Consider the following 57671-nt stretch of genomic DNA (forward strand, 5'->3'; position numbering starts at 1 on the left):
ATATAATAATCTTAAAGAAAATAAAGTAGAGATTACTGAAGATGTGTGGATTGGTAGTGGTTGTAGAATCTTATCCGGTGTAAAGATAAACAAAAGATGTGTTGTTGCTGCTGGTGCAGTAGTAAATTCAAGCGTAAAGCCCAATAGTTTGGTAGCTGGGGTACCTGCTAGAAAAATCAAAGATATATATTGAGGATGATTCTATGAAGGCTATATTTGTACATAGTCATATATTTAAATATGATGAAGAAAACAACTTTTATTCCGATGGAAAATTAACATATTCTATGTGGGAACATAGGTATCTAAAATACTTTGATGAAATAATAATTGCTGCTAGAGGTACAAAAGTTTGCACTCAGGATGTTGAAGGGTTGAATTTATCTAGTGGGAACAGTGTTAGACATTATACTTTACCTAATTTGAATAGTATTAAAAGAAGAAAAAAAAGTCTACTTAAATTAGAAAAAGATTTAAAACTATTAATTGGTGAGTCAGATCTTCTCATCGCTAGGCTTCCCAGTGAGCATGCATATTATGCAATAAAAGTTGCAAAAGAGTTAAATAAACCTTATGTACTTGAAGTTGTGGCTGACACATTCTTATCTTTTTGGACACATGGCAGCATATTAGGGAAAGTAATGGCACCTTATTTCTCCCGGAAATACAAAAAAGTAATAAAGAAATCTTCATATTTAATTTATGTAACAAGTGATTACTTGCAAAAAAAATATCCTCACAATAATGAGGCGATTGTAACTAATATTTCAAATGTAGATATCCCTGTTATGGAAGAAACGATATTGTCAAAGAGAATTGCTAGCATAAATAAAATGAGATTAGATAAAGACATTAATATTGGATTGATAGGATCATATTCGTCAAAATACAAAGGAATAGATACAGCCATTAAAGCAATAAAGTCATTAAGTCGCCAAGGATACCGGTGCACTTTGAAAGTATTAGGTGACGGTGATAAAGAATGGCTAGTAAATCTATTAAAAGATTTAAATATGGAAAATAATGTGCAGTTTGATGAAAGCTTACCAGGTGGCGAAAAAGTGTTTAATTGGCTTGATAGTTTGGACATATATATTCAACCAAGTTTAACGGAGGGTTTACCTCGTGCCTTAATTGAGGCAATGAGCCGTGGATTGCCTTGTGTTGCATCATCAGTTGGGGGTGTACCAGAATTAATCGATTCTAGATTTATCCATGAGCCGAAGTCTGAAAGAGACCTAAGTAGAAAGATAGAAATTTTGTTAGAAGATAAAAAGCTTATGGAAGGTCAGGCAGAAAGGAATTTTCGGAAAGCACGTGAATTCTCTTCGGGAGAGTTGGGTTTAAAGAGAGACTTATTTTGGAAAAAAGTTATAGAAAAGGAGCTAATTTAAAAATGAATATTTTATTAACAGGTTCAGCCGGATTTATAGGGTACCATTTATCTAGACGTCTATTAAATGAGGGACATAAAGTTATTGGGATTGATAATGTAAATGATTATTATGACCCGCAATTAAAAAAAGACAGGTTAACACAATTAAACCATAATAATTTCACATTTATTAAAACAGATTTAGAAGACACTGAAACTATTAATCGTGTATTTAAAGAATATAAACCAGAAATAGTTATAAATCTAGCGGCGCAAGCTGGTGTACGTTATAGTCTGGAAAACCCATATGCTTATGTGAATTCTAATATAGTTGGTTTTACAAATATTCTTGAAGCGTGTAGGCGCAATCATGTTAAACATTTAATATACGCGTCATCTAGTTCTGTATACGGCGCTAATGAATCAAAGCCTTTCTCAACCAGTGATAATATAGATCACCCACTAAGTTTATATGCAGCTACAAAAAAGTCAAATGAACTGTTTGCTCATACATATAGTCATTTATATGGATTACCGACAACAGGATTACGTTTCTTTACTGTGTATGGACCCTGGGGACGACCTGACATGGCATTATTTTTATTTACAAAAGCAATTGTGAATAATGAACCAATAAATGTATTTAATCATGGTAATATGATGAGAGATTTCACTTATGTAGATGATATTGTTGAAAGTATTACAAGGCTCACTAAAAGAACTGCCAAGGCAAATCCAGAGTGGTCTGGTATGAATCCCGATCCCGGTTCTAGTTATGCTCCATATAAAGTTTATAATATTGGTAATAATAGTCCTGTTAGACTAATGGATTTCATTGAGGCGATTGAAAATAGATTAGGTAAAACGGCTAAAAAGAATTACTTACCACTTCAAGCAGGAGATGTGCCCGAAACTTATGCAAATGTAGATGACTTATATAGAGATATTGATTTTCAACCAGAAACATCTATTCAAGAAGGTGTAAATAAATTTATTGATTGGTATATAGAATATTATGGAGTGAGATTATAATGAAAAAACAATTAGCTATAGTAGGCTTAGGCTACGTGGGATTGCCGCTAGCAATAGCCTTTGGAAAAAAAAGAAATGTTATTGCATACGATATCAATGAAGAAAGAATAAAAGAATTAAAACAAGGTTTCGATCGAACGCAAGAAGTCACAACTGAAGAATTGATAAGTACTTCGGCTTCCATGGAATATACTGCTAATCAGGAAGATTTAAGTCGAGCAAATTTTATAATTGTTGCGGTACCTACTCCAATTACTGAAAGTAAACAACCAAATTTATTACCTTTACTTAAAGCGTCAGAGATGATAGGTAAAAACCTATCTAAAGGAAGCATTGTGGTCTATGAGTCTACTGTTTATCCTGGTGCAACTGAAGAAGAATGTATTCCTGCTTTAGAAAAAGCTTCAGGATTGAAGTGCGGAGAAGACTTTTATGTCGGTTATTCACCAGAGAGAATTAATCCAGGGGATAAAGAACATACTTTTACTAATATTACAAAGGTAGTTTCTGGACAGAATTCTGAGGTACTTGAAGTCATTGCTGATATGTATGGTACGGTTGTTGAAGCAGGAATACATAAAGCAAGTTCTATTAAAGTTGCTGAAGCAGCAAAAGTAATTGAAAATACACAACGTGATTTAAATATAGCACTTATGAATGAATTGGCCATTATATTTGAAAAGTTAGACATAGATACAGCAGAAGTTTTAGCTGCAGCGGGAACGAAATGGAACTTTTTAAAATTTTCACCTGGGTTAGTTGGGGGGCATTGTATAGGGGTTGATCCGTATTACTTGACTCATAAAGCGCAAAAAGTAGGATTCCATCCTGATATAATATTAGCAGGTCGGAAGACTAATGATAATATGGGGGATTTTATTGTGACCTCGTTGGTTAAGCAAATGATAAAAAAAGACATGCCTGTTCAGGGTGCAACTGTAACTGTTCTGGGGCTTACCTTTAAAGAAAATGTTCCAGATTTGCGTAATACCAGGGTGATAGATGTTATCAAAGAGTTAGAAGATTTTGGTATAAATGTGCAGGTATCTGATGCACATGCTAATGCTATTGAGGCCCATGATGTATATGGAATTGACTTAATACCTTATAAAGAATTAAGTCCTGCAGATATTGTTATATTGGCTGTTCCACACCGGGAATACTTGGTCGAAGGCTGGGGATTATTTGAGTTCTTATTGAGTGAAGGTAAAGGAATTGTTGTTGATATAAAGAGTAAATTGGAAAAAATGGAATGTCCAGAAAGCATAAAATTATGGAGACTGTAGAAAACACTAAAATTGATTTAGTGAATTTATAGCAATTAAATTACATGATTTAAGATCCAAACAACTATTTTACCAATTTAATATTAATAAGAGTGAGATGTTAAATACTTAGAAAGATGGTCTTGAAATAAATAAAATTAGGAGAGGTATTAATGGAAGGCCAAAAACTGCTTGATTTTTTACAATTTGGTTACACGATGGATTACCAAAATAATGATTATCAAATTGACTTTGCAGGTGTTGACAAGAAATTATACAAAGATTTAAGTTACGATGAAGTTGAAAGCCTAGCTTATAACAAATTTATAGGCGCTATTGAAAAAAATTTTAATACAAATAGTAAACATATCGTACCTCTGAGCGGAGGGTTAGATAGTAGGGCAATACTAGCAGCATTAATGGAGTTTACAGAAGTTAACAATATCAATACTTATACTTTTGGAACTCCTAAGACTCTCGATTATGAGATAGGGAAAAATATAGCGAACAGAATTGGAACGATACATTATAATTATCCACTCACAGAATATAATTATAACTTGAAAGAATTAATGGATATTTCAAAACGTGTTGATAATCAAACAGTTTTATTTCACCATCCTCCCATTAAGGATATTAAGGAGAATTTCCAGGATGGTATTATATGGTCAGGTTTTTTTGGCGATCCATTAGTAGGTTCTCGTTTTCAACAAAAGAAAACAAGTTACCATGAGAGCCTAGAGATGTTTATAAAGAATAATACATATCAAAATAAGATAAACCTCTTACCTAATAAATATGATAGAAATGCCATTAAAATAGATTTTGATGAGCACATCGAAGTGACGCCTTATGAAAAAATTGATTACTTAAACAGACAATTAAAATTTATAGCTCCCCATGTTTTAATGAAAGGTTTTAACTATCGTACACCGTTTCTTGATAGAGATTTATTTAATTTCTTTTTGAGTATTGATAATAAGTATAGACTAAATCAGACATTGTATGTTGATATGTTGTTAAATAGATTTCCAAAACTATTTAGTTTTCCGACAAAAAACAGCTTAGGGCTACCAATTAAAACATCCCAATCTAGAGTTTTTTTACGAAAGCTATCAATTCGTTTTAAAAATTCATTAAATAAAGTTATGCCTGTTTTCTTAAATAGTAATATAAATTATGCTAATTTTAAATATGGTTTTCGAGAAAGAAAAGATTTAAAAACACTTGCAATAGAACAGATAAATGATTTAAAAAACAGAGATATCATAACATGGACAGATCCTTTAGAACCGTTAAATCTTCATTTAAAAAATAAAGATGATTATTCAAAAGCACTAATATTACTTATCTCATTAGAGATACATTTAAAAACATTAGAAAACCAATGAGATTAGCTGGTTTACCAGATTGTTTGAAACCGGAAATCCCGCTCTAGTGATTAAAAAGTTATAATTTATGCTTAAAGTTTATTTTAAACAATAAATAAAGTATTTTGTTGAAGTAAAAGGAGTTTTGTAATTGAGTTACCAGTCATTAAATAAAAATCAAATATATCTGATCACTGGAGCAGTAGGCTTCATAGGAAGTTATCTAACAAAACGATTGCTTAACGAAGGTTGCCAAGTTATAGGGATAGACAATCTAAATGATTACTATGATGTAAATTTAAAAAAAACCCGTCTAGAACAATTAGAAAAGCATGAGGGCTTTACTTTTATCAACGAAGATATCTCTAATAAAGAAATTGTAGAAAATATTTTTAAAGAAAATAAACCACAAATAGTGGTAAACCTTGCTGCACAAGCGGGTGTAAGATACTCTATTGAGAATCCAGACGTATACATACAAAGCAATATTATAGGTTTTTATAATATCTTAGAAGCATGCCGCCATTATCCAGTAGATCACCTAGTATACGCATCTTCAAGTTCTGTCTATGGAGCAAATAAAAAAGTACCATTTGAAGAAACTGATTTTGTGGATACTCCTGTCTCTTTATATGCTTCCACTAAGAAGTCAAATGAATTAATGGCACATACATATAGTCACTTGTATAAGATTCCTGCAACCGGATTGCGTTTCTTCACCGTTTATGGTCCAATGGGACGTCCAGATATGGCTTACTTTGGTTTTACAGACAAATACTTTAACGGAGAACCAATTAAGATTTTCAATAACGGCGACTTTGAAAATGATCTATATCGTGATTTCACCTACATTGACGACATTGTAGAAGGAATTGTACGATTGCTTAACAATCCACCTCAAGATGAAGAGGTGCAGCATAAAGTTTTTAACATTGGAAATAATAACCCGGAGAAACTAATGGTCTTCATCGGAGCACTTGAGAAAGCTTTGAGTAATGCTTTAAATAGAGAAGTAGAATTCAATAAGGTATATGAGCCAATCAAACCAGGTGATGTTCCTGCAACTTATGCATCAACGAAACTATTACATGAAGCTGTTGGCTTTACGCCGGAGACACCAATTGAAGAGGGTTTACAGAAATTTGCTGATTGGTATGTGAAGTATTATAACAAGAAATAGTTGATTGTAAACTTTGATTTAGGATAACAATTTAAGAGATTAAGTAAGGAGCATATCCCATGAAAATAGCAGTCGCAGGCACAGGTTACGTCGGTTTATCTAATGCAGTCCTCTTAGCAAAGCATAACGAAGTAACTGCATTAGATATTATCCAGGAAAAAGTAGACATGATCAATAATAAAAAGTCTCCAATTGCGGATGTCGAAATCGAGACATTTTTAGAAACAAAGGAATTGAATTTAAAAGCTACAACAGATTCAATGGAAGCTTTTAGAGATGCAGAATTTGTTATCATCTCTACTCCTACAAACTATGATCCAGAGAAGAATTACTTCGATACAAGCTCTGTTGAATCGGTTATTGAAAATGTTATTGAAATAAATCCGGATGCGGTTATGATTATTAAATCAACTGTACCAGTAGGATATACAAAAGAAATACGTGAGAAGTTTAATAGTGGTAATATTATTTTCTCTCCAGAATTCCTTAGAGAAGGTAGAGCATTATACGATAATTTACATCCGTCTCGAATTATTGTTGGAGAGCAATCAGAACGTGCTAAAAAGTTTGCAGACCTTCTAGTAGAAGGTGCAATTAAGGAAGCTATTCCGGTTTTATTCACAGATTCCACCGAGGCTGAAGCGATTAAACTATTCGCTAATACATATCTTGCTATGCGTGTATCATTTTTTAATGAATTAGATTCCTATGCCGAGTTAAAAGGCTTGGACAGTGAGCAAATCATCGAGGGTGTTGGATTAGATCCTCGAATTGGTGGGCACTATAATAACCCTTCTTTCGGATATGGTGGTTATTGCTTACCAAAGGATACAAAGCAGCTGCTTGCTAACTTTGAAGATGTACCGAATGATATCATTCGGGCGATTGTTGACTCGAACGATACCCGTAAGAATCATATAGCAAATATGATTACAAAACGGAATCCAAAAGTAGTAGGCGTCTATCGATTAACCATGAAGACTGGTTCCGATAACTTTAGACAGTCAGCGATACAAGATGTTATTAATCGAATTCGGGAACAAGGTATAGAAGTAATTATCTACGAGCCTGTACTAGATGCTGAGGAGTTTGACGGATTATGTGTGTTTAAGGATTTTGACGCATTTAAAGCGGAGGCAGATGTGATTGTTGCTAATCGTTTGTCTGAAGAGCTGAAGGATGTTGAAGAGAAGGTTTATACGCGGGATGTATTTAGCAGAGATTAAAAAGCTTTAGAATGAATATTGTTTAAATTGAGTAGCTCCAATTATTGAATTGGGGCTATTTTATTATGAATGATTACAGCCATCCAATTGACCCAGTTGTGCCATCTTTTTGGTCCACCTGAGACAAGAAAATGATCCAGCTATGACCAAGGTGATCCACTTGCTTAGAAACAACACTATCTTAACCACAGCTTTAGCTGCTTGCCCTTTACCGCTGTGCCAATTCTTAGTGAGCGCTGGAAGGGGGGCGGGGCTCCGCCAGCGGAACTTAGAAGTGATTGTCCGTGGTACGCTCTGATGCGGATGGAGCTCTAAAGGCTGGTTTTTCGCCATCCGCTATCAATACCCACTACCACGCACACAAACAAAGTCAAGGATGGTGGGGATGTTGCTATATATATAGGATTAAACTTACTGGAACTGTCTTGGCAACGGTGGATCAAAATTGTGTATTAAGTGGAACAAAAAGATGCCAGAGATAGACCTAACCTATTTCCTTCTTCAGTTAAATCAAAAAAACAAATAATCTGAGTGCCAAAGCTACCAAAAGAAAAGAAAAAAGGAATTTGTATAAACAAGGTATTTTAGGGGACTTTATAAACTCCGAAAAATCCTTTTCTTCAAAGAATAATTGATTAGTATAAAATTCTTTTATTTTTTGATATTCTGCCTTATTTTCAGCCATTTCTTTTACAAAAATTAACCAAATGATTACTAAAGAGAGGATAAATATAACTAAAAATAAGATCCCTTTCTCTGTTGTGGAGAAAAATAACTTATTTAATAAATTATCACTTTCCTTTTTTCGCACTTCGCCATATATGAATAAAGCTATAGAAGAACCCCAACCAAGAAATTTTAGATGCAATGATTGATAATTTTTTTGTTTCCGTTCGCTTAACTTGAGAAAATCATCTTTCAACATATTTACCTGTGTAAAGTATTTATCTGTCTCTTCTTTAATAATTCGATTAAAAGCTGATTTTGCCTTATACAAGTCGCCTTCTGATAAATCAAACGATTTTTTCCTAACAATAATTTCCCGTATTATTTTTAATCTTGTTCGCAAGTTTTCTTTACTATTGACAATCCAAGAATAAGTTTTTACTAAATTAAAAGCCTGAAACTCATCAAATGATATTTTTTTAGTAGTAGTTTCTTTTTCTTCCATTTCAACTTTAAAAGTAAAATGGTTATCCTCATATTCTGTAATGTTAGATAAAAATAATAAAATATAAAGATATTGAATGAATTCAACTTTCTTAGACTTATTGTATTCTTCAAAATGTTTAACAGAAATGCTCAAGTCCTGTTTCTGTAGTCCATTAATATTATTCTCTGCAATAACTTGATCAAATAACTCAACCTCTTTACTAAAATTATTTAACTTTTCAAACTGATTATTTTTATAAATTAATAAATTACTGTCAAATCTCTTTACTTTAAATTTATCAATAATCTTTGAAAACCGACTACACTCATTTATATACTTTTCTTCTAAAAATAGTAGATTAGGATGATTAAATAGTTCATTCTCTTCAGTAAAACTATCCAAAATTTCTGGGTATCCATCATCAAATTGAAAAGAGGTATTTATAAAGCTCCCTTTAATTTCCACTTTTTAACTCCCTAGGTAACTTACTGATAAAATCATCATCAACTGATAATATTATCTTTCCATCTTTATACTCTATTCCTTGCCTTCTAAATAGTTTGACATAGTTTTCTGTCTGTATTTTAGTTTCATCAGATACATAAATAGTTTTGTTGTAATCTTCCTTTATTGCTCTTTTTGATATTAAAAATTCTGTATCCAATTTTTTAGATTTGTCTGAGTAGATTTCGTTTAAATTTACTTGTTCAATTAATTTTTCACTTCGTAAAATATCAGCCAAATTCAATTTATCAAACGAGTCTGTCTGGAAAATAAAATCTTCTGTTTTATTTTTGATTTCTTGAAAATTATCTTTTACTTTCAGTTCCTGTGTGAATAATTCGTCTTCCTTTAATAACTCGATTAATTCCTTTGAATTTTGATACTCATCTCTATTTAGAGATAGGTTTAAAAAACCTTCTCTCCAGTATTTCGCTACAGACTTATTTTTATCAATAATAGTTATACTTTTTAAATCATTTCCTAAAATACATCCCTTATAGTAATTAGACTCAGTCGAAAATGATGTTCTCATCTCATAATTTTTTTCTTTATCAATAACTTCTATATTTTCAAGCTTCAATAAAATTAATCGGTTAGTTTCCTTTTTTATAAACAAATTCCCCTCGGTAATTTGTTTATTTCGTGTACCATCACCTTTTAATTCAGCTAATCTTAACTCTTCTGCAAATCTATCCATGCTGAAAGATTTTCCATCATTGTGATACTGACTAAGAATCGAGCTTTCGTTTGCATAGCAATCAATTTTTAAATGATCACTATTTTGCGGGGAAAATATTTTATTGAATACTTTTTTTATATTCTCAATATCAATCGGCTTTAATGTTTCTTCTCGAATACTACTTTCAGCGATATCAAAAACTTTAATTTCCAATTCAACACTTCCATTCAATTATATAAATTAAAAATTTTTTGTCTTTTACACCAAACGAATGCATACTGGCAAAAAGTATCTTAAATATTATTTGATTTAAGCAGCTGATAAGATCCGCCAACGATTCGGAATACAAGGCTTTTTACCAAAATACATATAAGAAGTACCTAAGCAACAATACAAGCGGCCCTCGTCCTTACCACTAGAAAATTGGTGTGATTAGCATTACTAGTCAATTGTACACACCATCTGAGGGGAGAGATTAAAGAACGATTTGATTATAAAATCTCCTGACTTTTGGATACTTGACACCCATTGTCTTTGATGTATTGCAAACTGTTTTCAAAATCCCAGACTAGGGTTTTAGAGTTCCTGTGCCCATGTTTAGAATTTACACATGGATCCTCACCCCTAAACGCTTCTCAATCTTTTTCTTTCTATTTTTAATTTGATTCATCATTAGGTTAGTCGTGTTCGGTGATATCTCATCGAACTTTTTTTGAGCTCTTTTTGCATATGTAATAAAATTACCATGTTCCCCCCGGTCAATCCCGAGGTCTGTATATAAGCCGTAGATTTGTTTCCTATAGGGTAATTTTGATAGGTTCTTTTTATATTTAATTTTCTTGGCATAATCAATTAACTTATATGCTTCTCTGTAAAATTTGTATGGGCTTTTGCCTCTCATTTTTACAGTTTGACCATCAAATATAAAGCCAAGATAATCTAGATGATGTTTTTCGGAATCGTTCATTCGATATATTTGTTTATTCCGATAAGCCAATAACTCGGTTTTGCTTTCTTGTAACTCAATTTTATTCTTATCTGAGATATCCCTAATTTTCTTTTCTATTTCTTTAAATTCATTTATTGAAGTAGTTCCGTTCTTGGACTTCTTTGGGATTACTATGATGAAGTCATCTGAATATCTTCTATAAATACCATCGTATTGCTGCGAAAGCTCCCTCATTGCAATGTCAAAGTACAATGCATAAATATTTGCAAATACTACGCTGATTGCGCTTCCTTGAGGGATGCCACACTTCTCGCGGTTATACTTGCATGGGTGCATACGTTGAAATTTACGGAATTCCCTCAGATTCTTAAAGTAGCTCTTGTGCTTTTTGTTATTAATTCGGTTTACTATTTCAGGTATGGTTTGTAAAAAGGATTTTTCATAATACCCATACTTAGTAATGGAACGATAAATATTGTACCAATCATCACTTAATTTATTTACATCTAATACTTCTATCAGGAGTTCTTTCAATAATCGGTGATTTATTTTATTGAAAAACTTAGTAAAATCTCCGACTAAAATATATGCTTCCTCGTAGTTTACGGTGGTATTAATTACTTCAGCCGCGAATTCAATATTGGAATGTCTTTTTTTGTTATTTCTATAAGCTGTTGAGCACTCGTCTATCTTGTGTTTATCAGTGATAATATTATATCTAGTATTGAGTTGTTCAGCGTAATATTTATAAATAAAGCCATCGAGATGTCCTGCATACATAATCTCGCGTTCCTTATCGGCAATTGGGTGATTATTCTTAGTGGGATTGGGTTTTCCAATATATTTATCAAAGGATGATATATAAAATATAAATGGCAAAAAGCTATGTTTAGCGACTTTATCTTGGTCCGTAACATAGCTTTCTACTTTTTCAATATTTATTATTCTATGATCAAAATGCATATAACCCTTTGTTTCGTATTTTTTAGGATTGAGCATATTTACACCTCTTTTTGGAGCGAAAGGAACTGCAGACCTGGTCTCTGACGATAGTTCCTTTTGCACACAAGGCCATAGACCTCACATTATTGGCTATTTTTATATGCAGGTCACCAGGGGATTTCAAACTCTTCAGGTACAATGTAATTATTAACGTCAATAACAAGGAGATTGATTTAGTGAATAAGATTGTGATTTCATCTCTCACTTACTGGTTAGATTGGTTGTTAACGATATCGTTAATAAGCAATATAACTTCTCCTCAAGACTTGGCCGAATTGATTTCGATTCAGTTCATAATATTGGACAGTTTCAAACATTGTATTCTACTAGCATAGTAATAGTAGGCAAATTTTATTATAGCATATATAGGCAAATTTTCATAGTTTAGTAGTATATAAGTTCTCCATTATTCAAATATAATTATTACGCTTCTATTCAAAGATGTCCTAAATTGCAATATTAAATGGACTCTCCTATGAGCAACGATGATAGGAATAGAACTCAACTCAACCTAAGGATGTTTAGAATCTTAGGGCTTCATCTGCATCAGTAGTGGACCATGGACTATCACTTCTAAGTTCCACTGGCGGGACTCCGACACTTTCAGTAATCACTTAAGAAGTGGCACAGCGGTAAAGGACAAGCAGCTAAAGCTGTAGTTAAGACAGTGTTATTTCTGACAAGTGGATCACCTTTGTCATAGCCGGATTATTTTTCTTGTCACAGGTGGATCTAAAAATGGCACCACTGGTTCAATCGTATGGCTGTAATAACAAAGTCAAAATACAGGTATAAAGTATATAAACAGCTATCGACATTGTGAAAATCCACCAATAGCTGCCGTTTAAACCTTTTTCCTCTTTAATAGTTTATAATGATCTTTAGAGTCCTGGAACGTGAATCATGGTTCAATTTCTGTTTGGTCAGATGGAGGGTGCTTACTTATTGGCGGGTTCTGGAGACTAGATAAGTGAAAAGGTAAATAAATTTGATAATGAATTAGCTATGACTATTACGAATGTGGAAAAGTTGAAACAACAAGGCTTGCTTGTCAATCTTGGTAAATATATGGATCATGCATTTCTTTGCCAGCTTGCACGAATTAAAGTTAATCCAGATATCATATATAACGTGTCAGACGACTTTCAGATTGTTTATACATCGTTTCATAGAACAACAGGAAATATTACCATCGGGTTAGACTGATAGAATTGACGAAGTTTTTACGCTAAAGAAGCAAAAATAAGGTACATTAGTATATTATTTATTGATAAATCATCAAAATGAGACAATTTTCCTGTCTTTTTGTTAAAACTTTGATACAATTATACTGTATACAAAGTAGTGTTTATGGATGGAGGAATGACTATGAATATTGATGAGCATATAAGAATTATTGATAATAAAATATGTAAAAATATAGAAATGATGGATGCTTCCGCTAGAGGAATATTATCACAAAACATTTTATCTGACTTACGAAACTTGGTTGAATACACATCATTGAAAGCTTTTAGTAAGGGTTCGGCTATTGATTTATCATATGATAATATTAAAGCTGCAAATCATTATGTGAAAACTATTAGCGAATTAAACTTCCTAAATAAGTTTCATAAACTTCTACAAATTTCAACATCGCATTACACTCTTGATGAAGATAGCTCTGAAAGATTAATGCTCAAGTATTATGAACATATGTTGAAAATCAAAAATTTCTTAGATGAAAAATACGGAATGGAAATTTTGTCAAATATCCACAAGTTTCCTAATAATATGGACTCTAATTTGTTAGAGTATTACGAGAAAATAGCAGAAAAAATTTCCCATCCTTCCTCTGGAGGTTACCTTAATGACTACCGTGATAGATACTATATACATAAAGTAAAACCTTTTTTTATAAATCAAAAGATTTATTATGAGGTAACCTTTACAGCTGCTAATGAAAGAACTAGTAAATTTGATAGAATAATAGCTTTTACAGATATCGACATAATTAGTAATTATGCAGTTAAATTATCGCTTAAGAACGATAATATAGATATATTAGGAAAGAAAATGCCAATTCAAATTATTGAAGACTTTGAAGTGTCTATCCGTCCATGTGAATTAAATAACTTTGCACGCATATTTGGGATCAAGACTAAAATATCGACTGGCTATAGAGAATATAAAGGGTTAATGAGGTTTATTTCTACGACTGGTATGAGTCTTAGTGACTTTATTGATACACAAGATAGTTACTATAATGAGGTAAAATCAATAATAATTCAAAAGGTAAAAACACCAAAACTGTTTGAGGTGTTAGATAAATGTAGAGATATAGTTAAAAAGAAACAGCCTGGAAGTAATATTCTCAAATATTTACTTTATAGATTAAACAATAAGATAATCAAAAGTCAAATCAGCCAGAGAAATTGTCATTTATTGTCCGATTTATATTTAGATTATAAATGTATTCCTTTTGATCAAATGCCATTTAATTCATCCCCCAAGGATCATAATCCTAGGCTAATTGATTTATTTGATTGTTTAGATATAACAGGAAGAGAGCATGAGTTATTTGCGCGATTGATTAAAAATAATACAGAAATAGAGGGGCAACTGTACACTAGTAAAAAAGATATTACTGATTTTGAAAATATTGATGAACTAATAAATGAATATAATAATAAATTATATTCAAAACATCAAAATAGAAAAATTGAAGAATATAGGGGTAACTTATATATAAAAGGTTATGAAGATGACACAGTAAAAATCATTGAAAACTTAACTGAATTATCTGCTCAGGGTGTTGATGGATATTCGAGCTCGGTTGAGTTCTGGTTGCAAAATACTGCTCATTCAATAGATTGTGAAGAGAAGAAAACTGCTTTAAAAAACATGTTTGAACATTCCAAAGTCGCTTTAATATACGGTGCTGCTGGTACAGGAAAAACAACAATAATTAATCATATATCAAATTTCTTTAATGATGAGAAGAAAATATATATAGCAAATACTAACCCGGCAGTAGAAAATTTAAAACGGAAAGTCCAAGCTTCAAATTGTTCGCATTATACAGTGGCGAAATTTTTAAGTTATTCCAATTATGATACAGATTGTGATATGCTGATTATAGACGAATGTAGTACTGTCAGTAATAGAGATATGCGTGCCATAATAAATAAATCGACATTTAGGCTCCTGGTGCTAGTCGGAGATGTATTTCAGATAGAGTCAATTAGGTTTGGTAACTGGTTTAATATTGCTAGTTCATTTATTCCTAAAACATCAGTTTTTGAACTCAAACAGCCTTATCGTAGTAAAAGTGAAAGCCTTTTAAATGTATGGGGGAAAGTTAGAAGGCTTGACGAGGATATACTTGAACATATAACAAGGAATCGTTATTCATCTAATTTAGATGAATCTATTTTTGAACACACTAGAGAGGATGAGATAATTCTTTGCTTGAATTATGATGGGCTTTACGGAATAAACAATATAAACAAATTTCTTCAGGGTAGCAACCCTAATAAACCTGTACCATGGGGAGTGCAAATATATAAAATAGGTGATCCAATATTATTTAATGAAACAAACAGATTTCATCCTTTGATTTATAACAATTCAAAAGGAAAAATAGTTGATATTCAAGTTTTTGAAAGGGAAATACAGTTTGATATACAACTTGATAGACCAATTAATGAGTTTCAATCAGCTGGGTATGATTTTGAATTAATAAATGAATCTGGAAATCCAAACTCTATTATACGATTTTCCGTAAATAAATATAAAAGTACAGATGAGGATGATGATGGAACTTCTGATGATATAGTGCCGTTTCAAGTTGCTTATGCAATTTCCATACACAAGGCACAGGGACTGGAATACAAATCCGTAAAGGTTGTAATTACAGATGAGTTTGGTGAACAAATAACGCATAATATTTTTTATACAGCAATTACTAGAGCAAGAGAGAAATTGAAAATTTATTGGACTCCTGAAACTGAAAATAAAATATTAAAGAATTTTAACAAGAAAATGATGGAGAAGGATAAAGCAATATTATCTGCGAAAAATAATTTAAGGGAAATCAAATAAAATTCTCCCCCAAAACTTGTAATCTGGTATTTAGCTTTATATAGAAGCTATAAGGACAATGGGGTAAGTGCAATATCGCAACTATAAAAGCCAACACCAAGAATCCTAACCGAACACTGGCGTTGGCTTTTTTGTATAAACTCTATTTATAGAAGCTACTACTCAACTTCTTTCGTAAACAGAGACCCTGCATACCTCAGTCCCCTCCAATTACCTCTCGAGTATATGCAGTTAAACATCCAACTCATATTCATGCCCATTCTGAAACACAACAACTGATTTTTCTTTAGTTCTTTGTTTCGCAACCGAGGTATTGAGCTTGTACTGGATGCCGGGGAAATGTAAGCGCAAAATAGTTTACATCGCACAGACAAAAACGAACCTATCTTTTGACCTTGGATTCAGCAGGGATTCTGTATTCTTTAGCTAATTACCATAATCTTAGATTGCCTTCTAAACATGTATTCATTACCATTTTTAATTTAATTTTTTTACTATACTTCGCCATACAAATATACCCCAAAAATTAGATTTTTAACTCTAACTTTTGGGGTACAATACCTAGGTAGTCTTTTTTATACCGTATTTTTGAAGCTTTCGAACAACGGTAGGTTGACTAACTCCTAATTGGCGTGCCATTTCAGTTGTACTTTTGCAGCTTGCGAAAGCTTTTTGCAATATCTGAGTTTCCAACTCTTGCATCATCTCCGGTAAGGTTTTTTCCTCTAATACCTGGAATCTCAAGCTGTTTTCTTTTTGATAATTGGAAATAAACTCTTTTGGTATATGCTCTTGCTGTATGAGATTGTCATCAATGGTTAAAACCAATCTCTCCATTAAATTTGCTAATTCACGGACATTTCCTGGCCATTTGTAATGAAGGAGGTGATCAATAACTGCATGATCCAATACTTTTTCTTGTTGATGCCGTTGATTAAATTTTTGTGTTAGCTCGATAATTAGGGACAATAAATCTTCTCGTCTCTCTCGTAAAGGAGGAATCGGAATATGGATGACGGAAAGGCGGAAATAGAGATCTTCTCGGAATTTCCCATCTTCAATCCTTTCTTTTAAATTGACATTGGTAGCAGTGACAAGTCTGAAGTCTAACGATATAGGCGTCGTTTCACCAACACGGATAAACTCTTTCGATTGCGTAAAAGTGAGTAGTTTCGCTTGAAGATTCATCGGCAACTCGCCAATCTCGTCTAAAAATAAGGTACCGCCTTTCGCCTCTTCAACCAGTCCTTTTTTTCCTTTTGGATTAGCCCCGGTAAATGCACCAGCATCATAACCGAATAATTCCGATTCAAGCAGGGACTCAGGGATACTGCTGCAATTAATCGTGACAAACTTGCCCTTTCGCCCGCTTTGGTTATGTAAATATTCAGCTAGTAACGTCTTCCCAACTCCTGACTCCCCAGTTAAAAGAACGGATGTGTTGGAACGTGCAACACGATTAATTAAACTAACGACATGTTTCATTGGTTCGCTTTTCGCGATAATATGGGGAGCCGCTGACTGCTTGCTTTGTAACTCCTTCAGTTCACTTTTAATGGTTTCCATTTCACCTTCTATCATTTTTACATATAACTTCATTTTTTCTAATTCGGTGACGTCCTGAGCATAGGTAACAACATATTTGATGTTGTTCTTGTCATTATAAACAATATTACCTGTAACAAGCAGCTTTTTACCACTTCTAGTTTCTTGAATGAGTGTTTGTTTTTCGCCTGTTTCTAGTACGCGCTTCACAACCGATGGGTAGAACACTCTCTCTTTTTCCAGTTGCATAACGGAAAGGCCAATGATATCGTTTTTTTAATATTTAACCAAATCTCGACGGAAGAATTCGAATATACAATGTTTCCTTTAGAGTCTGCTACAATGACATCTGTATTGATACTATCCACGATTTCCTCCCAGTCCCAATATTTATCCAAATTCATTAAAAATTCCCCCTTTAGTCTATCTTAGCAAATGTTATTTAATTTTGTATAGATTATTCACTTTTGTATAGAAATAAAAAAGCTCAATTTGATAGGGTTAATCAAAAAGAGGGTTATACAGAAATGTATAACCTGGTATAAGTCAATTTCTAAAAAGGTTATAAAGTAAGGGATACACTGTCTTGGCATAGTTTTTGCATATAAGTTATATGAGGCATAGCTAAACAACAAGGAGGAGTATCTGTGAAAGAACAATCAATTCTAATTTTTGGTGGAAGCATTTTAACGATGGAAGAAACGGAGCGGGTAGAAGCTATTTCGGTAAAAGGGGATCGGGTTGTTTGTGCCGGTACTGTTGAAGAATGTCGGCTCGCTCTTGAAGGTAGTGAAATCCAAGAAATAAATTTAAACGGTCAATGTTTATTACCAGGATTTATTGATCCGCATTTACACTTAATGATGTTAGGGATGTGTCATACGTGGATTGATATAAGTTATCCCAAGGTAAAAAGTATCAATGATTTAGTTCGGGAACTATCGATTCATACAGACCGATTACGTGATGGAGCGATTATTCGAGGGTTCGGCTTTGACCAAAGAAACTTGAAAGAAAAACGTTATCCAACCGCAGATGACCTCGATCGGGTCAGTACCGAATATCCAGTTCAAATTATGCATGCAAGTGGGCACGCGAACGTCGTAAACCATTATTTTCTTAATATGTTGGAGATTGATGAACATACAAAAGATCCGATAGCAGGCGTGATTGGAAGAGACAATAATGGAAAACCGAATGGACAACTTTTTGATAGTGCCAATGATTTTTTTGCTGAAAAATCAGGTGTACTTGTTGGAAATCATGGGCCGAATATACACATGCCAGATACACCGGAAAACTTACAAACTCTTATCCAAGTCGGGCAAGAAAAGTGTGTGACGGCTGGAATTACAACGATTAATGATCCGCAAGTAACAAAGCAAGAAATAGAATCATTTGATGTAGCTAAAAAGAATGGAAATTTAAAAATGCGTGTTGTTATGTCCTTCTTATCTACTTATTTAGATGAACTCATTCATCTTGGATTCCGTTCTGGATTTGGTGATAAACAGCTATCAATTGGGTCGATTAAGTTTTATGCGGATGGTTCATTAAATTCTGGTACCGCTTATCTTTCGACGAACTACGCTGATAATGCTAGAAAGAAAGGATACTTGTATCATGAACCCGAAACTTTCAAAGAAATGTTCTTCAAAGCGCACAAGCAAGGATTTCAAACGTTGACACATGCTCAAGGGGATAGTGCTATTCAGCTTGTAATTGATGGGGTAAGGGAAGCCCAAGCAAATGAAACTTTTGACCGTCGTCATCGCATTGAGCACTGTGGATTGCCGGACCCTTCCCAAATGGATGCTATAAAGGAACTCGGAATTTGGCCGGTACCGCAACCACAGCATGTGTACCAATATGGGGAAGGAGTTATTCGTCAGGTTGGGGAATTAGGACGGAATTATTCACCATACGGGTGGTTCAAAGAAAAGGGTATTCCAATTGTATTATCATCCGATGCACCAGTATCTCCACCGAATCCTATCCTTGCCATCTATGCGGCCGTAACTCGGAAGACCTTACAGGGGAACCTTATCGGGGAGGAGCACCAAATCACTCTTACAGAAGCATTGCGTGGATATACGATTGAGGCAGCAAAAGTGGTAAATAAAGAAGACCTGATTGGTTCCATTACTAAAGGAAAGCTAGCGGACTTTGCTGTTCTATCAAAGAACCCTTACGATGTGCCAGTGGAAGAGATAAAAGACATTGCTGTTACTGAAACTTGGATTGCTGGAAAGAAAGTATTTGAAAAAGAAGCAACTCTATTAATGGGTGAATAGAAAGTTAGAAAAATTATATCCCCTTCTTTGAAAAAAGGATATATAGTGATAGAGCCCTGTAGGTGCTTATATTAAAATGGTGAAAAGGTGGTTACTATGGCAACGCTAGGAGAGAAGTTGATTACAGACGAAAAACAAATGATCATGGATTGGGTAGATAAAAATCAATCCAAACTTTCTAATTGGAATCAAAAGATATGGAATTATGGGGAAACGGCTTGGAGAGAATATAAATCCTCCAAGTGGTATATCAAGCAATTGCAGAAAGAAGGGTTTACTGTAGAAGAAGCAAGTGGAGGTATGCCTACTGCTTTTTGCGCGACATGGCAGAATGGCGATGGGCCTGTTATTGCCGGGTATGCCGAATATGATGCGGTACCAGGAAATTGTCAAGCAGCAGATACGGTTGAACGTCCAAGAAATGGTTTGAGTAAATACGCAGGCGGACACACAGATCCTCATTCTGCATTGGGTATTGGGTCCTTTGGAGGATTTCTAGCTGCAAAAGCGGTCATGGAGAAATTCGATATTAAAGGAAAACTAAAATTCTTTGGAGAGCCTGCAGAAAAAGTAAGAGGCTCGAAGCCAATTCACGCTGCGAAAGGATATTATGATGACCTTGATGCAGCAATTAGTTTCCATCCATTTTATATGTTGCCATTATGTAACACGACACGATGGAATACACATTGTGCAGTTGCGTACTCCGTTATGTACACGTTTACATGTGATGAACCGGAAACGTGGCTGTCTTCTGGAGATGATTCGCCAATCCCGGCATCTCATGCATCAGTTCGTGCACCGGGGGCGACGGATGCAGTTGTACAGATGTATACATTATCCAAGATGTCTAGGGAACACATGCTACCACACAACTTGGGGTGGAGCGTGAATGAGACGATACTAAATGCCGGACAAGCAACTGCAGATAATATCCCTGGTCAAATGGCACAAATCTACTATTTCATTCGGGTTCCAGACATTAAAATGGCGGAAGATGTAGTTAAAGTCCTTGATCAAAATGCGGAAAGTGCCGCTAAATCTGCACATTGTAACTGGAAGAAAGAATGGATAACCAAATCCAGAGCAGGCCTTGAAAACCATACAATGGCAACAGTCACATATGAGAACTTGGAAATTGCTGGTCCTCCGAAGTTTGAAAGGGATGCGATTAAGGTGGCGCAGGAAATTCAAGAAAACCTTGGATTGGAACCAATGGAGGAACCATATTTAGATGAGGTTGAAAATCTCATTCCACCGGAGGAAGCGGAGAAGAAGATTCGGGAAACAATTCCAGGTATCCAACGTCATTTCACTTCGGACGATTATACGGAATATTGCTGGCATGCTCCAACAGTACGACTGTATATTGGTAGACCGGCACTAAAGTCACCAAAGCCGGGATATGCTTATCCAGCATGGGTGATGAATGCGTTGGGTGGAATTCGAGAATGTATCGATCCAATGATTGAGAGCGCATCCAAAACAATTGGAATGACGATTATCGATTTATTAACGAAACCGGAAGTATTAAAACAAGCACAGAATGAATTTAGGGAAAGAACCGGTGGCGGCATAAAGGGTAGTGAATGGCAAGAGCCGCTGTGTGACTATGAACCTCCTATTCACTATCGTTGGCCAGAATATGTAACAACTGCTCGTGGAAAGGATCAGTGGGTCATCCCAGCAGAAGGGGACAAGTAAGGGGAAGGGAAGCCTACTAAAATAGTAGTAGGCGTAATCCTTTCTTGGAGTTTCTTATCTATAAAATCTAAAGGGGAATGGGGATGCGGAAAAATTTTGTTGTTATTGCGTCGCTTGCATTTACTGCTCTATTTGTAGGTTTTGGTATTGTTGTACCAGAAAAACTAGGTGATGTTGCTTCGTATATTTTATTTACTTTTATCGGGGAGTATTTTGGTTGGTTCTATATGTTTGTTGCTTTATTCTTTGTGGTTACTTGTTTATTCGTAGCTTTTTCCAAATACGGGAATATTCGTTTAGGTAAAGATACAGACCGTCCCCAGTTCAATACGTTTACATGGATTGCGATGTTATACAGTTGTGGACTAGCTATTAGTCTTTTCTTCTGGGGTGTTGCTGAGCCGGTATTAATGTACTTGGAACCACCATATGGTGATGGGGGAACAAAGGAATCTGCGGAAGTTGCAATGCAATATACGTTTTTTCACTGGGGGTTTCATAGCTGGGGAACCTATGCGATTATTGGGTTAATCATGGCCTATTTTCAATATCGAAAAAATACGCCACCATTGATCAATCATACCTTACAACCTTTATTAGGGAAGCGGGCATTCGGTCCAATTGGAAAATTCATTAATATTTTAGCAATCTTTGCAGTAATTAGCGGCATTTCAACTTCACTAGGACTTGGCGTAAACCAAATGGGAGCAGGTTTTGAATATGAATATGGTATTGCAAATAACACAGTAAATAACATTATCTTAATTGTTATTCTAACAATTATCTTTACTGCTTCAGCAAGTAGCGGTATAGAGCGGGGAATTAAGTGGTTATCTAATATTAATATTGTAATCGCCTTAATGATCTTAGCAGCGGTTTTCTCCCTTGGTCCGACCGTTAAGGTTATGGAAATACTTTTTACATCAACTGGTAATTACTTAAATAATTTTATAGACATGAGTTTTCACCTAGAACCATTTCTTAATGATTACAGCTGGCAAGCAGGCTGGGATTTCTTCTATTGGGGTTGGGCAATTAGCTTTGGTGTATTTGTAGGACTATTTTTCGCTCGTATATCCAAGGGAAGAACGATTAGGGAATTTATCCTTGGAGCGATGATTGTTCCAACAATTGCCACGATGATTTGGTATGGGACATTTGGTGGAACCGCCCTCTACAACATTATTAACCTTGGAAACACAGAACTTTCCAATCAAATTTTAGAAAATATGGATACAGCCTTGTTTTATTTTCTAGAGTTATTCCCTGCATCACCAATACTCATTCTCATGACTTTTATTTCGGTAATTATTTTCTTCGTTACCTCAGCCGACTCAACTGTTTATGTATTAGGTATGTACAGCGAAGAAAGTACGAATCCGTCGAATAGAAGTAAAATTTTATGGGCAATGGTCATTGCAGGTGTAGCAATTGCATTACATTTAACAGGGGGATTAACACCACTCCAAACTGTATCAGCCGCCGCAGGGCTTCCATTTTCAATTGTAATTACTAGCAATGACGATATCTTTTTTTAAATCATTGCGGAGAGAGGCAATGGTTGTCGATCATGTAAGCAAAGAAGAGGTGGCGTATGATGGTGAAGAAAATAAGGCGGAGATAAAGCAGAAGAGCTCTTGAACCAGAATGTATGTCACTTCTTTGTTTGTTCAAAAATTTTCATCTCCTTTCCTTGTCAGATAGACGAGAAAAGGAGATGAAAACTATTGAAACTTTGTTACGTTTCGAAAGCTTGACCCTGCACAATCAGCTTCCCCGATAACTGTCATCTTATGGTAGTTCATCCCTTGGACTCCTTCAAGTTTACTAACATTATATTTAAAGGCATGCACCGAATGAATTTATTGAGCTGAACCGTTTAAAAGCTATAACCAAAAACAATCGCTGCATTTACTTCGGACCGGTGTAAGGAGAGTATTGGGGAAGCCGCAATTAGGTAAATAAATGAAATAGAAACAAGATCATAGGATCAAAAAAACAGTTATTCCAGTGAGTTTGTTTTGGTATCTGACTACTATGATGAAAAAAGAAATTTTTATACGCGAATCAGCATATTAAGTTGTTGGCGGATCACAGAGTAATTTATATTCATACGTAAAGTGAAGAAGATATAATGCCTTAACCTACTTCGAAGTGATTTCATGCTAGCAAAGAGTTAGGTGAAATTGCCACAAAGGAGGTTTTATCTAGAGTTGACTCCTATAAGATATCATTAATTGCCAAATGCGTAAAAGGCAGTGCTATTATCTACAATTTTTAGTTGTGTTTGCCATAAACAACTTGCTTAATAACTATTTTTTAATATTTGATGTTTAATCGAAAATGGAGTCACCCGATACCATATTGGCTTTTAGTCATAAAATGGCCAATGTACATTATTATACGATTCAGCTTCTTATCACCTTCTTTTGGTTCAATAGATCTTACATACATAATCCTTCCAAACGTTTTTTAGAATAGAATGTCCTTGTTTAAATCCATAGCAATTTTCATGTGTATGGGCTTTTGAGAGTATATTATGCAGTATCCATCTTTGTACATTTTTTAATTTTGCATTGAGAATATAAATTAATCTCGATCTACCCATATAGGTTTAATCGGAGCTGGGATGAATACTTTAATATAGAAAGAATGTATCGAACGGAAGTATATAAAAGGGAGTTAAATCATAAAGAAAGTGAATGGATTAGAGTTTACTATCCAAGAGATTAGACTCGCCAATAGTATCACTGGAAATATCCTTCTTTAAAAAGTTTAAAAGAACTTGAAATGCAAGAAGAGTCAGTTATAGTACTGTGGCTCTTTTTTCTTTACTTTCGTTCATTATTTTTATATTTAGCGGGTCAGAATCTAATAAATATATGCTAATAACTTTACAATATTAAGATCTTATCTTATGCTTTAAATGTGTGGTAATAACCACTTGTGGCAATAAGCTACCAAAACTGTAAAACGGGATAACCGAGGGGGGATCTACTCTCGTGAATAGAAAAAATAGAGTTCCACTATATTTACAGTTTATGGAACAATTGATTTACAAAATAAACAAAGGTGATTACCGCGAACATGATAGACTACCATCTGAGCGTGAATTATGCGATATATCAATAAGGAAAGCATTAGGAACTTGAAAGAGAAGGGTATATTTATAGGTTGCATGGTAAAGGAACGTTCGTCGCATCTAAATCTTATAATCAAAAACTTATAAAGTTGTATAGTTTTACTGAAGAAATGAAAAGACTGGGCAAAAAAACCAACTACTAAAGTAATATCGTTTAAAAAGATTGCTGTTGAAAACATTTTGCAGATAAAATGAAGCTCGAAATACTAGATAACGTCTATCAAATTAAAAGAATTCGACTGGCGGATGATGAACCATTGGTGTATGAAACTTCATTTTTATCATGCACCGTGTTCCCTTAATTAAAAGAAAAAGATTTACTTGATAAACTGATGTATGATGTTTTTTATTGATAAATATAAGAAAGGAGTCACAAGAGTTACTGAGCATTTTAATGCAACAACAATACGGCAAGAAAAATTCAGAAACACAAGAGGGTCAGCCGGCAATGTTAGTCAAGCACTTGGCTTATCATGATGACAAGTTAGTGGAGTATACGATAAGTGTTGCTCGTGGTGATAAAATGGTTACACAGTTGAGTTAACTTAGGTGGAATCATAGGCGAATATAAGTAAGCTTTCAATTACCTAACTGGTCATTACATCATAACCATTTTAGGACAAATAATTGGGAGGTTCTAGAAATGTTTAACATATCACAAGAAGAACTTGGAGAGAAATGCGCTTATTGCTGCAACGGGAAATTTATCAACAACCAGCCATATGGAAAAATGGTCAGTTCTCTACAATTGGGGTTCCGATATGGGCTAAAATCAATTTTTAAATGAGAGGACTGTTGTTGTTTTATTTTTATTTTTATCTCATGACACGAAAATATGATATGGACATTTTAAGAGAAATAGCAGCAGAAGACGACAAAATACATGTGATTGCTTTAGCAGATAAAGTTAATGAAGAAACAAAAGAGCTAGCAGACTGGGGGAGGCGAATAAAGGGGATCAAACAATCGAAAGTGATTTTGATTTAGAAGCTATATATTATCTTTGCCCAAGCGTTAGCCACTAAGAAGTCGCTCCAACTAGATATTGCACCAGATAACCCAAGTCCATACGGACGTATTAATTGCGTTGTAAAAGGAGTAACGATTTACGAGAGAGAAAAATAGTATTCGTTTCGACTCTTTAAACTTTTTTATAAAAGCTAAGAAGGAGATATAACCAATATGAGAATAACAGCGATTGCTTTAGATATGGATGGAACGCTTCTCGATTCAAAAAATCAAATCCAAGAAAATACCATTGAAATATTATCCGAACTACGCAAAAAAGGTATAAAAATATTTCTAGTAACAGGAAGAACAAGGAAAGAAATAGAAGAGATCATACCGAATGATTTTCCTTACGACGGTGCAGTAACATCTAATGGAATGGGATGTTATACACGAGAAAAAGAAGTTATGCAGTATCATTTGGATGATAGATTAGTAGAACATGTAATAGCGCTTGCACAGAAATACAAGGTATATTATGAAGTCCATTCTCAACAATGTGGTAGACATGCTTTAGAAAAAGATAGAAAAATGATGGAAACAGAAATCGAACAATCAGTGCCTGATACTTTAAAAGAAAATGAATATTTTTCAAGACAAAAAGCAATTGAATCAGGTATTAGCTGGGTGAATCAACTAGATTACAAAAATATTGTTAAGATATATTTTTTTAGTATGTACCTCGAAAAAATTGAGATGTGGAAAGAAATGCTTGATAACATGAAACAAATCAAACTATTTTCTACATCATCTTCCACCTTGCATAATGTCGAAATGATGAGAGAGAACGTTTCCAAAGCGACAGGCTTAAACGTGTTACTTAGACAATTTAACTTAACCGCAACTGAAGTAATGGCGATTGGTGATGGTGAGAATGATTTGACGATGTTCGAATTGTGTTCGATTCCAATTGCAATGAAGAATGCGCCTGACATTGTAAAAGAAAAAGCGCACTTTGTAACAAAGGAGACTCATGATAACCATGGTTTATACTTATTTTTGAAGGGCTGGAAGGAAAAAGGATATTTCCCAGGTTACTAACAGAAGAAGCTATCTTTAATTTAGATAGCTTCTTTTATTTTTACTAAAATTCATAGTATTTATAAAGTACAGTTGTGAAAAATGTTTGAACAAACATTTTAATGCTTGAATAAAACGCTTTCCTAGTTTATAATAACATTAGTAAACAAAAACAAACACTTTAAAACAACCTGTGCGGATGTAAGGAGGGAAGAGATGCTGAAGAGTAACCGCCAACGACAAATTTTTAATTTAGTTGAAGAAAAGGGATTTTTGAAGGTTTCCGAAGCTTCCGAGTTGCTGGGTGTTGCAGAGATGACGATTAGGCGTGATTTAGTAGAGTTGGAAGATAATGGTTTGATTGTAAGAGTCCATGGGGGCGCGAAGAAACTTCAAAAGCAAAACAGCCAATATATAGAACTGTCGCATATTCAGAAAAAGTCCTTGAACATTGAGGAAAAGAAACATATCGCAAAGATAGCGGCAAGATTGATCGAAGAAGAAGATGTTATTTTTATAGGTGCAGGGACAACTACAGAGTATATATATGATTTTATTAATGTAAATACAGTAAAGGTTATCACAAACTCCATATCAATTTTTAACCGTTTTAAAAGTGATTCCCGATTTGATCTTATATTGATTGGTGGGAAACTTCGTGAAAGAACAGGAAGTTTTATTGGGTATTTTACTAGGAAGATGATTCAAGATATCAAAGTTAATAAGGTTTTTATCGGAGCTAATGGAATCAAAGGTAATTACATTACTACCGCAGAGGAAGAAGAAGGAGTTATACATCAAATTATCCTAAATAACTCGGATGAAAACTATGTTTTAGTTGACAACACAAAATTCGGGATTGAAGCATTTCAAGTATTAAGTAATGTCACTGATGTTACTGCGGTTATTACAGATTGGAAAATTAAACCCCAATATGAAGCTTATTATCGTGGTAAATGTAAAATTATAAAAGAAAAAAGTTAGGAGGAAAGAGGATGAAAATAGCGATTGGCAGTGATACTAAAGGCTTTGAATTAAAAGAGCATCTGAAAGACTACCTCACCGAACATGGATATCATGTTTACGATGAAACACCTGAAAAAGAGGTGGATTTCTTTGAGGCAACGACTAGAGTGATAGATTCAATCAAGGGTAATAAAGCAGATAGGGGAATTGTAATTGATGAATATGGTGTCGGTCCGTCAATGGTAGCGAACAAATACAAAGGAATTATTTGTGCGAATACAACAGACGAACACTCAGCTTTTATGACACGCGGACATAATAATACAAGCATTATTACTATTGGTTCAGGTATTGTCGGGGAGAAACTCGCAGAAAAAATAGCAAAAACATTTATAGAAGCTGATTATGACGGTGGGCGACATCAAATCCGTGTAGATATGTTAAATAAAATGTGTTAGGAGTGAAGTGGAAATGAAGATTTCAATTGGGTGCGACCATATTGTAACTGAAGAGAAAAACCATCTCGTTAAGTACCTAAAGGAAAAAAATCATGAAGTGATAGATAATGGAACGTATGATAAGGAGCGTACCCATTATCCAATATACGGAAAGAAAACAGCGGAAAAAGTTGTTTCTGGGGAAGCAGACCTTGGAATTGTAGTTTGCGGAACTGGAGTAGGTATTTCTGTAAGCGCTAATAAGGTGAGAGGTGCACGTGCTGCACTTGTAGCTGATGTGGAAACAGCAAGATATGCTAGGGAAAACCTTAATGCAAATGTTATTGCTGTAGGTGGCCGTATTGTAGGAATGGGATTAATAGAGAATATTATAGATGTGTTTTTAGAAACAGAATATAACAAAACAGAGGAAAACGAAAGAATGATAGAAAAAATAGATGCTTTGGCAGATAACACAGAGCAAATGAATAATCAAAAATACTTCGATGAATTCATTGAAAAATGGGATCGCGGTGAGTATCACGATTAGTGAGGAAATAAAAGAACTTCCTCACTTTTGGGGAAGGAGGATTGTCGATGTTAGTTGATACATTGTATGATAGAGAACTTATTTTAAAAAGTGATGCTCAGACACAGGAAGAAGTTTTTAAAGAAATTGGTGCTTTTCTATTAAAGAAAGATCTTGTAAATGAACAGTTTACTGATGCAATTATAGAAAGAGAAAAGAATTACCCAACAGGATTAGATTTGGCACCGGTTGCTGAACAATTGCCAAATGTAGCGATACCTCATACGGAGACAGAGTATTGTAAAAGTAAAGCAGTCGTATTTGTGAAATTGAATAATCAAATTACGTTTCATAATATGATTAACCCTGATGAGACATTAAGAGTAAAATATCTATTTTTCATCATTAATAATGAAAAAACAAATCAAACAGATGTACTATCAAATATTATGGCTTTTATAACAAATAAAGAGAACATGAGGACATTGGAACAATTGGACACAGCTGAATCTATTTATAAATTTTTAATAGGGAGAGATGAATAATGATTAAAATTTTAGCAGCCTGTGGAGCAGGTATTAATTCAAGCCATCAAATCAAGTCAGCTATCGAGGAGGAAATGAAGAAAAGAGGTTATAAGGTTAAAGTTGACGCAGTTGTAGTAAAAGACATTACGAAGAACATGATCGATGAGTATGATATTTTTACCCCGATTTCAAAAATTAATTTCAGTTTCGAGGTAAAAATACCTACAGTTGAAGCTGGTCCGATATTATATCGTATTCCAGCTATGGCTGACCCTGTTTTTTCCGAAATAGAAAGCGTTATCAAGGAGTTAGGAAAATAATAATCTCTGGAAAGGAGAGCAATAACCAATGGATGCAATAATCAAATTTGCTAATGCTATTTTCCAGCCAATCATTGACCTTGGTGCAGCACCAATGATGTTCATTTTACTTTCCTTACTTGCAATTCTGATGAAAGTAAAGGTAAGTAAAGCCCTCGAGGGTGGTCTGAAACTAGCCATTGCTTTAACAGGAATGGGTGCAGTTATCAATATCCTAACAAGCAACTTTGCTCCCGCTTTAGAAGATTTCGTAAAATCCACTGGGATTGAATTGAACATTACCGATGTGGGTTGGGCCCCTCTTGCAACAATTACTTGGGGCTCTGCATATACCTTGTTCTTCTTAATGATTCTTGTTATTGTGAACCTTGTTTTAATCCTTATGAACAAAACGAATACACTCGATGTTGATATATTTAATTTTTGGCACTTGTCTATTACAGGTTTACTGGTAATGTATTATTCTAACAATCTTTTCATTGCAACTGTACTTGTTGTTGTGCTGGGTGTTATGAAGTTTATCAATGCCGATGTAATGAAACCTACATTTAATGATCTATTGAGTATGCCTAAATCAAACCCGACAACAACAACTCATATGAACTTTCTATTAAACCCATTAATTATGCTGTTTGATAGATTTTTCGATAAAGTCTTACCTTTCCTTGATAAATATGACTTTGATGCAGCTTGGCTTAATGAGAAAATTGGTTTCTGGGGAAGTAAATTTGCAATTGGTATCTATCTAGGCGCGTTTGTTGGTCTCCTAGGACAACAATCAGCAACAGAAATTTTTGCCTTAGCATTTATTGGCGGTACTGCACTTGAGCTATTCTCTATTGTTGGAACATGGTTTATTTCTGCGATGGAACCGATTTCAAAGGGAATTACCGATTTTATGAGTAAACGTCTAAAAGGAAGAACATTCAATATTGGTATTGACTGGCCATTCCTGGCGGCTCGTCCGGAAATGTGGGCTGCGGCTAACGTTTTAGCCCCAATTATGCTAATTATTGCCTTGTTCTTACCCGGCAACGGTATTCTTCCGTTAGGTGGTATCATTGCTATCGGTTTAACTCCAGCATTGCTAGTTGTTTGCCGTGGTAAAATTATTCGTATGATTTTGATCGGTGTAATTATGATTCCAGTATTCCTATGGTCAGGGACAGCAATCGCACCATTCGTTACGGATGTTGCAGCCAATGTTGGCGCAATGCCATCTGGAATAGAAGGCGGGGCACTTATTACGCATTCCACACTTGAAGGCCCTGTTGAGAAGTTTATAGCTATTTTGGTGGGGAAAGCAAGTGATGGATTTGAGTTCAGTTCAGTTCTAGCTGCATTAGCAGCCCTGGCAGCATATATAGGACTTTTCACTTGGTATGTTAAAGAAATGAAAAAACGAAACAAGGAATATGAAAAGAAAGAGCAAAATGAAGTTGCTTAATTAATGAATCGGCAAAAGTTTGAGGGCATATCAGTTTTTATCTTGATATGCCTTTATCCAATTGTAAATAGGAGCAGTAACTATTGGAACAGGGCATGGTGTTTATGAAACGGAGCCTAAAATCGATTTTGAGCGTTTAGAAAAAATTAAAAATTTAATTGATATCCCAATTGTTTCTTCATGAAGCCTCAGGAATTTCTAAAAGTGATGTTCGTAAATGTATTTCATTGGGATGTGCAAAGGTAAATGTATCTACCGAACTGAAAAAACCTTTTACTAAAGCTTTACGTGAGTCTTTAATTGAAAATCCAAACGAAACGGACATACGAAAATACATGTGCCCTGCAAAAGCAGCAATGAAAGAAGCGGTAATCGAGAAAATATTAATTTGTAAAAGTTATGGTAAAGCCTAGGCGGAAAGATTATAAAAAAGCAGGAACAGGGCGTGAAGCACAAAAGCTTTATATTCCCTGTTCTTGCTTTTTCTTAAGGGAGAGGTGTTGGAATGATTTTAACTGTTACATTAAATCCATCGGTTGATATTAGTTATAAGCCCGAACACTTTAAGGTCTGTTCAGGAAACCGCGTTAAAGAAACCTCTAAGACAACTGGTAGAAAAGGTCTTAATGTTAGAAGAGAATGATCCAAAACAACTCATTCCATATGCCTTATCGATGGGAGTTTTGAAAGCGATGGAAGAGAAAACAGGAACATATTAATCCTGAAAAGGTCAATTGGTGTGTGGAACAAATAGAATTAAAAGAGATATTATTGTACGAAGAGTGAGGGGGGATCTCATAGACACGTTTGATTGATACATTGACGGATCAATCTGATCCTATGAATTGCATAGATAACGGAAAATCCGTATCTTCAATACTTTATTGGTCTTTTTGCCTTTCAAGAGGAAACGCCGTTTGATGCATCCCTGATGACTCACTTTCGCAAACACCTGGACGCATCCATCATCAACCAAGTGGAATGTTGTTTTGTTAACGAGGATTTACAGAAGACTGTTTTAATTGAATAGCAATCAACTATTTATAATAAGTATAGCGTTTTTGATTATGGAGACTATATATTTTTAGCTTGGGTTATAAGGAGGGGATTTTAGAGGTAGCTGTTTATTATAAAGCTAATGATAGGACGTTGTATAAAGGATTAATTGAGTTTTTCGGACGGAATTAGCCAGTAAATGCGGGGGATTTATATACAATAAATGTTGATGATTAAGCCAAAGATAATATTTAAATATGGAGATCCGCCACCACTGACTTAACTTTTGTCCGTGTAGAAGATGTGTGTAGGTGAGGTGTAAATCATGCTGCCTTTTTCTTCCTTTTTACTATAGTAACTACTCACTAGCTACACCTAATTGCCCAGAAAATTGACTGCAAAACTTATCCTCATTTTGATGGTAAGCATGTCAAAGAAATCGAGGGAAGCACTAGATTCAATTGCTTCCCTCGTATATGTTTCATTCTATGAATCTACACTCTATACACTACTCTTCTACGTCTCCAGATCATTTAAAATAAATTTCTTCAAACCCGTATCTTTCCTCAGTTTCCTCCTCGCCTCTTTCGCCCAGCCTTTCACTGCTTCAATAGAGGCCTCTTCTTGTTTTGCAATTTCTTTTATTGTCAGGTCCTCAATTACATAATACTTTAGCCATTTCCATTGCTTCTCCGTTAATAAGTCTCTGATGTGTTTCCAAAGATCGGAGTTATGTTTTAAATGTTCGTCTAAACTTGATCCCTCAAGGGTTGCATTGTTTGCCTTATGGAATATTTCTGTATCGAATGCTCCTTCTTCGTCTTTAGAGGCAAGCACTTCTTTTTCTATTCTACGACTTTCTTTTCGAATCGAATCAATTAGGCGATTGCGAATCATGAAGTTGAAATACGTACCTAGCGGACCTTTATTTGGTTGATACTTTTCATAAGCTTTCCACATTCCAATTAAACCTTCTTGGAAAAATTCATGGTGGGGGTCTCGGATGTTTAACTTGTGGAGGTGATAGTGGATGCGGCGTTCGTTCTGTTCAAAGATTTCCTCAAACGTAAACTTCTGTTTCTCCATCATGTTAATATCTCCCTCGTATATGTATTTATACTTATAATCGACTATTAACAGCAAAAAGGGGTGAAGTGAGTCTAAAGGAAGTGGGGTGTTAATTTTTTAGGACTATAAGCATATCCCATTATTTACAATATAGGAAATTATTAGCGGAAAGTAAAGGGAAATTGAAGTATTTCCTCTAAAAATCGTTCGACATTATTCGGTATTGTTAGCGAATATTGTCGATCCTGTTGATGAAAAAATATTATACATGGAGTGATAGAGATAATTGTTAAGCAGATTTGATAGATTGAAACGTTGTGTCTGTGGAATGCGAAGGTGATGAAAAATTGAGATCAGCGGTGGGATAGGCGGAAATTAATTTGATCTGTTGTGTTCATATTTGGAATCTCTTCAAATAAGTATGTAAGATGTATGATGCAACCTACGTCATGGCGCTCACTCCTTAACTAACTCCTAACAGTGCATCATCTATTCATACTGCCTTCCTCTGCTTTGGTCGGACCGTATTTTTGAGTCAGTTAAAACCTTTCTTTTGTTTCGTTAACGGGACTTATTGCGGAAGGGTGCTTTTATTGAATAGTAATCAATTTTTACAATAATCATAACATCATTTAATCCAGAGGAATCAAAAACAAGGGGCATTGGATGTGAATGTCACGGTATTAAAGATAATCTTCACATCTAGGATAGGGAAAAACATAGTAGCTGCTGCACATGGCCTGGAAACGATTGATACACTCACTAGATTTAAGCGTATTAGAGCGTGTATAAAGAGGTTTGAAGTAAGAGGGGGGAGGAGTTTTCTGTTTGACTCTGGTTATTTAATTGGTAAGTTTGTGCGGGATAAGGAAACAGTACAGGCTTGTTTATTGATTGCAGATGTTAACGTTTTATTTCGTTATGTAATGAAGGGGTATGTAATAGCGAAGAAAGAAATTAAAGTCATCAATATTTTTAAAAAATACCGATAATTAAATAAAGTTTTATTATAAAAAGTATTGCGTTTCAATTAAACTCGTGGTAATATTTTTTCAAATACTTTGTACGTACATACTAACATATGTACAAAGGTATTATTTATAAAAATATCATTTGGAGGGGTTAAGAATGAGAGAAAGATTAAAAACAAAGCCGTTAGAGGAAATCGTTGAGAATATTTTCGTTCCAAGTATTCAAAATGATATTAATAATTATTTTATGAACATGATTATTGCGAGTAAGGCGCATCTTATCATGTTAGTTAATGAAAACATCATTAATGAAGAGAAAGGTAAGGTGATACTGGAAGTATTAAACGAAATGGAGGAAACAGGAGATGGAATTTTAGAAATTAATCCAGAACTTGAAGATTTATATTTCAATATCGAGAATTATATCGTAGAAAAATTGGGAATGGAGATTGGTGGAAGTTTACACACTGGCCGAAGTAGGAATGACTTAAATGCAACGGTGTTTAGAATGAATACTAGGGAAAAAGTGTTGGGAATTTTAAATGATTTAAACGAATTACGTAGTGGCCTTATAAATTTGGCGGATGAGAATGTAGATGTTGTAATGTCAGGCTACACACATATGCAACCAGCCGAACCGATAACTTTTGCACATTACATTTCCGGAATATTGTTCTCGTTGGAAAGAGATTTTTCAAGGTTAGAACATGCGTATAAGAATCTTAATTTCAGTCCATTAGGATCCGCAGCAATTGCTTCTACATCGTTTCCAATCGATAGGATTTTTACAGCAGAATTACTAGGTTTCGATAACATTACCTTTAACTCTTTAGATAGTGTAGCTTCTAGAGATTTTGTTTTAGAAATTCTTTCAGCTCTAAATACGACATTAATAACATTAAGTAGGCTCAGCCATGACTTTTATATTTGGACTACTGCAGAATTTTCACTAATAGAACTAGAGGATTCTATAGCTGCTGTTAGCAGCATCATGCCACAGAAAAAGAATCCAATTATTTTAGAACATATTAAAGCTAAATCAGCACATATACAGGGTGCATATGTTTCGGCTTCCAGTTCGTTGAAAAATACGCCATTCGGTCATACAAGAGATAGTAGCGTGGAAAGTATAAAGTTTTTTGAAGATGCATTAGAAGAAGCCAAGAAGGCACTTATCTTAATGAAAGTAACTGTAACATCTATTAAAGTGGACAGAGATTTAGCATATAAACGCTGTGCTTCTAATTTTTCTACAGTTACTGAATTAGCTAATATGTTGGTGAGAGAAGAAGGTTTATCATTTAGAATGGCACATGGTGTTGTTGCTAAATTTGTTAATCAAAAAATTAACTCTAGTGAATTATTAAATGATAATGACCAAGAAATATTACAATATGCTTATAAAAGTGTTGTTGGGGAAGATGGTAGCCTTTCGAAGGGTCTTATTGAATTAGCATTAGAACCTCTTCAAAATGTATCGAAAAAGAAAACACTTGGAGGACCTGCGCCATCTGAGGTGAAACTTCAGTTAAAAAGATTGAAAAATAACTTAGTTGAAGACCAAAAATTATATTTAAATAAGAAAAAACAAGTGGAAAATAGTAAAGACATCTTGGATGAGAAAGTAAGTCGTTTAATTCAATCAGCAAATAAAGTATGAGGGGGTTATTACATGGATGAGAATAACGGAATTCCTTTGTATTACCAATTAAAAGAGTTGATAAAAGAAAATATTAGTAAGGGAGTTTGGAAGCCGGAAGAAAAAATACCAAATGAGATTGAGTTAGCTGAACAATATAATATCAGCAGATCAACTGTTAGGCAGGCAATATTACCATTAGTTAGAGAAGGTTTACTATACCGTAAACAAGGCAGAGGGACATTTGTTTCGAAACCGAAACTTGCCGCAGACTTCATAAATTTCTATTTACCTAGAGAGTTAGGGAATAAACACGTTTTGGTTAAGCTAAAGGAGATTGAACCGTCTGATTTTGTCAGGGAGTCATTAAGAATTGACGCTACACAGAAAGTATATGAATTATCTCGTATCAGATATATTCAATTGTCCAACGAAGAACCAGTAGCAATTGAAAAATCGTATATAGCTTCTGACTTAGTTCCGAATTTTACCGATCATACATTTGATGGGAGGTTACATGATTTACTAGCTGATGAATATGGTATCAAGATTGTTAATGCGGAAAGTTATATAGATCCTGTGATCGTGGATGAATATGAGGCAAGCCAGTTAGATGTAGAACCAGTGACTCCAGCTTTGAAAATAACAAGAATTGCAAAGCAATTTAACGAAGAACCTGTAGTTTTAACAATTAGTATCATTCGAGGAGATAGGTGTCGAATATTCCTGAAATCGGAACAGCCCGTAAATCAAATGTGAAAGGTTGGAGAGTATATTGATTAAAAAAAACTTATTCATTATTACAATTAGTATAATGGTTGTTTTCGTACTTGCTGGCTGTGGCTATGAATTGAATGAAGGTGAAGAAGAAAATGAAGACTTAGAGGTAGATGATGCGGTATCGGTGGCAGTTTCTGACTTTAGTTTAAAAGATGAGGAGAGCAGACTGCTATTAGGTACCTCCAGTCAAGGAGGAACTTATTATGTTTGGGGCGGCGGTTGGGCCAAGATAATGGGTGATAGTATTCCGGGATTAGATATATCTGTCGAAGTAACAGGAGGCCCAGTAACCAATGTACAATTGATTGATCAGGGAGAAATGGACATCGGTTTTGTTACAACTTGGCTCGGTGGCGAGGCTTATGAAGGAATAGGTTGGGCAGATAAAAAATATGATAATTTCGGATCACTTTTCCCTATGTATCCGAGTATTTTATATTTGTATAGCTTACAAGATATTCCAATTGAAACAATTCAAGATATTAATGGGAAACATATTAGCGTTGGTCCCCCAGGATCAACAAGTGATATAGCGGGACGTGCCGTTTTAGACAATTTGGGGATTGAAACGAGAGAAATAAGTGCATTACCAACTAATACTCAAGTAGATAATCTAAAAGATGGTTTAGTAGATGCTAACTTTGCAGTTGCAGGAGCGCCAGGTCCGTTTATGTTGGATTTAGAAGCTACCCATGATGTAAGACATATCGAGTTAAGCGATGAAGAGATAGATAAAATGCTAGAAGACTACCCATATTGGACTACTTATGAGGTTCCATCAGATATGTATAAAGATTTAGATGAAGATATTACACAAATAGCTTTTTGGAACGTGGCGATAGCCTCTCTAGAACTTTCAGAAGAGTTAGTATATGAACTTGTGAAACAAACTTTTGAAAATCATCAACAATTATTAAATGTTGATCCTACTTCTAAGGATACATTAGCCGAAAATGTGATTCATAACGGGATGCCCCTTCATCCGGGAGCATATAAGTATTATAAAGAAATAGGAATTGAAATTCCCGATGAACTTGTCCCTCCCGAGAAGAATGACTAGTAGTATCAATTACTCTGTAAAGGATGTGCCTTATTATGGATGAATTTCAAGGTAATTCTGTTAAGCAAGATAAAGATAATTATAAAGATGTTCAGGAGCTGGATCGCGAGAGTAACACAAGAGATTTAAAAAAAGTGTATCGTTATATCGTCGTATCAATCGCAGTAGCAATGTCTCTTTTTCATATTTACGCTTTGGGGATTAAACCTGTTACTCCTTGGGTTTTATATTCAGTTCATTTAGGAATGGGGGCTGTATTAGTATTATTCTTATATCCAATGAGTAAAAAGAGTAAGAGGGATAGTATTAATCTATTAGATGCAACTTTAATTCTACTAATCATAGGGGCAACTGGCTATTTAATCATTAATGGTGATGAGTTAGTTTATCGTATTGGAATTAACCCGACAAATTGGGATGTAATAGTCGGCACAGGTATTTTATTGGTTGTATTAGAGATAACGAGGCGTACATGTGGATTACTTTTGCCCATAATTGCAGTAATATTCATTATATATGCTAGATTCGGTGAATATGTACCTGGAATTTTAGGGCATAGAGGTTATAGTTGGGATCGCATTATCAGTTATTTAAAGGGGATGGATGCTATATTCAGTGTTCCATTAGCAGCTTCCGCTACCTTCGTATTTTTGTTTATTGTATTTAGTTCATTTGTCCAGGTATCTGGGGCAGGGAAATTCTTTATTGATTTTGCCATGAGTTTGACAGGTAAAACAAGAGGTGGTCCAGCGAAAACTGCTGTTGTAGGAAGTGCGTTATTTGGAACCATAACAGGGAATTCCGTCGCAAACGTTGTATCATCTGGGGCCTTTACTATTCCACTAATGAAGCAAACAGGATATAAAGCGAGATTTGCAGCAGCAGTAGAAGCAGTAGCGTCTACCGGTGGACAAATTATGCCACCTATATTAGGCTCTGCTGCCTTTATCATGGCTATGTTAGTTGGCGTGCCCTATTCAACCATTGTTATAGCATCAATTATTCCAGCATTATTGTATTTCGCATCGATATTAATTATGGTTGATTTTGAAGCAGCTAAGAAGGGACTTAAAGGATTACCCGCTTCTAAATTACCTAAACTTGCTGAAGTTATGAAGAGATTTCATTTAATCATTCCTTTACTTGTTTTAATTTTTATCTTGGTTATTCTACAGTTCAGCCCGATAAGAGCTGCACTCTGGGCAATTGCTACATGTATTATCGTTTCGTTATTTAGAAAAGATACAAGAATGAACTTAAAGAAAATTGTGGAAGCGCTTTCGAGTGGAGCTCAAAATGCTCTACAAATGATTGCAGCATGTGCAACAGCTGGAATTATTATTGGAGTCTTAAATCTGACAGGTAGTGGTTTAAAATTTGCTAGTGTAATTATTTCATTAGCTGGAGATATGTTGCCGGTTGCCTTAGTTCTAACAATGATAGCTACGATTATCTTGGGTATGGGATTACCCACTACGGCAGCATATTTGATTACAGCAGCAGTTATTACACCTGCCCTCGTTGAACTAGGAGTTGATCTGCTACTAGCTCATATGTTTGTATTTTACTTTGCATGTCTATCTGCAATTACTCCACCTATTGCTTTGGCATCGTACGCAGGTGCGGGAATAGCGAAAGCAAAGCCTTTAGAGGTTTCATTTACATCTGTAAAACTAGGCTTGGTTGCTTTTATCATCCCTTACATGTTCGTATATGGTCCATCGTTATTAGGGATTGGTTCACCGACTGCAATAGCGTTATCAATAGCTACATCTTTAATAGGTGTCTTCGTGTTAGGATGTGCTTTACAAGGCTGGTTCTGGGGGAAACAAGCAAATATGGTGTTACGGGGTCTATTGTTCATTGCCTCCATAGTATTAATTTACCCAGGTGTTATTAGTGATTTAATAGGGTTTTCTCTAATTTTAGTTTCTTTTATCTTAAGATATAGCGTTTACAAGTATCAAACCGTAAAAGGTGAAAAAATAGCATAATGTTTATTAAATAAGGAGGAGTTAAAAAGATGAATATTGCAATTATTGGAGCGGGAAATGGTGGTCAAACAATGGCAGCTCACCTTACATTAGAAGGTCATAAGGTGAAACTATACGATATAAATGAAAACTTAATTTCAGAATTAAATAATGTAGGAGGAATTCATTGTGATGGTATGATTAAAGGGTTTGCACCTGTTGAGGCTACTACTAATCTTATAGAAACACTAGAAGATGCGGAAGTTATCATGTGTACGACCAATGCAAACTCCCATTCCAAGGTTGCTGAATCTGTTGCACCTTACGTTCAAGACGGTCAAGTTATTCTAATTTTTCCTGGTTACTGGGGAGCATTGGAGTTCTCCGAAGTGCTAGATAGAGCGGGGAATAATAAGCGAGTTTACGTTGCGGAAACAGAGTCTTTAATCTATGCATGTAGGTATAATAAGCCTGGTTATGTCACAGTAAGAGGGGTTAAAGAAAAATTAGAGTTTGCCACTTATCCATCCGAAGACGTGGGGCAAGTGAAATCAAAATTGGAAAAAATATATCCACAATTATTACCGAAAAAAAGTGTGATTCGAACATCCTTAAATAATGTGAATCCGATATTTCATACCCCTATAACTCTTATGAATGTAGGTTGGATTGAATCTGAAAAAGACTTTTACTTTTATCCAGAGGGTGCTTCACCATCCGTTGTAAGAGTGATGGAGAAATTAGAAGCGGAACGTTTAGCCCTCGGTAAAACAATTGGTGTTGAATTATCCTCCTCCTTAGAATTACTTCATCGTTTTTATGGTGTGAAAGAAAATACATTATATGAGGCAATTAATAAAAACAAAGCTTATCAGACAGGAAAAGCTCCTACAACCTTAAAATACCGTTATATATATGAAGACATTCCATATGGCCTTGTCCCTATCTCTGAATTGGGAACAGCATTAGATGTACTAACACCATGTACAGATTTGCTTATTGACTTAGCAGAAATAGCTGTTGGTGAAGACTTAAGGGAAAGTGGAGTTAAATTAGAAAGGTTCGGGTTAAAGGATATGACAAAAGGTGAAATTATTGAACTATTGAATTATTGAATTACTAAGTAGAATATATAGATAGTTTCAAAAGAAGTGATAAAAATAGGATCTCCTAAAGTTGAAGAAAATGAAAAAATTAAAAGTAGCGATATGCACAATGGTATGTGCCATATTGCTACTTTTTCCTTTGTTGCAGCAACCATGCTCTTCCTTTTTTTGTTTGACTGAGTCGATTTCACTTCAATTTGTAAGAAGTAGTATCATCGAAATTCACAATGGCTCGTGTATGTAATAGACTATTTCAATGTTTTCGAACTATAGATGAAATTTACAGTAAAAGTGATAAAATATTTAATAGGTACTTAGTTAGGAATGGAGAGGTGATTTCTTTGTTAAAAGATGAAATACTAAATCATTTGGAGCAGCTAACAGCTAACATACACCTTATCAGAAAATAGTGACTTAAAAATGTTTACGGCTGCCTCGGTAAGTAGTAAGTAGGTATTTTAACTTAAAAAGAAATACAATTAGTCATTATTTAAATCTGCTATATGAAGAGGAGCAGTTAATAAAAATTAATACCAGACCGGTTTACTTTTTTCATCGATCAGTAATAGAGAATAAGTACTTTCCTTTTGAAAAAACAAAATTTAACCAGGCGATGAAATGTTTCGGTATATATCTTTATCCATGAGTGAAGAAAAAGATTTATTTAGTTCGTTAATAGGTAGGGGGTTAAACAACAAATAGAAGCTAACCAGGGAGTTATCTTTTTGAATGAGGTACATCGGTTTTTGCTTCGCAGTTTATTTTACACTTCAGAGTATCCTTTTAATCCCCGCCGATAATTGATTAAACATTAATTATCGGCGGGGATCTGATCAGGCTGGAACACCATTCTTTACCTATGCATTTTCACTTTTAACTGATCAAAATGAATGTTTTTTAAAAGCATCAGTATGATTACACATTATTAATCTGTAATACCAAATCGCTCGTTAAGTAGTTTAGTATCTTCAATGTACTTTAGTAGTTCGGCTTTATTTTCTAGAGTAAATAAATATATAAGTATATCAATAATAAATACTGTTCCTATATGTGAATTGGAATAAGAATGAGAATCCACACTCGTTAAGAGCAAAACTTCAGCATTTTTACCTATATTATTACTATGTGAGTTTGTTATTGCAACTTGTGGAATACCTTTTTCATTTAAATAATCACTATACAATCTCATTCTTTTTGAATAGGATGGAATTGAAATGAAAAGCACTAGATCTTTGTCATTTAACTTTCGAATATAATCTAATGATTCAACTGATTCTCCATCCATAATTTTTGAATTACCAAAGAGTTCATTTAAGTGTACGTTTAATGTATAGGCCGGCCCATAAGAGTTTTGTCTAGCTAATATAAGAACTCTTGCTGCATCTTTAATTTTATTTATAAATTTAACAAACATATTAATGGAATTATTTTTAAATACATCATCTATATTTTCTAATGATTTATTATAGACATTGAGTAGATCTGCGTTTATATTTTTAAAGTCTTTAGATGCACTTATCTGCTCGTTAGCAGGATAAGCTAATCTAGATTTTAATATTTTTTGTAGTTCTTTTTGAAAATCTGGAAATCCAGAAAACCCTAAGTCCTGCGAAAACCTAACAACAACAGATTCACTAGCTTTAGCATTTTTTGCCACTTTTGATGCTGGTAAGAAAGCTGCTTCTAACCAATTATCTAAAACATAGTAAGCTACTCTTTTTTTTGCCTCACTAAGTGTCTCCAACGATACTTGAATCTTCTCAAATAATGACATAGCTACCTCTCCAGTATACTTTATTCATTAATTCTATCCTAACATAGTTAAATCAACAGTGTTACAAATATAAAAAATCAATGGGATTAATAAATTATTATCTAATGTGATACTAATGATTTTACTATGAATCGAAAAATATAATTATTTATTGATATTAGGAAGAGCGGGGAACATTGGCTCAATTTCCATGTGTTCTATCCTTCTTCCATTTTTTATAAAGTCAAAGTTGTATAATTTTGAGGCTAGATTAATTATAGAATTTATTATTGGGGTTTCTAAATCAATTATCTGTGCTAATTCTTTCATCGGTACAAGCCCCATAGGAATATCTTCCATAATATACCTTGAGTTTATCTCGGTGGGAGCTAGGATGTCTTTATAGATATTGTTCATTTGTATTGATTCGTACAGAGTTTTTCCAGCAACTCCATAATTAAAATTAACCCATTCCCTTGCAGAAGGTATTTGTAATCCAAAGGCTTGAGCTATTGATAGCCTTTCCTTGTCTAATGACTCTAATAAATTAGCAATTGATGGACTGATACCTTCATGATAATATTTGAAGCTTTCTTTGTTATCGATTCTGGTTAAGTTAAATAAAAAAGGGATGGGATGAAAAACGGCTCCAATATTGCTTAAGCTGGTAGATATCACATCAATACTATTATGGAAGTGTGGTAAAAGTTTATTTAATTTATTGCTTATTTCCTGGGAAGCGTGTTTAGGAAGTGAGGCTATACCTACACTTTTTTTGATTCCATGAATTACTATTTCAGTTGAACTGTTTTTTCTAGCAGCAAATAACATGGTTTCCGCTTCGGCTATAATGTTCTTTTTTCCTACTGAGTTAAATATTTTTTTGAATTCCATTGCCCCACCAGTTCTTCCCGGATGTAATACTACAACTTGATTCTCCTTTATAACTTTTGATAAATCAATTGCAACAGATCTATGTGCGTAAGCTGGAACTACTATAAATATATAATCAACATTATTAATACCTCTTTGCAGATTATTTGTAGCCAAATTAAATTTTACTTGTTTAGAAACTCCATTAGAAATGATTGTTATCTTCTTATTGTTTTTCTTAATTGGCTGGACAACACTCTCTTGGTTGTCAAATAAATTAACTTTAAACCCCCTTTCAATAAGCATTCCTCCAAATGCTAGACCACCATTACCAGCCCCTATAATGAGAATCTCCAATTTATTTCCTCCTAAACAATAATTATTGTTGCTTTGCAAGAATAATTGTGATAAATTAAATTATATACTAATTCTGAAAAGGGGGAAAGTAATTTGTTTTCAAATGTATTGTTTTTAAACCAAGAGGATGTAAAAAAGTGTGGGGGAGAGGATATGTCTCTTGCTATTGAAGTAATGGAGAGCGTTTTTTCATTGCATCAAAAAGAAGATTATGTACTACCCAATAAAAGTGTATTGCGTTGGGGAGACATAGATTCAGAAACCACACGTGGGAGAGTAAATTCAATGCCAGCTTCTATTGGAGGTGAATTTCAATCGGTTGGTATAAAGTGGATTTCCAGTTCTCCCACTAATCCCGATAAATATGGATTACCAAGGGCTTCGGGGATTATTATATTAAATGATTATGAAACCCTGTTTCCTAAAGCGATAATGGATGGTATGTTATTAAGCGCGATGCGAACTGGAGCAAATTCAGGTGTCGCTGCTAAATATCTAGCGAGAGAAGATTCTAAAGTTTTGGGATTGATTGGTGCAGGTGCGCAAAATAAAACACAATTAATGGCTATGAAGAGTGTTTTGAAAAACTTAACCGAAGTGAAAATAAATGACCTTAATAAAGAACGTGCCCATCTATTTGCAGAAGAAATGAACGAGAAAGTAAATTTACCAATAAAAGTAGTTGATACAGCTGAGGAAGCAGTAAGAGGATCTGATGTTTTCATTACTGCAACAGTTTCTAAAACTCCAATAGTAAAATATGAATGGATTGATAAGGGATCCCTATATTTACATGTTGGAAGTCATGAATGTGAATATGAAGTCATCGAAAAAGCAGATAAAATCGTAGTTGATGATTGGGAGGAACTAAAACATAGAGGTGTCGAAACTATTTCTTTGATGTATGCTGAAGGGGAATTTAATGAAAGTAGGATTGATGCTCAACTCGGTGAAATAGTCAATAATATTAAACATGGAAGAATGAACAACGATGAGTTTATATATTTTAATAGTGTAGGAATGGGGATTCAAGATGTTGCATTAGCATCGGTTGTTTATGAAAAAGCAGTGGAGAAAAAAATTGGTAAACAATTAAATATGTGGGGAAATCCGACTTTTGCTTAATGTGTTGTAAGTGCTTACAAAGATGCTAATATAAGGAGGGGAAGGCATGATACCAACAGAGGCAATAACATCAGGAACGCTTAATAGCCTATTATTTTACTTTTCAGTTATGGGGTTACTTTTAGTCTTTGCTACGTTTTTAAGATTAAAGATAAAAGTATTGAAGAAGTATTTTATTCCAGCATCGTTGTTAGCTGGATTTATAGGTTTACTCTTAGGCCCATACGGAGTCAAACTTTTTTCTGAAGAAATGGTTAATACTTGGGGAGCGTTAGCAGGAATATTAATATCAATTGTGTTCGCTCCCATGCTTATGGGAATGAAGAACGAAAAACAAAGTGGTACTGGGAAGTTAGTAGGTAGGCATTTGTTATATAGCTATACTGGTAGTCTGCTACAATTGTCAATACCGCTTATTATTGCATCTTTGATTTTAATACCATTATTTAATTTAAATGAAATGTTTGCTTCTATTATTGAAGTGGGCTGGGCAGGTGGACACGGAACTGCAGCCGGTATGATTGAGGTTTATAATAACCTGAATTGGTCTGATGGTGCCTCACTGTGTGTTACATCTGCTACTTTTGGAATAGTGATTGGAATAATTTCCGGAATTATAATGATAAACCACGGTGTTAAAAAAGGATATACGTCAGTTATAAAAAAACCGGAAGAAATGAAAAATAAAGATAGCGATGTCATTCCGTTAAACAACCAAAAATCAAGTTCAGTGAACACATTAAATCCAGATTTAGTAGAAGGTTTTGCTTTCCACGCTGGTCTTATCTCGATTGCGATACTTCTTGGTTGGTTTATGCAACAAGCAATCGCAGTATTTGTTCCGGGAATACCACTTTTCCCAATGGCTATGATTGGTGGATATATTATTAATATGATTATATCGAGAACAAAGTATTTTGAAATGATAGACGTAAACACAATGAACCGTATTCAAGGGATTGCATTAGACTTTCTTGTACTGGGGGCAGTAGCATCGATACAAATTCCTATTGTTGTTGAATATGCACTTCCATTAATAATTCTATCTGGTATTACACTAGGCATGATGATTTGGTACTTTTATTATCTGGGAAGACGATTCTTCCCAGAGGATTGGTTTGAACATTCAATCGTACATTATGGAGCTTATACAGGAGTGACTGCTATAGGGCTAATGTTATTGCGAACCGTAGATCCAGAAATGAAAACAGATTCTGGTAAGGGTTTTGCATTAAGAGCACCATTTTATAGTCCTTTTTTGGGTGGTGGATTAATAACAGCTATGGTACCAGTTCTAATGTTAAGCAGCAGTTCTTTAATAGTAGGCATATCATCCTTAGCTATACTGATTGTATTATTAATAATTGGTAAGTTACTTGGTTTAATTCAAAAACCACAAGAAGATAAAAAAGACGTGCCTTCCTCAAATCGAAATGTAGTTTAAAGTTAAAAGGGTAAATAATGAGGAATTAAGTCATTGTACGAAGAAAATAAATCCGTTAATAAATTAGAATATCACGAATATCCCGAAGAAACTTACCTATAAGAAAGAGGGATAGAGATAAAGATACTTTTGCGAAGTGATATTTCTTTTCCAAATAAGCAAACATTATAGATAAGCATCCAACAAACCCACACATGTGCCTTCGTGTGGGTTTGTTTAATCCCCCCTACTTATTGATCACTCACAAGTAACAGGTACAGTTTCTGCATTTGTTTATTCTTCTGGGGAACTGTCTAGCTCTGATTCGAGACGGGCTACTTCATCAGTAAGTGTTGAATTACTTTCATTTAATTCATCTATCTCATCTTTAAGAGATTCTTTTTCTTTTTTCTGGTGAGTACATATTGCTTTCTGAATAAGTTTTCGATTTATACAAGAGAAACTTGTGTCTATTGAAAATGAAAAGCGATATGACACATACCATTGTGTATATCGCTACTTTTTATTTTGAATTGCTAATCCTTCTCTAATGCCAATTCATTCTTTATAAATTCCCAATAACGGTGTAATCGTCCGACATTTCTATCTGGATCTTTTCCAAGCTCTTCAAGAAGATTTAACTCTTTTATTTTATTGATCACATCTAGCTCCGATTCATTTAGTGTTAGCTTTTCAGTGAGGAGATGAGTGGTAGCATGATTAGGGGTATCAATCTTTCCTAGTAAATAATCAATGGATACATTAAAGAAACAGGCAATTTTATAAAGTGTTTCCAAAGAAGGCTGATTTCTACCTTGCTCATAGTAACCATAAGCACTTGTTGTAACATTTAGCTCTTTAGCTACTTCTTCTTGCTTGTACCCATATTCAATCCGAAGGTCTATTAGTCTTTCGTTAAACACTTCCATGCTTAAGTTCCCCCTTCTAACTTACAACGAAATTATACCTTTAGAAAGGAGTTTTTTTATTTTTTACAACAAAATATTGGTCTATCTATTTACAAACAACTAAATGTTGTATATAATGATTATCAAATAGTCAGAAGAGTCTATTTTGCAGGTGGTGCACGTCATAATGGACTGTTCGGATACTTTATAAAGAAACGATTTCACGCATACTCTGACCAGGACATTGCAGAAGTTATCAATTGCATAAATACATTTACCCGAAAATCATTAAACTACTAGACCTAGACCTCGGAGGAATATTCATTTGGGAGGAGATAAACTTGGTATAAATTCAAAAGGGTATATCGACCTATTAAAGGAGGCGGAGATGGCAACGATTAAAGATGTTTCTAAATACTCTGGTGTGTCAGTTGCAACGGTTTCCAGAGTACTTAATAATTCTAATAAAGTAAAGCCTGCAACGAAAGAAAGAGTTTTACAAGCAATTAATGAATTAAATTATAAACCGAATGCAGTTGCTAAGACGCTTTTTAAGAAGCAATCATATAGTATAGGGTTAATTATTCCCGACATAAGTAACCCTTTTTTTCCTCAAGTTGCAAGAGCTGTAGAAGATACCGCTAGACAGTATGGATATAGAGTTATTTTATGTAATTCGGACGGGAATAAGGAAAAGGAAAAAGATTATATTGAGACTTTATCCCAAAACCATGTAGACGGATTGCTTGTTACTACTATATCTGGTAATAGCGATAATTTTAAAAGATTTCATCTGCCTGTTGTTGCGTTGGATAGAAGTATGGATAAAGAGATACCTTGTGTTTATGTAGATAATTATGAAGGGGGGAAATTAGCAGCTCAAACTCTTTTTGAAAATGGAGGGAAAGTGTTCGGTGAAATTAGTGGACCAACTAATCTTATAACTGCTAAAGAAAGATCAAGGGGGTTTCGTGATTTTCTTAAAAAGAAAGGAATCACAGCTATAACATATGAAGGTGAATTTGATTTTAAGCGTTCTTTTATAACCGCTGGACAACTCTTAGATGAAAATCCTGAGATAGACTCAGTATTTGTTGGAAATGACCAAATCGGTGTTGCTTTGGTAAAAGAAGCGATGTTAAGAGGAATGAGCATTCCAGACGACTTGCAAATAATTGGTTTTGATGGGATTGATATTGGAGAATTAATAAGCCCTTCTCTAAGTACTATAGAGCAACCAATATATGAATTAGGTAAAGAGGCTACAAAACTATTATTAGATCTAGCAAACAAGAAACATGTTAATCAAAGGTCCATATGTATGCCAATAAATTATGTTAGAAGGAATACAACTAGTGGTTAAGTATTCTTATAAAGGAAACCCAAAAATGTAACCCGTTACAATCCAAGAAGGAGGTAAATATCTTGCCAAATAAGGGAAATTTTATTCTTAATTTATATCCATCAACTAAATTTATGCTACCCCTATTTGTTACTATTTCAATCTTTTTAGTACCTAGTTATCTCTATGCTTATATGATGTTACCTTTATGTATTGTAATTGCTTTAAACGCAGGAGTAGCAAAGCAATTTCTAAATTTAATAATTAAAGGTTTATTGTTACTAGTTCTATTCATCTTTATTATACAATCGGTTATTGCTCCTGGAGAGGAGGTACTTTGGAGTTGGGGGATTATTTCAATTAAAGAGGAGGGAGTTATGCTCAGTCTCACTCTGACTTCTAGAATAGTAGCAATTGCATCTGCTTTTCTTTTATTTTTTAGAATTACTTCTATCCGAGATGTTAGTCAAGCACTTGAAAAGATAGGAATGTCACCTAAATTTTCTTATGCTATCCTCGCTACTTTTCAATTTATACCTGAAATTAGTAAACGATCTAAAGTTATTATGGACGCTCAAAAGGCAAGAGGGGTAGAGACTGAAGGTTCACTTCTAACTAGAACAAAAGCATTTGTACCTGTCTTAGGTCCACTAGTGTTAAGTTCTATTGCTAATACAGAAGAAAGAGCAATTACATTAGAAACTAGAGCATTCTCAACAAAAGGGAAGAAGACGAGTCTTCACGAACTTCATAAAACAAAGATAGATATGTCGATTCAAATTCTAGTAATTATATTCATCATTTTTCTAGCTGCGGGGAGGATACTGATTTGGAACTGATACGTGCTAAAAATATTAATTATAAATATCCAATTAATGATGGTCAATCTACTCTAAAGAATATAAACTTTTCAATTCAACGAGGTGAACTTTATTCCTTTATAGGGAAGAATGGGGCTGGGAAAACGACCTTATGTAATGTCATTCGCGGGTTTATCCCTCATTTCCATAGAGGTGAACTGAATGGAGAACTTCTAATTGAAGGGAAAGATATTCGAGAATGGAGTATGAGTGATTTAGCTAGTAAGGTTGGATTTATCTTCCAAAATCCATTTACGCAAATAAGTGGGGTAAAAGATACCGTATTTGATGAAATTGCTTATGGTTTAGAAAACCTGGGGATCGAAATTTATGAAATAAAAAAAAGAGTAGAACAGATCATTGATTTATTAGGAATAAGTGATTTGGTAGACAAAAATCCATACGAGCTGTCAGGTGGGCAAAAACAGAGAGTGGCTTTTGCTGCTGTTATTGTAATGAATCCAGATATTTTAGTAATTGATGAACCAACTTCTCAGCTTGACCCAAAGGGAACAAAAGATATTTTTGAGATTATTAAACTTTTAAAAGAGCAGGGAAAAACTATCATTTTGGTGGAACATAAGCTTGAATTAATTGCAGAGCACTCAGACTATGTTTTTGTTATGAATAATGGCGAAATTATGTTAGATGGAAAAACGGCTGATGTCCTGTCGATGCCAAAAGTACTCGAATATGATGCAGGTCTTCCTCAATACGCTTTATTAGGTATAGAAATGAATAAAAGAGATCCAAGTTTTTCTCAAATTCCCATAAATAAGATACAGGCAGAAATTGAGATTAGAAAATGGGGAGGTATATAAACGGTGAGTTTAATTCAAATAAAGGATGTAAGTTTTATCTATCCAAATGGATTTACAGCTGTTGAAAAAGTTTCCGTAACGATAGACAAGGGAGAAAAATTAGCCATTATCGGTCAAAATGGAGCGGGGAAAACTACTGCTGTTAAGATGATGAATGGACTACTGAAACCGACAATAGGAGATGTAGTGATAGATGGATTAAACACGAAAGATTATACGACTGCACAGATATCCAGACACGCCGGTTATGTTTTTCAGAACCCTGATGATCAGCTTTTCCATAGTGACGTATATAGTGAGATTGCTTATGGACCTAGAACAATGGGACTTTCAGAAGATGAAATTTCAAGTAGAGTCCACAAGGTTGCAGAGTTAGTCGGAATTGGTGAGTTCCTCGATGAGAATCCTTATAATTTACCTTTCTCAACTAGAAAATTTGTGACGATTGCTTGTGTCTTAGTAATGGATGTAGATATTGTGATTTTAGATGAGCCGACTGCCGGACAAGATCATGTTGGCATGGTGCAAATATCTAAATTAATTGACCATTTGCATGAAAAAAAGAAAACCGTTATTACCATCACTCATGATATGGAATTTGTAGTCAACAATTTTGAACGTATTATCGTAATGGCAAACAAGAAAATCATTGCAGATAAAAATAAAAAAGAGATTTTTTGGGATAAAAGTGTGATTGAACAGTCCAATATTAAACAACCTTATATTAGTGAATTAGCAAATGACATGAATATAGGGAATAATATTTTATCAATTGATGAGTTTGTTGATTATGTTTTTAGTTATAAAAAAGAAGGAGCTATTGTATGAAGAAAATTACGGTTGTAGGAAGTTTGAATATAGATTTTGTCTCAAGTGTTTTTGACTTTCCCAAAGTTGGTGAGACCATACGAGCATCGGATTTTCATATATCTTCCGGTGGCAAAGGAGCTAATCAAGCTATTGCAGCAGCAAAATTGGGAGGATGTGTCGAAATGGTGGGAAAAGTAGGGAAGGACAAATATGGTGATTTATTAATAGAGAATTTAAATAAACAAGGCGTTAAAACACAAAGAATAAAAAAGGAGGGTGAAACTGGGAGAACATTTATCAATGTAAACCATAAAGGTGATAATACAATAACCTATGTACCTGGCGCAAATGAGGAAATAACAAAAGAGGATATTAATGCTTGTATTCCCGTTTTGAAAGGTAGTTCTTATTTATTATTACAGCAAGAGATTAAAGAGGAGATTTTAGAATACGTGATAGATATAGCATCGGATTTAAATGGATGTAAAGTAATTTTAAACGCGGCTCCGGCTAGATATATAAATGATAAAGTGATAAGTGGAGTTCATACACTTATTGTAAATGAGGTTGAACTAGAATATCTAAGTGAAAATAATATTAATGAAGAACATGAATTGATTAGCAAGGTTAACTATTTGCTTAATAAAGGCATTGAAAAGATTATTATCACGCTAGGAGATAAAGGAGCAGTTTTTGCGAGTAATTCCGTATACAAACATATCCCTTCTCTAAAGGTTTCTGCAATCGATACAACCGGTGCTGGTGATACATTTATCGGAGCATACACTGTTGCAAAATCGGAGGACTTAAATGATATAGAGGCAATTGAATTTGCAATAAAAGCTTCTGCTATAGCAGTAACAAGACGCGGTGTACAATCAGCTATTCCTACCAGAAAGGAATTTGAGGAATTTTACAATGCAGTAGAAGAAAATAACTTTAATTAATAATACGATTAAATGTAAAACAAATTAAAAAATGAGGAGGAACAAGTTTTGAAAAGAGGTTTGATGCAAGATTTTACGTTACTAGCTATTTTATTAATTCCGGTAGGTGTTGCGCTTAACTTTGTAAGTAGCCAGATAGTACAGTTATTAAAGCTACCAATTCATTTCGATGTAATTGGAACTGTAGTAGTAGCAATGATTGCTGGTCCTTGGGTAGGAGCTACAACTGGTTTGGCTACAAACCTGATAACATCTCTTACGAACCCTACAAGTTTATTTTTTGCGCCGGTATCGATATCAATCGGGTTAATCATTGGATATTTATCTAGGTTTGGTATGTTTAAGAGATTGTGGACGACTATTGTTTCAGGTGTGGTGATTACGTTAACAGCCGTAGTTGTAGGTTCTCCAATTTCTGTTATGGTTTTCGGAGGAGCTACAGGTAAATCAATTGATACGGTTACCGGTGTTTTCTTAGCTTCCACGCAGGATATTTGGACTTCTGTTTTCTCTAGTTCTATTTTAATAAACAGTGTTGATAAGATTTTATCTATATTAATTGCTTATTTTATTGTTAAGAAAATGTCTGATCGATACCTATCTAAAATGAATTATGGAGACAGTTTTATAAAGGAAAAAAGAAATAAGTATGTATCTTAAGCAGACTGCCAAAAAAATATTTGAGGTGATTAAATGAAAAAGGTTATTTTAGATGTAGATACTGGAATAGATGATGCTCTAGCCATATCATATGCTGTTGCACAGCCTAATATTGAAATATTGGGAATCACTACTACTTATGGTATGGCTCCAGTGGAATATACATGTAGAAACACGAAATATATACTAAAAGTTTTAAATAAAGATGTGCCTGTTTATGAAGGCGCTACCACTCCAGAAAAAAGAATCCGAGTTTATAACGGTAGAATTCATGGGAACGATGGTCTTGGAAATACATTAGGTCATGTTGAAAAAATAGAAAAAAGCACATTAGAAGCAGTTGAATTTATAATTGATAGTACTAAAAAATATAATCGTGATTTAACCATTATTACTACTGGACCTTTAACTAATTTAGCTAGAGCAGTCAATCGTGCACCTGAAATTATGCATTCTATAGGAAAGATTGTTACAATGGGTGGCGCAGTTGCTACACCTGGAAATGTCAGTAAATTTGCAGAAGCGAATATACTAATAGACCCTGAATCAGCAGATTTTGTATTTAAATCTAATCTTCCTATCACTTTAGTTGGCCTTGATGTTACAAGAAAAACATTATTAACTCAAGACAACATAGAAAAATGGAAACAATTGGGAACCCCGTCAGCGAGATTTTTCGCAAAATTCACCCAATATTACTTAGATGCGTATGGGGAAATGCACCCTCACTTAAAGGGATGTGCGCTACACGACCCATTAGCAGTTGGGGTAGGTTTATATCCTGAACTTGTACAAACTGTACCTATGCGTATTGAAGTAGATTTAAGTGAAGAGGCTCTAGGAAGAACGGTCGAGGATTTAAACATAGCCGAAGAGGAAAAGCCTAATGTCTCTGTTTGTTTACAAGTTGATTCAAACGCATTTATGGAAGATTTCTTTACTAAAGTAAATCATATGCTGTCTATAGACACTTCAGAAAGGGTGTAAAAATTGGAGATCAATCTTTTAATAGAAAACTGTAGCTATATAAACTCGGATTTTGAGATTATTAAAAATCAATCTATAGCCATAGACCAAACAGAGATTATTGAAGTGGGTGATGTATCACGTATAAAAGAGAAATACACCCCCAAAAGTATCATTAATGGGAAAGGGAAACTTTGTATGCCTGGTCTAATTGATGCTCATACGCATACTTGCCAGCAATTATTAAAAGGGCGAACAATGGATGAATACCCAATGATTTGGTCTCGTATATTGGTTCCATTTGAAGGGAATTTAAATGAGGAAGATGTTTATATTAGTGCTCAAATGAGTTGTTTAGAAATGATAAAATCTGGTACCACTGCTTTTGCCGATGCTGGTGGTGTTCATATGCATAAAGTTGCAGAAGCAGCTATTGAATCAGGAATGCGAGCTGCGATTACAAAGTCTTCTATAGATACTGGTGACTTCCTGCCCGATTCTATGAAACAGCCGCCAGAGACAATACTTGAGGATATTGAAGACCTTTATAAAGAATATAACGGTGCTGGAGATGACCGCATTCATATTTGGTTTGGGATTAGACAAGTTATGTCGTGTTCCCCGGAATTAATCAAGCAAGCTGCTGAACTAGCTAAAAAATATAATACAGGATTACATGCCCATCTTGCTGAACATCGGGATGAGGTAAGATATTGTTTAGAGAACTATAAAATGCGACCAGTTGAATTTTTAGATTCCTTGGGGGCTCTCGGGCCAAATTTACTAACAGCACATAATGTTATTTATTCGGAAAATGAATTGGAAATTTTAAATGAAAGAAATGTAAAAGTTGTACACTGTCCAAGAGTAAACTTTTCATCACACGGTTTTCCGAAAACACCTAGGATGATTCAAATGGACATGCCAATTGGAATCGGAAGTGATGGCGCTTCTTCGTCTAATTTAAGTTTATTTGATGAAATTAGAGTGTTTCGTTCAGGGCTTCATGCTTACTGGGGATTGCCAGTTTTTGATCCAGTCGTTTTACCAGCAGTAGAACTAATTAAAATGATTACCGTTGGGGGAGCAAAAGCATTACAGTTTGAAAAGGTAAAAGGGGAATTATCTGTTGGTAATAAAGCTGATTTAACCCTAATTGATATTGATCAACCACATATAACACCTACCAACAATCTTATTGGTACGATTGTTGAATCTGCAACTAGCAAAGATGTAGAAGATGTTATAATCAACGGGAAAATTGTTATGAAAGATAGAGAGATTCTTACATTGGACGAAGAACGTATTATGTATGAAAGTAAGCTAAGAATGGAATCTACTATTCAAAAAGCTGGAATAGCGGAACGTATGTAAAATCTGACTATGAGACGCGGGAGCAACAGGTAAAAACCCCTAAAAAAGATGCATTTTAGTGTTCTACTTGTTGTTCCCTCTAAATTAATAGCTTATCAAAACCACCAAGATTATTTCGATAATATATTTTGTTAATTGGTAAGCCATCACCCCCATATTTGTAAGTGTCAAATCATCCTCACCTGGTTTCTGTTGGATTCCGTCTTGCGGCATAAAAAGGCCCCTGTAAAAACAACAAAAAAGATACAATCCTTTTTCATCATGAGGAATATGTTCCGACTAATTGAATGAATCATAAATCATCAAACTTGTTCGCGAAACAATATTACCCGGGGATCATGTTGAGAAAATAAGGAGTTACAATTGGAGTAGGTTGAACAATTTTCGTTACCTCAACATGTATAATTTCCACAAAATTTAATGGTTCCAAAAAACTGACTGAACCCAAAGAGAGTACTAACATTTCCAATTCTGGAAGTAAAGTTGAACATTGTTGCATAGATTTTTTTAGAAAAGCATTTATTGAACATATCTTCTTACTAGACAATATATTATCTGAATGATATGATATTGACTAATCAGTAAATTCTTTACTAAAAGATTTATCATTATTTAGTTAATTATCAATCAATAATTTTGGAAGCGCAAACATGGAGGGGTGGAAATGAGTTACTCATTAGGGGTAGATATAGGGGGTACAAAAGTTGCTGCAGTGATTATTGATCAGAGTGGTGTCATCCATAATAGACACGAGGTATTAAGTGAACCTCATGATCAGGAACTGATGTTTTCCAGGGTTTTAGCTTGTATTAATCAGGTTGTTAGTAAATCAACTATTACTTTTGATAAAATCATTGGAATGGGAGTAGGTATCCCCGGAAAGGTAGATAGAAAAAAGGGGGTAGCTATTTATCAAAGTAATATAAATTGGAGGAACTTCCCAATTGTTGATCGGCTTAAAGAAGAGATTCCGTTAGAAAATATTGTGATTGACAATGATGTTCGAGTGGCTACCTTTGCTGAATACAGAGCCCATCATTCAGCAAGAGAGGATACATTTGTCTATGTAACTATTAGCACTGGTATCGCATGTTCCATCATAGATAATGGCAAATTCGTTAGGGGAAATGGTTTTTCAGGTGAAATTGGGTTATTACCCATAAGATCAACTGCATCTAAAAAAGAATGGGTAACAATAGAAGAAACGGCATCAGGTCCTGCAATTCAGAAGCTAATTAGTAATCATTATGGACAACCGAATCTTGCAATTAATACGTTCTTTGAAAAATATTATAAGCAGGATTCAAGTTCAGAGGTACTTTTGCAGGAGGTAATCCAAGCCTTAGCACAAGGACTCTATTCTATTATTTGTTTATTAGACCCTCAATATATCGTTTTAGGGGGTGGTGTCGTAATTAATAATCCGGTTTTACTAGATTTAGTAAAAGAAGAATTAAAGAATTACTTAATCCCAGAACAACTAGAAAGTTTAAACTTCATAACTTTAAGTAATTATAAAGGGGATTCCGGTGCTATTGGAGCAGGTCTCTTGGCTTTGTCTAGTAAAAATAAATGAAAAATAGATTATCACTAGTTATTATCTAGTTTCATTTGTTGTTTAAAAAATCACTATTATGATTAGGGGATGAATTTTATGAAGAAAGCTTTACTGGTTTTAAGTGTATTAATATTAGGAGTCTTAGCAGCATGTTCTTCTAACTCAAGTGAAGATGGGGATAATGCCACGATAAAATATGCTTATTGGGATAAGAATCAGGAACAAATGCTAAAGGATCTTGTAGAAGAATTTAATAAGGAGTATCCAGATATTAAAGTAAACTTAGAATTAACGCCATATGATCAATATTTTACGAAGTTGGATGCCGCAGCTACAGGGGATGGACTACCCGACGTATTCTGGATGAACGGACCGAACTTTGTTAAATATGCTTCAAATAATATGATTGAGCCTATTGATGAAAGGATTAAGGAAGATTCAGTAGATTTAGCTCCTTATCCAGAAGGATTGCTTGGTTTGTATCAGTATGATGGCAAGTCATATGCTCTTCCAAAAGACTATGATACTATTGGACTTTGGTATAATAAAGCACTCTTTGATGAAGCTGATCTTGAATACCCAAATGATACTTGGACATGGGATGACTTATTAGAAGCAGCAAAGGCGCTAACTGATGAAGAGAAGGGTGTCCATGGTATCGCTGCATATATTCAGGACGCTCAAGCATCTTATTATAATACTATTCTAGCAAATGATGGTTTTATTATTTCGGAGGATAAAAAAGAATCCGGTTTCGATGATCCAAAAACTATTGAAGGATTGCAGTTATATCATGATTTAATTCATGTGCATGGAGTATCACCAACACATGCCCAAATGGAAACAACTACTGCAACTAGTATGTTTGAGTCCGGGAAGGTAGCTATGATGTTCCAAGCGTCCTATATGATTCCACAGTTTAAATCTAACGAATATACATTAGAAAACGTAGATGTTACAGTTCTTCCGATAATGAATAAACGTTCGAATGTTATTCACGGTCTAGGGAATGTTATCGCATCAAATTCAGATAATAAGGACGCTGCATGGAAATTTGTCAAATTTTTAAGTTCTGAAAAAGCAGCAACTATGCAAGCTGAAGCAGGCATTATACCGGCTTATGAAGGCACACAAAAAGCATGGGTTGAGGCAACACCTGAGTTTAATCTTCAAGAATTTTTAGATATGGCCGAGGTTTCTGAACCTTATCCAGTTTCTAAGGATACTTCAAAGTGGGCAACAATTATTCAAGATAATATTGCAAAGGCATGGACCGGACAACTTACTGTTGAAGAAGCAAGTGAGATTATAAATGAGGAGATGGAAAGAATTTTGGCGAATGAATAGGAAATCTATGCATAATTGCTGAACTTACTAGAGGTGATTATAGTTGAAGGACAAAAAAAGCAAGCGACATACTTCGAAAATAAGTAGTAAGCATAGCAAAGACATATTTTGGGGGTACCTATTCATTGCCCCAACCTTGATAGGGTTATTAATCTTTTATATACTTCCAGTTTTTCAAACATTATTCTATAGTTTTA

The 57671-nt window shown here is 34.5% G+C and carries 53 protein-coding genes and 2 pseudogenes (2 of these 55 only partly in view); 45 read left to right on the forward strand and 10 right to left on the reverse strand.

Annotated elements, in window-relative coordinates; all coding sequences use genetic code 11:
• The 7 genes from GN217_RS01040 to GN217_RS01070 form a co-directional block, all read left to right on the forward strand.
• Positions 1 to 193, forward strand: the final stretch of a protein-coding gene (locus tag GN217_RS01040) for an acyltransferase (RefSeq protein WP_156854435.1). Its footprint begins 377 nt before the window's first position; the window shows 193 of its 570 coding nt (coding positions 378–570); its start codon lies off the left edge, out of view; it ends in the stop codon at positions 191 to 193.
• A 10-nt stretch (positions 194 to 203) separates the two neighbouring features.
• A complete protein-coding gene (locus GN217_RS01045) occupies positions 204 to 1394 on the forward strand; it encodes a glycosyltransferase (RefSeq protein WP_156854436.1) in 1191 nt (396 codons plus the stop codon).
• A gap of 2 nt (positions 1395 to 1396) precedes the next feature.
• Positions 1397 to 2407 carry an NAD-dependent epimerase gene (locus GN217_RS01050; protein ID WP_156854535.1) on the forward strand — a complete coding sequence of 337 codons (1011 nt, stop codon included), beginning with the start codon at positions 1397 to 1399 and terminating at the stop codon, positions 2405 to 2407.
• Entirely contained in the window at positions 2407 to 3693 is a 1287-nt protein-coding gene (locus tag GN217_RS01055) for a nucleotide sugar dehydrogenase (RefSeq protein ID WP_156854437.1), read from the forward strand. Before GN217_RS01050 ends, GN217_RS01055 begins: the two co-directional genes overlap by 1 nt.
• Before the next feature lie 152 nt (positions 3694 to 3845).
• On the forward strand, positions 3846 to 5063 hold the full coding sequence (locus GN217_RS01060; protein WP_156854438.1) for an asparagine synthase-related protein: 1218 nt from the start codon (positions 3846 to 3848) through the stop codon (positions 5061 to 5063).
• A gap of 130 nt (positions 5064 to 5193) precedes the next feature.
• Entirely contained in the window at positions 5194 to 6222 is a 1029-nt protein-coding gene (locus GN217_RS01065) for an NAD-dependent epimerase/dehydratase family protein (RefSeq protein ID WP_156854439.1), read from the forward strand.
• A 59-nt stretch (positions 6223 to 6281) separates the two neighbouring features.
• Positions 6282 to 7448: a nucleotide sugar dehydrogenase gene (locus GN217_RS01070; protein ID WP_156854440.1), complete on the forward strand. Its 1167-nt coding sequence runs from the start codon at positions 6282 to 6284 to the stop codon at positions 7446 to 7448.
• Between the two features lie 505 nt (positions 7449 to 7953).
• On the opposite strand, the gene GN217_RS01075 is transcribed toward GN217_RS01070, so the two are convergent.
• The 3 genes from GN217_RS01075 to GN217_RS01090 all read right to left on the reverse strand — a co-directional run bounded on the left by GN217_RS01075 (position 7954) and on the right by GN217_RS01090 (position 11732).
• Positions 7954 to 9066, reverse strand: coding sequence for a hypothetical protein (locus GN217_RS01075; protein WP_198042544.1), 1113 nt, complete (start codon positions 9064 to 9066; stop codon positions 7954 to 7956).
• Positions 9056 to 9997, reverse strand: coding sequence for a hypothetical protein (locus GN217_RS01085; RefSeq protein WP_156854441.1), 942 nt, complete (start codon positions 9995 to 9997; stop codon positions 9056 to 9058). The genes GN217_RS01075 and GN217_RS01085 overlap by 11 nt, the downstream gene beginning before the upstream one ends.
• Before the next feature lie 391 nt (positions 9998 to 10388).
• Positions 10389 to 11732, reverse strand: coding sequence for a reverse transcriptase/maturase family protein (locus GN217_RS01090; protein WP_156854442.1), 1344 nt, complete (start codon positions 11730 to 11732; stop codon positions 10389 to 10391).
• Positions 11733 to 12740: 1008 nt separating this feature from the next.
• Here GN217_RS01090 and GN217_RS01095 point away from each other — a divergent pair.
• Both GN217_RS01095 and GN217_RS01100 read left to right on the forward strand, forming a co-directional pair.
• Positions 12741 to 12941, forward strand: a complete 201-nt coding sequence (locus GN217_RS01095) for a hypothetical protein (protein ID WP_156854443.1) — start codon at positions 12741 to 12743, stop codon at positions 12939 to 12941.
• Positions 12942 to 13103: 162 nt separating this feature from the next.
• Positions 13104 to 15818, forward strand: a complete 2715-nt coding sequence (locus tag GN217_RS01100; RefSeq protein WP_156854444.1) for an ATP-dependent DNA helicase — start codon at positions 13104 to 13106, stop codon at positions 15816 to 15818.
• Positions 15819 to 16379: 561 nt separating this feature from the next.
• On the opposite strand, the gene GN217_RS01105 is transcribed toward GN217_RS01100, so the two are convergent.
• Both GN217_RS01105 and GN217_RS18640 read right to left on the reverse strand, forming a co-directional pair.
• Positions 16380 to 17573 carry a sigma-54 interaction domain-containing protein gene (locus GN217_RS01105; RefSeq protein WP_198042545.1) on the reverse strand — a complete coding sequence of 398 codons (1194 nt, stop codon included), beginning with the start codon at positions 17571 to 17573 and terminating at the stop codon, positions 16380 to 16382.
• A complete protein-coding gene (locus tag GN217_RS18640; RefSeq protein ID WP_198042546.1) occupies positions 17570 to 17767 on the reverse strand; it encodes a hypothetical protein in 198 nt (65 codons plus the stop codon). The genes GN217_RS01105 and GN217_RS18640 overlap by 4 nt, the downstream gene beginning before the upstream one ends.
• Positions 17768 to 18010: 243 nt before the next feature.
• Between GN217_RS18640 and GN217_RS01110 the strand changes: the two genes are divergently transcribed.
• The 17 genes and pseudogenes from GN217_RS01110 to GN217_RS01175 form a co-directional block, all read left to right on the forward strand.
• Positions 18011 to 19657: an amidohydrolase gene (locus tag GN217_RS01110; RefSeq protein ID WP_156854446.1), complete on the forward strand. Its 1647-nt coding sequence runs from the start codon at positions 18011 to 18013 to the stop codon at positions 19655 to 19657.
• Positions 19658 to 19753: 96 nt separating this feature from the next.
• On the forward strand, positions 19754 to 21361 hold the full coding sequence (locus tag GN217_RS01115; RefSeq protein ID WP_232334285.1) for a zinc-binding metallopeptidase family protein: 1608 nt from the start codon (positions 19754 to 19756) through the stop codon (positions 21359 to 21361).
• A gap of 83 nt (positions 21362 to 21444) precedes the next feature.
• On the forward strand, positions 21445 to 22899 hold the full coding sequence (locus tag GN217_RS01120; protein ID WP_198042547.1) for a BCCT family transporter: 1455 nt from the start codon (positions 21445 to 21447) through the stop codon (positions 22897 to 22899).
• 1795 nt (positions 22900 to 24694) lie between these two features.
• Complete coding sequence (locus tag GN217_RS18825) at positions 24695 to 24805, forward strand: UTRA domain-containing protein (RefSeq protein ID WP_232334286.1); 111 nt, start codon at positions 24695 to 24697, stop codon at positions 24803 to 24805.
• A gap of 92 nt (positions 24806 to 24897) precedes the next feature.
• Positions 24898 to 25047 (forward strand): UTRA domain-containing protein, encoded by a 150-nt coding sequence (locus GN217_RS18830; RefSeq protein ID WP_232334287.1) that lies wholly within the window; start codon positions 24898 to 24900, stop codon positions 25045 to 25047.
• Between the two features lie 278 nt (positions 25048 to 25325).
• Complete coding sequence (locus GN217_RS01130) at positions 25326 to 25490, forward strand: phosphoheptose isomerase family protein (RefSeq protein ID WP_156854448.1); 165 nt, start codon at positions 25326 to 25328, stop codon at positions 25488 to 25490.
• A 195-nt stretch (positions 25491 to 25685) separates the two neighbouring features.
• On the forward strand, positions 25686 to 26552 hold the full coding sequence (locus tag GN217_RS01135) for an HAD family hydrolase (RefSeq protein ID WP_156854449.1): 867 nt from the start codon (positions 25686 to 25688) through the stop codon (positions 26550 to 26552).
• 195 nt (positions 26553 to 26747) lie between these two features.
• The gene (locus GN217_RS01140; RefSeq protein ID WP_156854450.1) at positions 26748 to 27515 is read left to right on the forward strand and encodes a DeoR/GlpR family DNA-binding transcription regulator; all 768 of its coding nucleotides are present in this window, start codon (positions 26748 to 26750) and stop codon (positions 27513 to 27515) included.
• An 11-nt stretch (positions 27516 to 27526) separates the two neighbouring features.
• Complete coding sequence (lacA, locus tag GN217_RS01145) at positions 27527 to 27955, forward strand: galactose-6-phosphate isomerase subunit LacA (protein ID WP_156854451.1); 429 nt, start codon at positions 27527 to 27529, stop codon at positions 27953 to 27955.
• Between the two features lie 13 nt (positions 27956 to 27968).
• A complete protein-coding gene (lacB, locus tag GN217_RS01150; RefSeq protein WP_156854453.1) occupies positions 27969 to 28484 on the forward strand; it encodes a galactose-6-phosphate isomerase subunit LacB in 516 nt (171 codons plus the stop codon).
• Positions 28485 to 28531: 47 nt separating this feature from the next.
• A complete protein-coding gene (locus GN217_RS01155) occupies positions 28532 to 29008 on the forward strand; it encodes a PTS sugar transporter subunit IIA (protein WP_156854455.1) in 477 nt (158 codons plus the stop codon).
• Positions 29008 to 29310: a PTS fructose transporter subunit IIB gene (locus tag GN217_RS01160; protein WP_156854457.1), complete on the forward strand. Its 303-nt coding sequence runs from the start codon at positions 29008 to 29010 to the stop codon at positions 29308 to 29310. Before GN217_RS01155 ends, GN217_RS01160 begins: the two co-directional genes overlap by 1 nt.
• A gap of 28 nt (positions 29311 to 29338) precedes the next feature.
• Positions 29339 to 30757, forward strand: coding sequence for a PTS galactitol transporter subunit IIC (locus GN217_RS01165; protein WP_156854459.1), 1419 nt, complete (start codon positions 29339 to 29341; stop codon positions 30755 to 30757).
• An 82-nt stretch (positions 30758 to 30839) separates the two neighbouring features.
• Positions 30840 to 30941, forward strand: coding sequence for a class II fructose-bisphosphate aldolase (locus GN217_RS19130; RefSeq protein ID WP_255454322.1), 102 nt, complete (start codon positions 30840 to 30842; stop codon positions 30939 to 30941).
• Positions 30928 to 31170, forward strand: coding sequence for a class II fructose-bisphosphate aldolase (locus tag GN217_RS01170; RefSeq protein ID WP_255454320.1), 243 nt, complete (start codon positions 30928 to 30930; stop codon positions 31168 to 31170). The genes GN217_RS19130 and GN217_RS01170 overlap by 14 nt, the downstream gene beginning before the upstream one ends.
• A gap of 92 nt (positions 31171 to 31262) precedes the next feature.
• Positions 31263 to 31394: pseudogene (locus GN217_RS18835) on the forward strand (tagatose-6-phosphate kinase); the annotation flags it as partial.
• A 216-nt stretch (positions 31395 to 31610) separates the two neighbouring features.
• Positions 31611 to 31712, forward strand: a pseudogene (locus GN217_RS01175) (transposase); the annotation flags it as partial.
• Between the two features lie 557 nt (positions 31713 to 32269).
• Here the strand turns inward: GN217_RS01175 and GN217_RS01180 are convergent.
• A complete protein-coding gene (locus GN217_RS01180; protein WP_232334288.1) occupies positions 32270 to 32842 on the reverse strand; it encodes a sigma-70 family RNA polymerase sigma factor in 573 nt (190 codons plus the stop codon).
• A gap of 641 nt (positions 32843 to 33483) precedes the next feature.
• Between GN217_RS01180 and GN217_RS01185 the strand changes: the two genes are divergently transcribed.
• From GN217_RS01185 to GN217_RS01210, 6 genes are all read left to right on the forward strand, one after another.
• Positions 33484 to 33813 (forward strand): hypothetical protein, encoded by a 330-nt coding sequence (locus GN217_RS01185; protein WP_156854461.1) that lies wholly within the window; start codon positions 33484 to 33486, stop codon positions 33811 to 33813.
• Positions 33814 to 33949: 136 nt separating this feature from the next.
• Positions 33950 to 35452 (forward strand): argininosuccinate lyase, encoded by a 1503-nt coding sequence (argH, locus tag GN217_RS01190; protein ID WP_156854463.1) that lies wholly within the window; start codon positions 33950 to 33952, stop codon positions 35450 to 35452.
• A gap of 12 nt (positions 35453 to 35464) precedes the next feature.
• The gene (locus GN217_RS01195) at positions 35465 to 36190 is read left to right on the forward strand and encodes a GntR family transcriptional regulator (protein ID WP_156854465.1); all 726 of its coding nucleotides are present in this window, start codon (positions 35465 to 35467) and stop codon (positions 36188 to 36190) included.
• Positions 36191 to 36206: 16 nt separating this feature from the next.
• A complete protein-coding gene (locus tag GN217_RS01200) occupies positions 36207 to 37271 on the forward strand; it encodes a TAXI family TRAP transporter solute-binding subunit (RefSeq protein WP_156854467.1) in 1065 nt (354 codons plus the stop codon).
• Between the two features lie 35 nt (positions 37272 to 37306).
• The gene (locus GN217_RS01205) at positions 37307 to 39265 is read left to right on the forward strand and encodes a TRAP transporter permease (protein ID WP_156854469.1); all 1959 of its coding nucleotides are present in this window, start codon (positions 37307 to 37309) and stop codon (positions 39263 to 39265) included.
• Positions 39266 to 39294: 29 nt separating this feature from the next.
• Positions 39295 to 40359 carry an NAD/NADP-dependent octopine/nopaline dehydrogenase family protein gene (locus tag GN217_RS01210; protein WP_156854471.1) on the forward strand — a complete coding sequence of 355 codons (1065 nt, stop codon included), beginning with the start codon at positions 39295 to 39297 and terminating at the stop codon, positions 40357 to 40359.
• A 916-nt stretch (positions 40360 to 41275) separates the two neighbouring features.
• Here the strand turns inward: GN217_RS01210 and GN217_RS01215 are convergent.
• Positions 41276 to 42124 carry a MurR/RpiR family transcriptional regulator gene (locus GN217_RS01215; RefSeq protein ID WP_156854473.1) on the reverse strand — a complete coding sequence of 283 codons (849 nt, stop codon included), beginning with the start codon at positions 42122 to 42124 and terminating at the stop codon, positions 41276 to 41278.
• A gap of 144 nt (positions 42125 to 42268) precedes the next feature.
• On the reverse strand, positions 42269 to 43333 hold the full coding sequence (locus GN217_RS01220; protein WP_198042549.1) for an NAD/NADP octopine/nopaline dehydrogenase family protein: 1065 nt from the start codon (positions 43331 to 43333) through the stop codon (positions 42269 to 42271).
• 174 nt (positions 43334 to 43507) lie between these two features.
• Between GN217_RS01220 and GN217_RS01225 the strand changes: the two genes are divergently transcribed.
• Both GN217_RS01225 and GN217_RS01230 read left to right on the forward strand, forming a co-directional pair.
• Positions 43508 to 44458, forward strand: coding sequence for a hypothetical protein (locus GN217_RS01225; protein ID WP_370459684.1), 951 nt, complete (start codon positions 43508 to 43510; stop codon positions 44456 to 44458).
• A gap of 46 nt (positions 44459 to 44504) precedes the next feature.
• Positions 44505 to 45902 (forward strand): sodium/glutamate symporter, encoded by a 1398-nt coding sequence (locus GN217_RS01230; protein ID WP_156854477.1) that lies wholly within the window; start codon positions 44505 to 44507, stop codon positions 45900 to 45902.
• Positions 45903 to 46417: 515 nt separating this feature from the next.
• Here GN217_RS01230 and GN217_RS01235 read toward each other — a convergent pair.
• On the reverse strand, positions 46418 to 46810 hold the full coding sequence (locus GN217_RS01235; protein ID WP_156854479.1) for a helix-turn-helix domain-containing protein: 393 nt from the start codon (positions 46808 to 46810) through the stop codon (positions 46418 to 46420).
• Positions 46811 to 47177: 367 nt separating this feature from the next.
• Between GN217_RS01235 and GN217_RS01240 the strand changes: the two genes are divergently transcribed.
• The 8 genes from GN217_RS01240 to GN217_RS01275 all read left to right on the forward strand — a co-directional run bounded on the left by GN217_RS01240 (position 47178) and on the right by GN217_RS01275 (position 54569).
• Positions 47178 to 48152 (forward strand): LacI family DNA-binding transcriptional regulator, encoded by a 975-nt coding sequence (locus tag GN217_RS01240; RefSeq protein ID WP_156854481.1) that lies wholly within the window; start codon positions 47178 to 47180, stop codon positions 48150 to 48152.
• A gap of 62 nt (positions 48153 to 48214) precedes the next feature.
• A complete protein-coding gene (locus tag GN217_RS01245; RefSeq protein WP_156854483.1) occupies positions 48215 to 48970 on the forward strand; it encodes an energy-coupling factor transporter transmembrane component T in 756 nt (251 codons plus the stop codon).
• A complete protein-coding gene (locus tag GN217_RS01250; RefSeq protein ID WP_156854485.1) occupies positions 48961 to 49812 on the forward strand; it encodes an energy-coupling factor ABC transporter ATP-binding protein in 852 nt (283 codons plus the stop codon). The genes GN217_RS01245 and GN217_RS01250 overlap by 10 nt, the downstream gene beginning before the upstream one ends.
• 3 nt (positions 49813 to 49815) lie before the next feature.
• Positions 49816 to 50640: an energy-coupling factor ABC transporter ATP-binding protein gene (locus GN217_RS01255; RefSeq protein WP_156854487.1), complete on the forward strand. Its 825-nt coding sequence runs from the start codon at positions 49816 to 49818 to the stop codon at positions 50638 to 50640.
• Positions 50637 to 51569, forward strand: a complete 933-nt coding sequence (rbsK, locus tag GN217_RS01260; RefSeq protein ID WP_156854489.1) for a ribokinase — start codon at positions 50637 to 50639, stop codon at positions 51567 to 51569. Before GN217_RS01255 ends, rbsK begins: the two co-directional genes overlap by 4 nt.
• Positions 51570 to 51617: 48 nt before the next feature.
• The gene (locus tag GN217_RS01265) at positions 51618 to 52229 is read left to right on the forward strand and encodes an ECF transporter S component (protein ID WP_156854491.1); all 612 of its coding nucleotides are present in this window, start codon (positions 51618 to 51620) and stop codon (positions 52227 to 52229) included.
• Between the two features lie 33 nt (positions 52230 to 52262).
• Positions 52263 to 53216 carry a nucleoside hydrolase gene (locus GN217_RS01270; RefSeq protein ID WP_156854493.1) on the forward strand — a complete coding sequence of 318 codons (954 nt, stop codon included), beginning with the start codon at positions 52263 to 52265 and terminating at the stop codon, positions 53214 to 53216.
• A 3-nt stretch (positions 53217 to 53219) separates the two neighbouring features.
• Entirely contained in the window at positions 53220 to 54569 is a 1350-nt protein-coding gene (locus GN217_RS01275; RefSeq protein WP_156854495.1) for an amidohydrolase family protein, read from the forward strand.
• Positions 54570 to 54653: 84 nt separating this feature from the next.
• On the opposite strand, the gene GN217_RS19135 is transcribed toward GN217_RS01275, so the two are convergent.
• A complete protein-coding gene (locus GN217_RS19135) occupies positions 54654 to 54782 on the reverse strand; it encodes a hypothetical protein (protein ID WP_255454321.1) in 129 nt (42 codons plus the stop codon).
• Positions 54783 to 55233: 451 nt separating this feature from the next.
• Between GN217_RS19135 and GN217_RS01280 the strand changes: the two genes are divergently transcribed.
• The 3 genes from GN217_RS01280 to GN217_RS01290 form a co-directional block, all read left to right on the forward strand.
• Entirely contained in the window at positions 55234 to 56145 is a 912-nt protein-coding gene (locus GN217_RS01280) for an ROK family protein (RefSeq protein ID WP_156854497.1), read from the forward strand.
• A 78-nt stretch (positions 56146 to 56223) separates the two neighbouring features.
• Complete coding sequence (locus tag GN217_RS01285; protein ID WP_198042551.1) at positions 56224 to 57474, forward strand: ABC transporter substrate-binding protein; 1251 nt, start codon at positions 56224 to 56226, stop codon at positions 57472 to 57474.
• Positions 57475 to 57517: 43 nt separating this feature from the next.
• A protein-coding gene (locus GN217_RS01290) for a carbohydrate ABC transporter permease (RefSeq protein ID WP_156854501.1) crosses the window boundary here: on the forward strand, positions 57518 to 57671 show its start. 767 nt of this gene lie beyond the right edge of the window; the window shows 154 of its 921 coding nt (coding positions 1–154); its start codon is at positions 57518 to 57520; its stop codon lies off the right edge, out of view.

Origin of the sequence: Oceanobacillus sp. AG, from assembly GCF_009746545.1 — a bacterium.
In the GTDB taxonomy this organism is placed as follows: Bacteria; Bacillota; Bacilli; order Bacillales; family Amphibacillaceae; genus Oceanobacillus; species Oceanobacillus indicireducens.

What these genes read in the sequence shown, in the direction of transcription:
- GN217_RS01045 (WP_156854436.1), top strand. Translation starts at nt 204, where the DNA reads ATGAAGGCTATATTTGTACATAGTCATATATTTAAATATGATGAAGAA.
- GN217_RS01050 (WP_156854535.1), top strand. Translation starts at nt 1,397, where the DNA reads ATGAATATTTTATTAACAGGTTCAGCCGGATTTATAGGGTACCATTTA.
- GN217_RS01055 (WP_156854437.1), top strand. Translation starts at nt 2,407, where the DNA reads ATGAAAAAACAATTAGCTATAGTAGGCTTAGGCTACGTGGGATTGCCG.
- GN217_RS01060 (WP_156854438.1), top strand. Translation starts at nt 3,846, where the DNA reads ATGGAAGGCCAAAAACTGCTTGATTTTTTACAATTTGGTTACACGATG.
- GN217_RS01070 (WP_156854440.1), top strand. Translation starts at nt 6,282, where the DNA reads ATGAAAATAGCAGTCGCAGGCACAGGTTACGTCGGTTTATCTAATGCA.
- GN217_RS01090 (WP_156854442.1), bottom strand. Translation starts at nt 11,732, where the DNA reads ATGCTCAATCCTAAAAAATACGAAACAAAGGGTTATATGCATTTTGAT.
- GN217_RS01095 (WP_156854443.1), top strand. Translation starts at nt 12,741, where the DNA reads ATGACTATTACGAATGTGGAAAAGTTGAAACAACAAGGCTTGCTTGTC.
- GN217_RS01100 (WP_156854444.1), top strand. Translation starts at nt 13,104, where the DNA reads ATGAATATTGATGAGCATATAAGAATTATTGATAATAAAATATGTAAA.
- GN217_RS18640 (WP_198042546.1), bottom strand. Translation starts at nt 17,767, where the DNA reads ATGAATTTGGATAAATATTGGGACTGGGAGGAAATCGTGGATAGTATC.
- GN217_RS01115 (WP_232334285.1), top strand. Translation starts at nt 19,754, where the DNA reads ATGGCAACGCTAGGAGAGAAGTTGATTACAGACGAAAAACAAATGATC.
- GN217_RS01120 (WP_198042547.1), top strand. Translation starts at nt 21,445, where the DNA reads ATGCGGAAAAATTTTGTTGTTATTGCGTCGCTTGCATTTACTGCTCTA.
- GN217_RS18825 (WP_232334286.1), top strand. Translation starts at nt 24,695, where the DNA reads ATGAAGCTCGAAATACTAGATAACGTCTATCAAATTAAAAGAATTCGA.
- GN217_RS18830 (WP_232334287.1), top strand. Translation starts at nt 24,898, where the DNA reads ATGCAACAACAATACGGCAAGAAAAATTCAGAAACACAAGAGGGTCAG.
- GN217_RS01130 (WP_156854448.1), top strand. Translation starts at nt 25,326, where the DNA reads ATGACACGAAAATATGATATGGACATTTTAAGAGAAATAGCAGCAGAA.
- GN217_RS01135 (WP_156854449.1), top strand. Translation starts at nt 25,686, where the DNA reads ATGAGAATAACAGCGATTGCTTTAGATATGGATGGAACGCTTCTCGAT.
- GN217_RS01140 (WP_156854450.1), top strand. Translation starts at nt 26,748, where the DNA reads ATGCTGAAGAGTAACCGCCAACGACAAATTTTTAATTTAGTTGAAGAA.
- lacA (WP_156854451.1), top strand. Translation starts at nt 27,527, where the DNA reads ATGAAAATAGCGATTGGCAGTGATACTAAAGGCTTTGAATTAAAAGAG.
- lacB (WP_156854453.1), top strand. Translation starts at nt 27,969, where the DNA reads ATGAAGATTTCAATTGGGTGCGACCATATTGTAACTGAAGAGAAAAAC.
- GN217_RS01155 (WP_156854455.1), top strand. Translation starts at nt 28,532, where the DNA reads ATGTTAGTTGATACATTGTATGATAGAGAACTTATTTTAAAAAGTGAT.
- GN217_RS01160 (WP_156854457.1), top strand. Translation starts at nt 29,008, where the DNA reads ATGATTAAAATTTTAGCAGCCTGTGGAGCAGGTATTAATTCAAGCCAT.
- GN217_RS01165 (WP_156854459.1), top strand. Translation starts at nt 29,339, where the DNA reads ATGGATGCAATAATCAAATTTGCTAATGCTATTTTCCAGCCAATCATT.
- GN217_RS01180 (WP_232334288.1), bottom strand. Translation starts at nt 32,842, where the DNA reads ATGATGGAGAAACAGAAGTTTACGTTTGAGGAAATCTTTGAACAGAAC.
- argH (WP_156854463.1), top strand. Translation starts at nt 33,950, where the DNA reads ATGAGAGAAAGATTAAAAACAAAGCCGTTAGAGGAAATCGTTGAGAAT.
- GN217_RS01195 (WP_156854465.1), top strand. Translation starts at nt 35,465, where the DNA reads ATGGATGAGAATAACGGAATTCCTTTGTATTACCAATTAAAAGAGTTG.
- GN217_RS01205 (WP_156854469.1), top strand. Translation starts at nt 37,307, where the DNA reads ATGGATGAATTTCAAGGTAATTCTGTTAAGCAAGATAAAGATAATTAT.
- GN217_RS01210 (WP_156854471.1), top strand. Translation starts at nt 39,295, where the DNA reads ATGAATATTGCAATTATTGGAGCGGGAAATGGTGGTCAAACAATGGCA.
- GN217_RS01215 (WP_156854473.1), bottom strand. Translation starts at nt 42,124, where the DNA reads ATGTCATTATTTGAGAAGATTCAAGTATCGTTGGAGACACTTAGTGAG.
- GN217_RS01225 (WP_370459684.1), top strand. Translation starts at nt 43,508, where the DNA reads ATGGAGAGCGTTTTTTCATTGCATCAAAAAGAAGATTATGTACTACCC.
- GN217_RS01230 (WP_156854477.1), top strand. Translation starts at nt 44,505, where the DNA reads ATGATACCAACAGAGGCAATAACATCAGGAACGCTTAATAGCCTATTA.
- GN217_RS01235 (WP_156854479.1), bottom strand. Translation starts at nt 46,810, where the DNA reads ATGGAAGTGTTTAACGAAAGACTAATAGACCTTCGGATTGAATATGGG.
- GN217_RS01240 (WP_156854481.1), top strand. Translation starts at nt 47,178, where the DNA reads ATGGCAACGATTAAAGATGTTTCTAAATACTCTGGTGTGTCAGTTGCA.
- rbsK (WP_156854489.1), top strand. Translation starts at nt 50,637, where the DNA reads ATGAAGAAAATTACGGTTGTAGGAAGTTTGAATATAGATTTTGTCTCA.
- GN217_RS01270 (WP_156854493.1), top strand. Translation starts at nt 52,263, where the DNA reads ATGAAAAAGGTTATTTTAGATGTAGATACTGGAATAGATGATGCTCTA.
- GN217_RS19135 (WP_255454321.1), bottom strand. Translation starts at nt 54,782, where the DNA reads ATGCCGCAAGACGGAATCCAACAGAAACCAGGTGAGGATGATTTGACA.
- GN217_RS01280 (WP_156854497.1), top strand. Translation starts at nt 55,234, where the DNA reads ATGAGTTACTCATTAGGGGTAGATATAGGGGGTACAAAAGTTGCTGCA.
- GN217_RS01285 (WP_198042551.1), top strand. Translation starts at nt 56,224, where the DNA reads ATGAAGAAAGCTTTACTGGTTTTAAGTGTATTAATATTAGGAGTCTTA.